Raw genomic sequence first — 43,106 nt, 5'->3', positions numbered from 1 at the left:
CCCGCCGATGAGGCCGTGGCAGACGATCTCGCCGCGGCGGGCACCGCCCGCGCCGACGGCGACTCCGAGGAAGAGGCCGGCGACGAGCCTCCCACCGACGAGTCCGCCGAAGAAGTTCCCGCCGAAGAAACTCCCGCCGACGACGCGGAGAACGCCGCGCCCGTCGAGGCCGCCGACGGAGCGAGCGCGGACGAGGCCACCGCGGACGAGGCAACCGGCGACGAGGCGACCGGCGACGAGTCCGAATCCGAATCCGAATCCGAATCCGAATCCGAGACCACCGAGCCTCCGGCACGCTCCTTCGACGAGATCCTGTTCGGGGCGGCCGCTCCGGTCGCGGCCGACGCACCGACGTCCACCGACGAGGCACGTCACAGCGTCGCCGAGATCTTCGACACATCCGACGACGAGCACACCGCTGATGACTCTTCCGAGCAGCAGCCTGCCGACGTCGAAGCCACCGCCGACGGCGCGGCGGGTGCACCCGAAGCCACCGACGACGTGAGCACCGGCGACAGCCCGTCAGACGACGAGGGCACGCCGCTGGACGAGGATGCGTCCGAGGTCGAGCACACGGGTGTCGAGATCTTCGCCGATCTCGCTGACGCTTCCGATGCCGACCACGACGGCGCAGATGACGACACCGCGGACCGCGACGACTCGGACCACGACGACTCGGATGGCTCAGACGCCGACGAGGATCCGCGCTCCGCTGCCGTCAGCTCGATACTGGCCGCAGCCGCTCGCGCCTACTACGAGGACGAGCCGAAGGACTACCCCCTCAGCCCGGAATCGGCGGACGACGCCTCGACCGAGAGCGCGCACTGGAGCATCGCGTCCACCGGCGTCATCGACACCGTGCCGCTGGCCGCGTCCGATGAGGCGACCGACGACGAGTCCGCCCCGGAGGAGACTCCCGCCGAGGAGGCCGCATCCGCAGATGGTGAGTCGGACGCCGACGCCGATGACCAGTCCGGCAGCGACGAGCATCATGACGGTGATGAGCACGAAGGTGGCGAGAACCACGACGGCGATCAGCACCACGAGCACCACCACGACGGCGAGAACCACCACGGCTGACTCTCGTCGCCGATGAGAACCGAGAACGCCCTCCCGACCACATGGTCGCGGAGGGCGTTCCTCTGTTCGGTCAGGGGCGACCGCAGCCGTCGACGCCGTCGTCAGGCAGGTCGGGGACGGATGACCGGCCGACGACTGCCCTTCGGGACGGCGGTGGGCGAGGTCGCGACGATCTCCTCGACGTCTGCCGGCTCCGCGGACACATCGAGGCGCAACGCCTGAGTGAGCGCGAGCCCGTGCCGCGTGGTCAGGATCAGGCGGCGGTACTGCGCGTCGCCCTCGAGGTCGATCACGACGCTCGGGCGACGCTTGCGGATCAGCACGAAGTCCAGGCTGCCGGCCGCCTTCCAACTGCCGGCCGCGAGGATGCCGGGGATGTGCGTGCCGGGGTTCGGGACGCCCCGCAGCCACGTCCACGCGTCATCCGTGAGCTGGACCTTGGTGATGGTGTCGCGCGCGATGCGGACGTTCTCACGGTGGAAGGTGGCGGCCCGTTCGAGCGGCGAGAGCACGACTTCGAGTTGCGTCTGGTCCAGCAGCAACGTCACCATGCACTCAGTCTGCCAGCGCGGCCCTGCCAGTTGTCTGGAAGTTGCTCACAGGAACGCAACGATCCCTTGTCGATTGCCACCATCCGTCGCGGTTTCTCGCGGCCGGTTCGCCGAAATCGGGTCAGGGGCGCGCAGCAGCCGCGGCATCGGCGGCAACCGGGAGTGCCGCTTCGATGAGCTGAAGCTCCCGCTCGCCGTGCGCGGCCGTGAGGAACCAGGCCTCGAAGACACTCGGCGGTAGAGCGACACCCTGCTCCCGCAGGGAGTGGAAGAACGGGGCATAGCGGAACGACTCATGCGCCTGCGCCTCGGCATAGTTCCGCGGCTCGGACGCACGGAACGACGCGCTGAACAGGTTGCCGGCTCGCGCCACGGCATGCGTGACGCCGGCCGACGTGAGGGCGGCATCGAGGGCGGCCGACACCCGGGCGGATGCCGCATCCACCGTGGCGTACACCTCGGGGGTCGCGAGTCGCAACGTCGCCAGGCCCGCAGCGACCGACAACGGGTTCCCCGACAGGGTTCCCGCCTGGTAGACCGGGCCGAGAGGTGCGAGCAGGTCCATGACCTTGGCGCGACCGCCGAGCGCGGCCAGGGGCATGCCTCCACCGACGACCTTGCCGAAGGTGAAGATGTCGGGCAGATAGTCCTCGCCCGCCGCCGCCTGCAGACCCCAGAACCCCGCCGGGTGCACGCGGAAGCCCGTGAGCACCTCGTCGAGGATCATGAGGGCACCATGTGCGTGCGCGGTCTCCGCGATCAGGCGGTTGAAGCCGGGCAGGGGGGCGACGACTCCCATGTTCGCGGCCGACGCCTCGACGATCACCGCGGCGATGCGCGGGCCGTGCTCGGCGAACACCGCGGCCAGCGCCTCGGGGTCGTTGTAACCGATCACCAGGGTCTGCGCGGCGATCGGCGCAGGGACACCGGCCGAACCGGGGAGCGCCAGCGTCGCGACACCGGAGCCCGCCTCCGCGAGAAGCCCGTCGGAGTGACCGTGGTAGTGCCCGGCGAACTTCACGAGCAGGTCGCGACCGGTCGCGCCGCGCGCGAGGCGGATCGCCGTCATCGTCGCCTCGGTGCCGGTGGACACCAGACGCACACGTTCGATCGGACGGATCTCCCCGAAGCGGACACGGTCGGCGATGAGCGCCGCGAGCTCGACCTCGCCCTCGGTCGGGGCGCCGAACGAGAGTCCTCGAGCCGCGGCTTCCTGCACCGCAGCGACGATCTCCGGGTGCGCGTGCCCGAGGAGAGCGGGGCCCCAGGAGGCGACGAGGTCGACATACTCGCGCCCCGCGGCATCCGTCACGGTGGCGCCCTTCGCCGAAGCGAGGAATCGCGGCGTGCCTCCCACCGAGCCGTAGGCGCGCACGGGTGAGTTGACCCCACCCGGGATCACCGCGCGGGCAGCGGAGAACAGGTCGTCATTGCGGTCGGTCATGAGAGATCCTCGGAGGTATCAGTCGCGCAGCCAGCCGGCGGCCTCGGTCGCCCAGTAGGTCAGCACGGCATCGGCACCCGCGCGGCGGATGGAGAGCAGGGATTCGAGCACGGCGGCCCGGCGGTCGATCCAGCCGTTCGCGCCGGCGGCCTCGATCATCGCGTATTCGCCGGACACCTGGTACGCCCAGACCGGGATGCTCACGGTGTCGCGCACCTCGCGCAGCACGTCGAGGAAGGCCATCGCCGGCTTCACCATGACGATGTCGGCGCCCTCGGCCTCGTCGACGACGGCCTCGCGGACGCCCTCGCGCCGGTTGCCCGGATCGAGCTGGTACGTGCGACGGTCACCCTGGAGCTGAGAATCCACGGCCTCGCGGAAGGGGCCGTAGAAGGCGCTCGCATACTTGGCGGCGTAGGCGAGGAGGAGCGTGTCGGTGAAGCCCTCAGCATCGAGTGCCGCGCGGATCACCGCGACCTGGCCGTCCATCATCCCCGACAGGCCGAGCAGCTGGGATCCGGCACGCGCCTGGGCGAGAGCCATCGAGGCGTAGCGCTCGAGCGTCGCGTCGTTGTCCACGGAGCCGTCGGCCGCGAGCACGCCGCAGTGGCCGTGATCGGTGAATTCGTCCAGGCACAGGTCGGTCTGCACGACGAGCGCATCGCCGACCTCGGCGGCCAGCGCTTCGGTCGCGACGTTGAGGATGCCGCGCGGGTCGTCTGCTCCGGACCCGCGAGCGTCGCGAACCGACGGCACACCGAACAGCATCACGCCGCCGACGCCGGCCTCCGCCGCCTCGACGGCGGCAGCACGCAGCGAGTCGATCGAGTGCTGGGCGACCCCGGGCATCGAACCGATCTGCACCGGCTCCGCGATGCCTTCGCGGACGAAGAGGGGCAGGACGAGCTGTCGGGGCTGCAGCGAGGTCTCGCGCACGAGATCACGCACGGCTCGCGACTGACGCAGGCGCCTCAGTCGGACATCGGGGTAGCTCACGGCGCGAACTCGTCGGCCGCGTGCGGAAGCGTGAAGTGCGAGACCGCATCGATCAGCGCATCGATGGTCTGCCGGTCGGCGACCACCGACACCGGGAGGCCCGCACGCTGCGCATCGTTCGCGGTCCGTGGACCGATGGCGGCGAGCAGCGTCTCGTCGGGGATCTCCGGGAACTGCTCGCGCACCTGCTCGGCGACGGAGCCGCTCGTGATGAGGATCGCGTTGATCCGGCCGTTCTCGACGTCGCGGCGGATGCGCTCGGTCACCGGGACACCCACCGTGCGGTAGGCGACCACGCCGTGCACGTCGTGACCCGCCTCCGAGAGGAGCAGGCTGAGCACGGGCTTCGCGATCTCGCTGCGGAGCGCGAGGATGCGGCGCGGCTCCTGTTCGAGAGCGATGAGCTGCTGCGCCATGCCCTCGGCCGAGTTGTCCTGTTCGGGCACCAGCGTGACCTCGTAGCCGACCGCCTGCAGGGCGGCCGCGGTGGTCTCGCCCACGGCAGCGATCTTCGTCGACCGAGGGATGACGGCTCGATGCGCGAAGAGCACATCGACGGTCGTGGCGCTCGTGACGGTCAGCCAGTCGAACTCGCCCGCGGCCAGCTGCGCCAGCGCGGTGTCGAGCGTCGCCTGATCGGTGGTCGGCGCGAAGTTGATGAGCGGCGCGACGACGGGCACCGCGCCCAGTGCGCGCAGGCTCGCGGCGACGCTGTCGCCCCACGGCCCGCCACGCGGCACAAGAATGCGCCAGCCGTCCAGCGGTCGGTCCTGCTTGATTTCGGAAGTGGTCATGAGGGTTTATTGCTCTCGGGGTACGAGGCCGGCCGCCCCTTGATCGAGCAGCCGACGGGCAACAGTGAACCCGAGCTCGCGCGCTGCGTGCACCGGGTCTGCACCATCGGCAGCATCCGCTCCATTGCCACTGCCGTTCCGACGAATATACTCCCCGTTCAGGTCTTCGGTGACGTCGAGGCCGATCCGGCGCCCGCCGTCGACGGCGTAGACGACGGTCCTGACACGGATCGAGGACCCGTCGACCACGGCGTGAGCGGCCATCGGCGCCTGGCATCCCGCGTCGAGTCCTTCGAGGATCGCGCGCTCCACCGTGATGGCGAGTCGGGTGTCGAGGTCGTCGAGAGCGGCGAGCGCCGTGCGCAGCTCCTCCGGCGCGTCCTCCCGTGTTTCGACGGCGAGAGAACCCTGGCCCGGCGCGGTCGGCCACTCGGCGAGACCGAGCTCCTCGCGACGCAGCGGAGACTCCGCCCCGAGCCTCGAGAGCCCTGCCGCGGCGAGGATCACCGCGTCGAGCTCCCCGGTGGAGACCCGCGCCAGCCGGGAGTCGACGTTGCCGCGGATGTCGACGACTTCGGCGCCCGGCGCCCGCCTGCGCACCTGGGCGATGCGGCGCGGCGAGCCGGTGCCGACCGTGCTCCCGGAGCGCAGCTCGTGCAGCGGGATGCCGTCACGGGTGAGCACCACGTCACGCGGATCCTCCCGCTTCGGGGTCGCCGCGATCACGAGGCCGTCGGGGATCGCCGTCGGCAGATCCTTCAGGGAGTGCACCAGGAAGTCGCACTCCCCGGCGAGCAGGGCCTCGCGAAGTCGCGTGGCGAAGATGCCTTGGCCGCCGATCTCGGAGAGCGAGGCGCGGTTGGTGTCACCCTCGCTGGTGATCGGGACGAGCTCGACCCGGCGACCCGAGAGCTTCTCGAGGGCCGTGGCGACATGACCGGACTGCGCCTGCGCGAGCGCGCTGCGACGGGTGCCCAGACGGATGGGGGTGCTCATGGCGCTTACTGCAGAACGTCCGCGATCTCGTCGAACCGGAGTCTGCGCCCCGTGTAGAAGGGCACCTCCTCCTTCACGTACAGGCGGGCGTCGGTGTAGCGGAGGTCGCGCATCAGGTCGACGAGGTCGGTGAGCTCGTCGGCCTCGAGGGGCAGCAGCCACTCGTAGTCGCCGAGCGCGAACGAGGCGACCGTGTTGGCGAGGACGCCGGTGAACGCAGCGCCCTTGCGGCCGTGGTCGGCGAGCATCTTGCGACGCTCCTCCTCGGGGGCCAGGTACCACTCCGGCGTGCGCACGAACGGGTAGAGGCACAGCCAGTCCTTCGGCTCGACCCCGCGGAGGAAGCCGGGCACGTGGGCGCGGTTGAACTCGGCGTCGCGGTGCACGCCCATGACGTTCCACACCGGGAGGAGCGGGCGGAGCAGTTCGGTGCGGCGCAGGCGACGCAGCGCCTTCTGCAGCTCCTCGGCGGTCTCGCCGTGCAGCCAGACCATGAGATCGGCGTCGGCCTTGAGGCCGGAGACGTCGTAGAAGCCGCGGACGGTCACGCCGGAGTCCTCGACGTAGGAGACGATCGTCTCGAGCTCGGTCGACTCGGTCTCCGTCACAGGAACGTCGGGGTTTCGTCGCCAGACGGCCCAGAGGGTGAAGCCGGACGGGTTCTCATCGCGCTCTTCGGACATCATGCTCCCCAGTCTGCCTCGTTTGCGCAGGAGCCGCTAATCCCCCCGACCGGGGGAATCAGCGGCATCCTGGAATGCGGTCGTCAGCGTGAAATGGCGCGCGCGATCGCCCAGACCGCGCCCCCCACGACGGCTGCGATGCCGACGGTCGCGGCGATCGCGCCGAGCGGATTGCGGTCGGCGAAGACCCGGGCCTTCGCCGCAGCGCGGGTCGATGCCTTCTCGACACGGCGGGGGATGTTCCCCTTCACCTCGATGGCGGCCAGCGCCGCCTTCAGCTCGGCTCGAGCGGAGGTCACCGGGTCGACGATGCCTGCGGGGACGACGGTGCGCGGCAGGGACTCAGAATTCGTCATCGCCGGCCTCCTTCACGAGTCGGATGTCTTCGGCCACGGCCTGCGCCGGGTTCTGACGGCGGAGAACCTTGCGGAACTTCAGGATGCCCAGCAGCGCGAACAGCAGCACGGCGAGGATCAGGATGCCGAACACGACGATCGCCGACAGCCACACCGGCCACCAGGACGACAGCCCCGCGATCGCGAACACGAGGATCACCGGCACGGCCCAGAACAGGAAGAACAGCGCGACGACGAACCACACGGAACCGATGCCGGCATCCTTCGAGGTGCGCGAGACCCACGCCTTGGCGGCGTCGATCTCGGCCTTGACCAGATTCGTGACGAGTTCCGGAAGATCCCCGAGGAGGGTCAGCAGACTGTCGTCGGCACGATCTCGGTATCCGCGGGGCATGTCAGGCGCCGGTCTTCTTGGGTGCGGACTTCGAGGCAGTGGACTTGGAGGCCGTGGACTTGGAGGCAGTGGACTTCGACGCGGCCGGCTTCGACGCGGGCTTGCTCGTCTTGGCGGTCGCCTTCGCCGCCTCGACGGCCTCCTCGGTGGCCTCGGCCAGGTCTTCCGCCGCCTCGCGGCCGGTGGCGATGGCGGAGTCGAGCCGCTGTCCGGGTGTGCCGTTGCCCGTCACCGACTTGGCCACCTTGACGACGCCCGTCCAGAGGGCGCCCGGCACGGCCGCAGCCTTGTCACCGACGAAGCCCTTGACCTTGGACACCTGCTCCTGCACGGGATCGAGTTCCCACACCTTCAGCCACTGCGTCTTGATCTGCTCATAGCGCTCACGTCCGGCACGGGTGCCGAGGACGTAGCCCACGCCGAGTCCGACGACGAGTCCGATCTTCCCCTTCATGGGGTCTCCTCACCTAGTTCCGGTTGTCCGGCCTGCTTCGCCCGGCTTGGATGGCCCGCAGGCTTCCGCTCCCCGCGACCAGGCTCCCAGCGTAGCCCCGTATGCCGATTTCGGCATCTATGGGTCAGAGGGTTGACACAGAGCGCGCACTCACTCCCACAACAGGGCGCGGCGCAGGCGGTCGGCTTCGTCGCGCGCATCCGGGATCACCTGTGCGAGACCCGTGCCGGCGAGCCAGGCTCCCACCGCGGCGATGCCGGGGACGGCCTGGACCGCCGCGCGTGCCGCTGCGCGCCGTTCGCCGGAGCCGATGATCGACGCGGGCTGCGACTGCACGAACCGACCGCGGTGGGCGGCGATCACGGCTTCGGGGGCGAGCGCGACCCCGAGCATCGTGGCGGCTTCGGTCCGCGCGAGATCGGCGGCGGCCTCGTCGCTCAGCGCCGCCGTCGCGGCGGGCTCCCCCTGCGCTCCGAACGACACCCGGACGAGGTGTCGCCGACCTGCGGCTTCCCGCACCCAGGCCCACTTCGCGGTCGAGTGCGTGAGCGCCTTGGCCGTGTGGCTGTCGGGCACCGTGAGCACGCCGGTGCCGCGCGGCGCGGCATCCAGCGCGGGGGCGTCGAGCAGGAGCGTGACGATCTCGATCTCGGGCGACGCGGCGGCCTCGGCCTTCTTCAGCGCCGGCACCGCAGCGGAGAGGAGCGCGCGGGCGGCGGCCTCGGGCGTGGCGACGATGACCGCGTCGGCGGCGATCTCCTCGATCACGGGCTCGGCCTCGACCACCTCGGCCGCGTGCAGTTCGGCGACCACTGCATCAGCCTCTTCTGCGGCCGCCGGGGCGACCATCGGCACGGCCTCGGTCTCGACGTCCCAGCCCTTCGCGGTCTTGCGGAGGCCCCGCACGCGCACGCCCGTGCGCACCTCGGCCCCGAGACGGGTCAGGTCGTCGGCCAGCGCATCGACGAGCCCGCTCATCCCGCCGGACAGCCCCTCGACCGCGGCGCCGGGGGTCTTCGCCGCCGTGGCGACGCCGGCCTTCGCTGCGGCATCGTCCCGAAGGGTCTGCACCGCACCGGACAGCGACCCGACGCGGGTGAGCGCGGCGTTGAGGCCGGGAGCCGCGATGTCGATGTCGACGTCGTCGGGAGATGCGGAGTAGACGCCGGTGGTCACGGGAGCGACGAGGCGGTCCCGCACCTTCGATCCCATCCGCGAGGAGACCAGCTTGCCCAGGCTCAGCTGGTGGCCGATCGTGAGCGGGGGACGCACCCGGTCGAGGTAGGCGCGCCAGACGCCGGACCAGCCGAGGATGCGACGGACGTCGTCCTGGAAGGGGTTCGCGGGGATGCCGAGGATCCCGCCGACCGGCAGCGGTGCCGCGCCGACGCCAGGGATGCCCGCCAGCCATGCACCGCCCGGCCGCGGGGCGACGATACGGTCGGCCAGCCCCAGCTCCTCGACCAGTGCCCGCACCAGGCCGCCCCTGGTCGCGTAGCTCTCGGCGCCGGCATCCACCACGACTCCGTCGAGCTCGATCCGGCGGATCGCGCCACCCAGTTCGTCTGCGGCTTCGAGCAGCGTCACCCGCATGCCGACCTTGGCGCACTCGCGCGCGGCGACGAGTCCGCCGATGCCGCCGCCGATGACGACGACGTGCTTCTCCGCCGCGCGGGCGGCGAGGTCGGACGGCTCGGCGGAAGACGGCTCTGAGGTCATGCGGTCAATTCTCCCATCGGCCGTCTCGGCCTGAGCGTCAGACGGTGTGCGCGAGCTCGACGATGCGGGTGAGCTGGTCGGGGTCGGTCTCGGGCGGGACGCCGTGGCCGAGGTTGAGGACGTGTGCCCGGGCCGCGCGGCCGCGCGCGATCACGTCGCGCACGTGGGCCTCCAGCACGGGCCAGGGGGCGGAGAGAAGTGCGGGGTCGATGTTGCCCTGCACCGTGACATCCGGTCCGAGGATCGCGGCGGCCTCATCCAGCGGCTGACGCCAGTCGACGCCGACACCGTCGGCGATGCCGTCGAGGCGCATGTCGGCGAGGAACGGACCCGTGCCGACACCGAAGTGGATGGTCGGCAGGCCGATGCCCTCGAGTGCCGCGCGGGAGTGCGGGGCGACGAAGGCGCGGTAGTCCGCCGTGCTCAGCGAGCCGGCCCAGCTGTCGAAGAGCTGCACGACGGATGCCCCGGCATCGCGCTGGGTCTCGAGGAAGCGGCGCGAGACCTTCGCGAGCCATCCCGCGAGACGGTTCCACGAGTCGGGGTCGGAGTGCATCATCGCCCGTGCACGCAGGTGCTCCTTGGAGGGGCCGCCCTCGACGAGGTAGGCCGCGAGAGTGAAGGGAGCGCCCGCGAAGCCGATCAGCGGGGTGTCGCCGAGTTCGGCCGTGACCAGGCGCACGGCCTCCGCGATCGCCGTGCCGTCGAGGCCGTCGGGATCGATGTCCGTGATGCGATCGACGTCGGATGCGGTGCGCACCGGGTTCGCGAACACCGGCCCACGCCCCGGCTCGATCTCGACGTCGACCCCGGCGAGGCGCAGCGGGATGACGATGTCACTGAAGAAGACGGCCGCATCCACCCCGTGGCGGCGTACCGGCTGCAGCGTGATCTCGGCGGCGAGGTCGGGGGTGAGACAGGCGTCGAGCATCCGCGTCCCGACCCGCAGGTCGCGGTACTCCGGGAGCGACCTGCCGGCCTGCCGCATGAACCAGACCGGAGCGTGGGCGGGGCGGGAGCCTGCGAGGGCGCGCAGGAGCGGAGCATCGGAGAGGGCCATGCCCCCATCCTCCCATTCCGCCCTTATGCGGCCGCCGAGTTCGCCCGGTCGAATCCCGGTCGCCACGCTCTCCGGTACAATCGATCTGTGCTGCTGTGTGTGACGGCGAGTCACAAGACCGCCTCCTTCGAATTGCTCGAACGCCTGAGCCGCACCCCCGACGACGTCGCTCCCACCATCGTGGGTATGACGCCGTGCGTGCAGGGTGCCGTGGTCCTCGCGACGTGCAACCGGTTCGAGGCGTACGTGGAAATGGACGAACCGCTCACCGCGGCCGGCGCCATCGGGGTCGAAGCGGTCATCGAAGCGGTCGAATCCGCCACCGGCATCCCCGCCGCAGAACTCGACGGCGCCTACACCGTGCACTCGGGCCGCCGCGTCGCCGAGCACCTCTTCTCGGTCGCCTCCGGTCTCGAATCCGTCGTCTCCGGCGAGGGCGAGATCGCCGGTCAGGTGCGCCGCGCTCTGAAGTCCGCCCGCAAGGACGGCACCACCTCGCCCGAGCTCGAGCGCCTCTTCCAGCGCGCCAGCCAGGCGCAGCGCAAGGTCAAGAACGTCACCGCCCTCGGCCGCGCCGGCCGCTCTCTCGTGCGCCTCGCTCTCGAGCTGGCCGACAGCCGCATCGCGGATTGGTCCGCCGAGCGGGTGCTGCTGGTCGGCACCGGCGCCTACGCGGCGGTCACCCTCGCCACGCTGCGTGAGCGCGGCGCCGTCGACATCTCGGTGTACTCCCCCTCCGGCCGCGCCGCGGTGTTCGCCGCGAAGCACGGCATCCGTCCGGTCGCCGCCGACGAGTACGCCCGCACCGCCGCGCACTCAAGCCTGCTGATCACCTGCACCACGGCGACGGAGCCCGTTCTCGGCCCGGAGCACCTGCAGCTCCCGGTCGCCGCCGTCGCCGCGGGCTGCCCGGTCGGCGCCCACAGTCGGCTCGTGGTCGACCTCGGCATGCCGCGCAACGTCGACCCCGCCGTCGCCGCCCTCGAGGGTGTCGCCCTGCTCGACCTCGAGACCATCCGCCTGCACGCGCCACTCGAAGAGCTGCAGGCGACGGATGCCGCACGCAGCGTCGTCCGCGAGGCCGCGGAGACCTTCCATGTGGTGGGTTCCCGCCAGAGCGTGACCCCGTCGGTCGTGGCACTCCGCTCGCACATCTTCGAGCTGCTCGAGCGCGAGATCGACCGTGCCCGTGCGCGCGGCGATGAGGACGGCAAGGTGGAACAGGCTCTGCGTCACCTCTCGGGCGTGCTCCTGCACACGCCGACCGTGCGCGCTCACGAGCTCGCCGCCGCCGGCCGCGCCGACGAGTTCACCGCGGCGCTCGCCGCCCTGTACGGCATCGCACCCGAGGCCGACGCGTCTGCCGCGGACGACGCAGCCACCGCCTGACCCGCGCTCGCGCTCCCTTCGGCCTTTTCTGCACCTCCCTCGGCCGTTTCCCGCCCATACGGCCGAAGCACGCGCGATCGGCCGGTCGATGCGCGCCTCGACCGCAGGGTGGGACACTGGAGGCATGGCCCTTCACATCACCGGAGACACCGCCGCCGACGCCCTCCTGACCGACAATCCGCTCGCACTTCTGGTGGGGATGCTGCTGGATCAGCAGGTCCCCATGGAGACCGCGTTCGCCGGTCCCCTCAAGATCGAGCAGCGCACCGGAGCGGCGGATGCCGCGACCATCGCGCACATGGCTCCCGACGAGTTCCTCGAGGCTTTCCGACAGACCCCGGCCGTGCACCGCTTCCCCGGGTCGATGGCGACGCGCGTGCAGACGCTGTGCCAGACGCTCGTCGATGACTGGGACGGCGACGCCGCCGCCCTCTGGACCGAGGGCGATCCGGATGGACCCGAGGTGCTGAAGCGCCTGAAGGCCCTCCCCGGATTCGGCGAGCAGAAGGCGAAGATCTTCCTGGCTCTGCTGGGCAAGCAGTACGGCTTCACGGGCGAGGGCTGGCGCGAGGCCGCAGGTGCATACGGCGAAGACGGCTCGTACCGCAGTGTCGCCGACATCGTCTCTCCCGAGTCGCTCACGAAGGTGCGCGAGCACAAGAAGGCCATGAAGGCTGCGGCGAAAGAGTCGAAGTGAAGCCCACGGGGGATGACGTCGCGGGGCTCATCGCCCGCTCCTCCCCCGCCATCCGCCGCCGGGACGCCGAGACGCTGACCGCACTCATGCAGGAGATCACCGGCCGCGAGCCGCAGACCTGGGGCACCATCATCGGCTTCGGTTCGTGCCACTACCGCTACCCGACCGGCACCGAGGGCGACAGCGGACTGCTCGGCTTCGCACCCCGCAAGGCCGCGACCACGATCTACCTCTTCGACGGCGTCGGTGCCCACACCGAGGCACTCGCCGAGCTCGGCCCGCACACCACGGGCGTCGGATGCCTGTACATCAAGGACCTGGAGCAGGTCGACCTCGACGTGCTCCGCGGCATCCTCGAACGCTCGCTCGCGTGGGTCGAGGCGGGCGGCACCCCCGAGGTGCAGCTCACCGTCACCGGTTGACACGCGAGACCCGCCCGTGCGGCAGCGGCACGGACGGGTCTGCAGTGTGCGGGATCAGGCCTGCGCTGAGAAGAATGCGCGGATGTCGTCGGCCAGCAGGTCCGGACGCTCCAGGGCGGCGAAGTGTCCGCCCTCGTCGAAGCGGCTCCAGTGCACGATGTTCGTGTTGTCGCGCTCGGCGAAGACCCGGATCGTCTGGAAGTCGTCCGCGAACACGGCGACCCCGGTCCGTGCGGCATTGATCCGCGGCTCGGCGCCCTCTGCCGCGGCATCCGCCCTGGCGTTCTCCAGGTAGCTGCGGCTCATGCCCGAGGCCGCGTTCGCGAACCAGTTCACGCTGACCTCGAGCAGGATCCTCTCGAGCGGCACGAGAGACGTGCCGTTGCCGAACGAGTTGAACAGCTCGCTGTAGGCGAGCAGCCCGACCGGGGAGTCGCTGAGCCCCACCGACACGGTCTGCGGGCGCGAGGCGTTCATCGTGTTGTACCCGCCGACGGACTGGAACCACTGCATGTGCTCGAGGCCGGCGTAGTCCGCAGGCTCCAGCTTCTCGAACTCCGCCGGGTCGCCCGAGGGGAAGGAGAACAGCTGCAGCACGTGGAGTCCGAGGAAGCCTGCGGGCTCGAGCAGCCCCAGCTCACGGGCCACCATCGCGCCGTTGTCGGAGCCGTGGATGCCGTAGCTGTCGTAGCCGAGCCCGCGCATGAGGCGGTCGTAGGCGGCGGCGACCCGACCGACCGTCCAGCCCGTCGAGGCCAGAGGCTGCGAGAAACCGTAGCCCGGAGCATCCGGGATCACGACGTCGAAGGCGTCTTCGGCACGGCCGCCGTGAGCCACCGGGTCGACGAGCCGGTCGATCAGGTCGAGGTAGTCGACCGACGAACCGGGGTAGGTGTGCGCGAGGAGCAGCGGCGTCGCACCCTCGTGAGCCGAGCGCACGTGGAGGAAGTGGATGGTCTGGCCGTCGATCTCGGTGGTGAAGTGCGGGACCGCGTTGATCCGCTCCTGGGCCGCAGCCCAGTCGAAGTCTCGCCAGGCGGCGACGGCCTCGCGCAGGTAGGAGTTGGGGGCGCCGGCATCCCAGTCGTCCGTCGGCGACGGCTGCGGAAGACGGGTGCGGGCGAGGCGATCCTGGAGATCGGCGACCTCGGTGGCGGAGACCGAGACGGTGAAGGGGCGGAAGGCGAGCGTCGTGTTTTCCATATCTCGAAGGTAGAAGGGCATTAGGTTGGATTCGTTCCTAATAAACAAATCACTTGCGAGGAGTTCCGATGGCCGACCCGACCGCTCGTCTGCTCGCGTTGCTGGCCCTCTTGCAGACCGGTCCGGAGCGCTCCGGAAGCGACCTCGCGTCGCGTCTCGGCGTCTCGGCGCGTACCGTGCGACACGACATCGAGCGGCTGCGCGACCTCGGCTATCCCGTCGACGCCACGCGAGGGTCCGTCGGCGGCTACCGGCTCGGTGCAGGAGGAAAGCTGCCGCCCCTGCTGCTCGACGACGAGGAGGCGGTGGCCGTCACCGTCGGTCTCCGCGCGGCGGCCGGGATCACGGGCATCGCCGAGTCGGGCGCCAGGGCACTCGCCAAGCTCGAGCAGGTGTTGCCGTCGCATCTGCGCCCCACGGTCGACGCCCTCCGCTCGAGCGTCGACCGCGCCCCCGAGAACAACGACACCGACGCCCCGGACCCCGAGGTCGACGCCGCCGCACTGCAGGCCATCGCGAGCGCGATCCGCAACGGGGAATGGCTGCGCTTCGACTACGACGGAACGCCCGTGCTGGTCGAGCCGTACCGGCTGCTCACGTGGGTGCGGCGGTGGTACCTCGTGGCCCGCGATCCGCAGACCGACGAATGGGGAACTTACCGCGTCGACTGGATGGAGCTGCGGATGCCGACGCATCGCCGCTTCGATCCGCAGCCCCTCCCCGGCGGCGACTACACGGCGTTCGCGATGCGGACCATCGCGGTGAGCGGCTGGAAGGTGCACGCCCGACTGCGGATCGACGCACCCGCCGAGGCCGTGCTCGACCGGATCCATGCCGCGGTCGGCGTGGTCGAACCGGTCGACGACGAGCACTGCATCCTCGTCACGGGTGCGGACAGCCTCGACACCGTCGCCGCCTACATCGGGATGCTGATGATGGACTTCACGGTCGAGAGTCCGCCCGAGCTGCTCCCGCGGCTGCAGCTGCTCTCCGAGCGGTATGCGCGGGCGGTCGCCGGGAGCGCTTGAAAGACCCCGCCGGCCACTCGGGCCGACGGGGTCTTGATCGCGGGAACCTCAGGCGCCGCGCAGACGCTCCGCGAGGTACGCGTGCAGCTCGTCGATCGAGACGCGCTCCTGCGCCATGGTGTCGCGGTCGCGCACCGTGACGGCGCGGTCGTCGAGCGAGTCGAAGTCGACCGTGACGCAGAACGGGGTGCCGATCTCGTCCTGGCGACGGTAGCGGCGACCGATCGCACCCGCGTCGTCGAAGTCGACGGCCCAGGAGCTGCGGAGCGTGTCGGCGACCTCGCGGGCGAGCGGCGACAGCTTCTCGTTGCGCGACAGCGGCAGCACGGCGGCCTTGACCGGGGCGAGGCGCGGGTCGAGCTTGAGCACCGTGCGCACGTCGGTGCCGCCCTTGGCGTTGGGCACCTGCTCCTCGCGGTACGCGTCGACGAGGAACGCCATCATGGCGCGGGTGAGACCGAACGACGGCTCGATCACGTACGGGGTGTAGCGCTCCCCGGTGGCCTGGTCGAAGTACGTCAGGCTCTGGCCCGACGCCTCGCTGTGGCTGGAGAGGTCGTAGTCGGTGCGGTTGGCGACGCCCATGAGCTCGCCCCACTCCTTGCCCGCGAACCCGAACTTGTACTCGACGTCGATCGTGCCCGCCGAGTAGTGGGCGCGGTCGTCTTCGGGCACGTCGAACTGACGCATGTTCTCCGGGTCGATGCCCAGGTCGATGAACCAGTTCCAGCAGGCCTCGACCCAGTGCTCGAACCACTCCTGCGCCTCGGCCGGGGGCGTGAAGAACTCGATCTCCATCTGCTCGAACTCGCGGGTGCGGAAGATGAAGTTGCCGGGGGTGATCTCGTTGCGGAACGCCTTGCCGACCTGGCCGATGCCGAACGGCGGCTTCTTGCGGCTCGCGGTGAGCACGTTCGAGAAGTTCACGAAGATGCCCTGCGCCGTCTCGGGGCGCAGGAAGTACAGACCCGACTCGTCGTCGACGACACCCAGATAGGTCTTCACCAGGCCGGAGAAAGCCTTCGGCTCGGTGTACTGCCCCTTGGTGCCGCAGTTCGGGCAGGGGATGTCGGCGAGACCGTTCTCGGCCTTGCGGCCCTTGCGCGCCTCGAAGTCCTCGATGAGGTTGTCGGCGCGGAAGCGCTTGTGGCACTGCAGGCACTCGACCAGCGGATCGGTGAACGTGGCGACGTGACCCGACGCCTCCCACACGCGCTTGGGGAGGATGATGCTGGAGTCGAGGCCGACCATGTCGCCGCGGCCGCGGACGAAGGTCTGCCACCACTGGCGGCGGATGTTCTCCTTGAGCTCCGTACCGAGGGGCCCGTAGTCCCAGGCCGATCGAGAACCGCCGTAGATCTCACCCGCTTGGAACACGAACCCGCGGTGGCGGGCGAGGGCGATGACCTTGTCGAGGCGGGACTGTTCGGCCATGGTGGCTCCAATGGTCGGATGCGGGAGAAGACCCGTGAACACGGGCAACTCATTCTATCCGTCGTCCCGCGCGGGACCTGGCCCCTCGGCCCACCGCGGAGTACCGTCCTGGGATGAGCACTTCTGCGCGCACTCGGCGGACCCGCGACGAAGACACCCGCTTCTTCGGCCAACCCTGGGCGCTCGTGCACATCTTCGGCGTGGAGATGTGGGAGCGGTTCAGCTTCTACGGCATGCAGGGCATCCTGCTCATCTACCTGTACTTCGAGATGACCGAGGGTGGCCTCGGCATCCCCAAGGCGGTCGCGGGCGGCATCGTGGGCGCGTACGGAGGGTCGGTCTACCTGTCGACGATCCTCGGGGCCTGGCTCGCCGACCGCCTGTTCGGCGCGGAGCGGGTGCTGTTCGTGAGCGCGATGGTGATCGTGGCGGGCCACCTCGCCCTGGCGTTGCTGCCCGGGGCGGTCGGCGTCGGCGTCGGCCTCGTGCTCGTGGCACTCGGATCCGGCGGACTCAAGGCGAACGCCACATCGGTCGTCGGCAGCCTCTACAGCGCCGACGACCCGCGCCGGGATGCCGGCTTCTCGCTCTTCTACCTGGGCATCAACCTCGGCGCGTTCCTGGGACCGATCCTCACCGGCATCCTGCAGTCCTCGCTCGGCTTCCACTACGGCTTCGGACTTGCGGCCATCGGGATGACGCTCGGGCTCATCCAGTACTCGTTCGGCCGCAAGGCGCTGCCCGCCTCGGCGCGGGAGGTGCCGAACCCCCTCCCGAAGTCCCGCTATCCGCTGGTCGGACTCATCGCGGCCGCCGCGATCGTGCTCATCGCCGTCCTCGTGCTCACCGGCGTGATCCGCCCCGACAACCTCGCCACCCTGGTGATCGGTGTCACGATCGTCGCCGCGATCACCTACTTCTCCGTGATCCTCGGCAGCCGTCGCATCGACGCCACCGAACGATCGCGGGTGTGGGCGTTCCTGCCGCTGTTCATCACGAGCGTCGCGTTCTGGTCGCTGTATCAGCAGCAGTTCACGGTGCTGACGATCTACTCCGACCAGCGTCTGAACCGCAACCTGTTCGGCTGGGAGATGCCCGTCTCCTGGGTGCAGTCGATCAACCCGGTCTTCATCATCATCCTGTCCGGTGTCTTCGCCGCGATCTGGACGAAGCTCGGAAAGCGTCAGCCTTCGACGCCCGTGAAGTTCGCGCTCGCGGCGATCATCATGGGATCGGCGTTCCTGCTCTTCCTGCCGTTCGCCGGCGGCGGGGAGAACTCCACGCCGCTGCTGGCGATCGTCGGGATCCTCTTCGTGTTCACGGTGGCGGAGCTGCTCATCTCGCCGGTCGGCCTGTCGGCTGCCACGAAGCTCGCACCTGGCGTGTTCCGCACGCAGATGGTCGCGCTGTTCTTCCTGTCGATCGCGCTCGGGACGGCGATCTCCGGATGGCTCGTGCAGTTCTACAACCCCGACGACGAGGTGCCCTTCTTCTCGATCCTCGGGGGGATCGCCATCGTCGTCGGCATCGGACTGCTGCTGAGCGTCAAGCCCGTGCTGAAGCTCATGCGCGGGGTGCGCTGAGCGCGCCCCGCATCGGCGATCCGGCCGCCCGGCTCAGGCGGTGAAGAGGTAGCCGCGCGCGTTGTCGTAGCCGGCGATGGTCAGGCCGCTGCCGAGCAGCCCCTCCATCTGCGCGCGCAGGCGCAGCCGCCACTCGTGGGCGGCCGCCGGGTCGGAGACGCGCATCGCCTCGATGTCGGCGGGGATCTCGAGGGTCTCGACCACCGCGTCGTCGGCCGGGGGCTTGGCGATGTCGGCGAGCGCCCACTCGACGTCCAGCCGGTCGCTCTCGTCACCCGCGTCGCCGCCGCCGAAGATGCCGTAGCGGTTCACGGAGTAGCCGGTCGCACGGGCGCCCAGCACCGAGAAGAAGAAGTGCGCGTTGCGCGCCACGAGCGGGTCGAACACCCAGGTGATGCGTCCGACGTCGCGCGAGAACGCCCACTGACGCTGGTGCTCCTTGAGCTCGCGACCCCAGCCGCGCCCACGGTACTCCGGCAGCAGCGCCGTGATGTGCGAGTGCATCGCACGTCGGGCGGGCTCGCCGAAGAAGGCGATGGAGGCGCCGACCATGCGCTCCTCGTCGCCCTCGCCGTCGAAGAAGCCGACGACGTAGTTGCCCGACTGCTGCAGGGCGCGCAGGGTGCCGGCATCCACCACGCGCTGCGGACCCCGGATGGAGTCGAGCAGGCCCTGCGCGTCGAGGATGAGTTCAACGGTGTCGAGATCGCGGATGGTTCGCACGCACCCAGTCTGCCCCTCCTGGGCCCGTTCGAGGAAACGGAGCCCGGATCGGACCTCTCCGACGGCCCCGCACCGTCGGATCGCCGATAGCCTGAGCCGGTGGGTGCGAACGACGACAGAGCCAGGAAGCGCCTCTCCCGAACCCCGCCGAAGTGGGCGATCGTCGCGGTCCTCGCCTTCGCGGGTCTCTGCTCGTCGTTCATGTTCACGCTCGTCGTGCCGTTGCAGGCCGAGCTGCCGCAACTGCTGAACGCGTCCCGCGAGGACACCACCTGGGTCGTCACGATCACGCTGCTGGTGGCCGCGGTCGCCACGCCGATCTCGGGCCGACTGGGCGACATGTACGGCAAACGCCGCGTCGTGATCGTGCTGCTCGCGATCCTGATCCTCGGCTCCGTGATCGCCGCGGTCTCCGGCTCGATCATCGGCGTGATCATCGGGCGCGCACTCCAGGGCGCCGTGACGGGCGTGGTCCCCCTCGGCATCGCGATCATGCGCGACGTGCTGCCGACCGAGCGGCTCGGCACCGCGGTCGCCCTTATGAGCGCGACCATGGGCGTCGGCGGCGCGATCGGCATGCCCGTCGCCGCTCTCCTCGCCCAGAACGCCGACTGGCACATGCTGTTCTGGCTCGCGGCCGCGCTCGGCGTCGTCGGACTGCTGCTCGTGCTGGCCGTGATCCCCGAGGATGTGCTCCGCTCCCCCGGGCGCCTCGATGTGCTCGGCGCCATCGGGCTGGCCATCGGCCTCACCGGCATCTTGCTCTTCGTCTCCCGGGGTGCGCAGTGGGGCTGGACCTCACCCCTCACACTGGTCTGCATCATCGGCGGGCTGGCCGTGCTGCTGGTGTGGGGCTGGTACCAGCTGCGCACGAAGGACCCGCTGCTCGACCTGCGGGTGGCGGCGCGCCCCGCCGTGCTGTTCACCAACATCGCCGCGATCGGCATGGGGTTCGCACTGTTCGCCTCGAACGTGACGTTCCCGCAGCTGCTCGAGATGCCCGCGGTCGGCGGCGCCGGATTCGGGCTCGACATGCTCGCGGCGTCCCTCGTGATCATGCCCGCCGGCCTCGTGATGATGGTGATCTCACCGCTCTCCGGCTGGCTCGAGCGCACGGTCGGACCGCGGCCGCTGTTCACCGTCGGCGCCGGCGCGATCGTGCTCGCCTACGTGTTCGTCCTGCTGTGGTCTTCCGAGGTGTGGCACATCTTCGTCGCCAACATCTTCATCGGAGTCGGCATCGGCTTCACCTTCGCCGCGATGCCCATGATCATCATGCGGTCGGTGCCGGCGAACGAGACCGGCGCCTCGAACGGCCTGAACGCCCTGTTCCGCTCGGTCGGCACCTCGAGCGCCTCGGCCGTCATGGGCGGGGTGCTCGCGGCGATGAGCATCGACGTCGACGGTGTCGCGGTTCCGACCCGCGCCGCGTTCGAGGTGTGCTTCTGGCTCGCGATCGCCGCCGGCATCATCGCGGTCGTGCTGTCGCTCTTCATCCCGAAGCAGCGCAGCTCCGAGCAGCATCCGTCCCTGCCCGGCTGAGTTCCCCTCCCCGCGCCGTCAGCGGGAGATCGTGCGCGGGTCCGGGTCGCCGGGGCGCGGCGGTCGCAGCCGGTCCGGGGTCGGCCACGCCAACGACACGGAACCGTTCTCAGTGCGTGTACTCCATGAGCTCGACGCCGAGCACCCGGAAGGCGTCGTGCGCGCGCAGCCGGTGCGTGATGGAGAGGTCGTCGAAGCAGACGATGAGCGAGTAGGCGACGCCGGCACGGGGTCCCGCCAGCACTCCCGCCTCGGCGCGGACACCACGATCGCGGCCGGTCTTGTTCACGAACAGCAGACCGTGCGCATCGTGATCGTGCGAGAACGGGTCGAGGCCGGTGGACGCCGCGACCAGACTCAGGTCCTGGTTCAGGCTCAGCCACTCCGACACCTGCGCGCTGACCGCGGCGTCGACGACCTGCGAGTTCACCAGGGCCGAGAACAGCCCGGCGAGCTCCCGAGCGGATCCCACGGCGACCTGCGGGGCGTCGTCCGGACCGCGGCGGTCACGGAACCGGTCGAGCAGGGCCGTACGGCGCAGCCCGAGCGACTCGATGCGCTCGCGCACCCGGTCATGTCCGACCTTCTGCAGCAGGGCGTTCACGGCGATCGGATCGCCGGCTGTCGCGGCCAGCACGGCGAGATCCTCGAGCGGCAGCGCCGGAGCGTGCAGATGCCGCCACAGGCCGGAGGTCTCCACGGCCTCGACACTGTCCCGCTCAATGATCTCGAACGGATCGAGCGCTCCACTCTGGAAACCGGCGGCCACCTCGATCAGCAGTGGGACGACGCCGAGACCCGCGACGGGCATGGTCACGTGATCGTCGCCGGCCAGCACGTGCACATGATTGTCGAGGTCGACGACGTGCACCGACACCTGAGCGCCGGAATCGACCAACCCCTCGAGCGACCGCAGGGTGGCCGTGAAGGAGCGGCGCCCGAGCGCGGCGCGGCGCGGGAGGCGACGACTGGTCCGCTGGGAGCGACGGCCCGCAGAAGACTCCGGCGCACCGCCGACAGACTCCGGGGCCGAGGAGTTGCGGAACCCTTCACCAGGCTCGAGAGCGCCCACGCGTGATCCTTACGAGGGGGGGATTTGCGGGATACCGCGGGGAAGCGCTCCCCAGCGGCAGGGCTATCGTAACCCCACCGCCGGGGGATGCATCACAGAGTCAGACGATTGGTCACCAGATGGTCACACGCGACGACTCGGGGAGCCACAGGGCGTCTTCCTCGCCCACGCCGAACGCCTCGTAGAACGCGTCGATGTTGCGCACGATCTGGTTGCAGCGGAACTCGTTCGGCGAGTGCGGATCGATGGTCAGCAGCCGCAGCGTCTCGGCGTCGCGGCTCTTCTGCTGCCACACCTGCGCCCACGAGAGCAGCAGGCGCTGCACGCCCGTGTACCCGTCGATGACCGGGGCCTCCGCGCCGCCGAGCGAGAGCTCGTAGGCCTTGAGCGCGATGCCGAGGCCGCCGAGGTCGCCGATGTTCTCACCGATCGTGAGGGCGCCGTTGACGTGGTGCTCAGCGTCGAGCCCTTCGGGGACGAGCGCGTCGTACTGCGCGATGAGCGCCTTGGTGCGTTCCTCGAAGGCCGAACGGTCGGCGTCGGTCCACCAGTCCTGGAGTCGGCCGTCGCCGTCGTAGCGGCTGCCCTGGTCGTCGAAGCCGTGACCGATCTCGTGCCCGATGACCGCGCCGATCCCGCCGTAGTTCGCGGCGGCGTCGCGGCTCGCGTCGAAGAACGGGTACTGCAGGATGGCCGCAGGGAACACGATCTCGTTCATGGACGGGTTGTAGTACGCGTTGACCATCTGCGGCGGCATGTGCCATTCGAGGCGGTCGATGGGCTTGCCGACCTTGTCGACGTGGCGGTCGTGCTCGAAGATCGACGCCCGGCGCACGTTGCCGAACAGGTCGGTGCGGTCGATCTCCAGGCTCGAGTAGTCGCGCCACACCTCGGGGTGGCCGATCTTGGGCGTGAAGGAGTCGAGCTTGGCGAGCGCGCGCTCCCGGGTCTCGGCGGTCATCCACTCGAGATCGGTGATGCTCTGGCGATACGCCTCGATCAGGTGGGCGACCAGCTCGTCCATCGCGGCCTTCGCCGTCGGCGGGTAGTGCCGCTCGACGTAGACCTTGCCGATCGCCTCGCCGAGCGCGCCCTCGGTCAGAGAGACGCCGCGCTTCCAGCGCTCGCGGATCGTCGGCACGCCGGTGAGCTCGGTGCCGTAGAACGAGAAGTTCTCCTGCACCAGGTCGTCGGTGAGGTACGGAGCCGCCGCGTGCACGACCTTGGCCCGCAGCCACGCCTTCCAGTCGTCGAGCCGCTCGGGCGTGAGGAGCGAGCCGAGTCCCTCGAAGAAGCTGGGCTGCGAGACGACGACCTCGTCGAAGGCCGCCGGGTTCGACGGCGACACCGCTTCGCGCCACGGAGCCAGGTCGACGCCCGCGAGCTCCTGCAGCTCGTCCCAGGTCTTGAGGTTGTAGGTCGCCACGGCGTCGCGGCTGCGCACGTTGTCCCAGTGGTGCCCGGCGAGCTCGGTCTCGAGCGCGATCGCCCGGTCGGCGTTCGCCGCGGCATCCGGAACACCGGCAAGGTCGAGCAGCCGTTCGAGGTGTGCGCGATAGGCGGCCCGGGTGTCGGCGAACGTGTCGAGCCGGAAGTAGCTCTCATCCGGCAGGGACAGCCCGGCCTGCATGAGCACGGGCAGGTAGCGCTCCGGGTCGCCCGGGTCGCCGTCGACGTACATGCCGATCACGGCCGCGCGACCGTCGCGGTCGTAGGCGCCCACCGTGCGCAGGAACGCCGGGATGCCGTCGATGGCGTCGACCTCGGCGAGGGTCTCCACCAGCGGAGAGAGACCGGCGGCATCGATGCGCTCGGTGTCCATGAAGCTCGCGAACAGGTCGCCGATCTTGCGGGCGAGCGTGCCCTCCTCGGCATCCTGCGACTCCTCGATGATCGCCCGCACGTCTTTCTCGGCCTGCTCGGCGAGAAGATGGAACGAGCCCCACCGCGCCTTGTCGCCGGGGATCTCGGTGCGCGAGAGCCAGGCGCCGTTCACGTGACGATAGAGGTCGTCCTGCGGGCGGATGTCGGAGCTGAACTCATCAAGGGCGAGGCCCACGGGAAGAACGTCAGTCATGCGCACCAGCCTATGACCCGCCTCGGACGTCAGGCCGATTCGCTGCACCATCTTCGGCCGATCGCGCTTCGTTCGGCCAGACTCGCGGCATCCGGCCGAACGAGGCGCATTTCACCGCGGGAAGCGCAGCGGACTTCAGCGGCGTCGCCGACCGAAGCGTCGGCGGCGCGGCTCCGGCACCGGCGCGGCCGCGGGCCTCACCGCCCGACGCTCCGCCCAGGCCACCACCTCGGCGTCGACATCCCTCGGTTCGGTCACGACGGGAGGTCCGCCCTGGAGCTGGCGACGCGCCTCGCGCACGCGCTTGTTGAAGTCCTCGAGCACGTCACGCACGTCCGACTCGCGGCCGAGCAGGTCGAGCTGGTCGTTGAGCTCCCGGTCCTCGGTGCGCAGCAGGATGGCGGGCGGGCCGAGTCCGGTGAGGTTCTCGGTCTCGATCTTGCGGCGTATCCACCAGTCCGGGTCGTGGTGGGTGCCGAGTCCCTCCAGCGGTTTGCCCGCGCCGGGAAGATCGTCGAACTCGCCGCGACGGATCGCCACCTGGATCGCCGTCTCGATGAAGGCGGCCCTGTCGACGGCGGCACCGGCTCCCGGCGGGGCGCCCGACTCCTCATCGCCGTCCGCGGTCTCGGCCTGCTGCTGCTGCGCGCGGTAGCGCGCCGCAGCTTCTCGGGGATCCGTCATGATGCACCTCCGCGGCATCCGATTCCCTCCCACCCTATGACGGCTCTCGGGGGCGCGGACGGACGAGGTCGGCGCCAGGTCATAGGCTCGGAGGATGACCGCGCGCCCCTCCCTCAACCGAGAGATCCTGCGCCTCGCGGTCCCGGCTCTCGGCGCGCTGATCGCCGAGCCCGCGTTCCTGATCGTGGATGCCGCCCTGGTCGGACACCTCGGCACCACCCCGCTCGCCGGCCTCGGCATCGCGGGAGCCGTGCTGCAGACGATCGTCGGGCTCATGGTGTTCCTCGCCTACTCGACCACTCCGGCGGTCGCCCGCCGCTTCGGCGCCGGACAGCCGGGCGAGGCCGTGTCGGTCGGTATCAACGGCATGTGGCTCGCGCTCGGACTCGGCGCGGTGCTCGCCGTCGTCGGCGCGGTCTCCTCACCGTGGCTGGTCTCGTTGTTCGGCGCGAACGAGGCCGTCGCACAGCAGGCCAACGAGTACCTGGTGATCTCGATGTGGGGCCTGCCGGCGATGCTCATCGTGTTCGCCGCGACCGGCCTGCTGCGCGGCATGCAGGACACGATGACGCCGCTCTGGATCGCGGGGCTCGGCTTCGGCGCGAACGCCCTGCTCAACTGGCTCTTCATCTACGGACTCGGGTGGGGTATCGCGGGCTCGGCCGCCGGCACCGTGACGGCGCAGTGGGGCATGGTCGCCGCGTACGCCCTGGTCATCCGCCGCCTGGCGACCCGTCACAGCGCCTCGTTGCGCGCCCAGCGCGCGGGCATCCGCAGCACGGCGACGTCGGGCGGATGGCTGTTCCTTCGGACCGTGAGCCTGCGCGTCGCCCTGCTCGCGACCGTGGGCATCGCCACCGGCATCGGCACCGAGGAGCTGGCAGGGTGGCAGATCGTGTTCACGATCTTCTCGGCCGCGGCATTCGCACTCGATGCCCTCGCGATCGCCGCGCAGGCACTCATCGGCAAGGAGCTGGGCGCCGGAGACGAACGGCAGGTCCACCGGGTGCTGGCCCGCACCCTGGCCTGGGGCGCGTGGTTCGGCGTCATCGTCGGCGGCCTGATCGCCGCGCTCTCCGGGGTGCTCGGCATCGTGTTCACGGGGTCGGCGGAGATCGCCGCCCTCGTGCAGCCGGCACTGCTCGTGCTCGCCGTCGCCCAACCGATCGCGGGTGTCGTGTTCGTGCTCGACGGGGTGCTCATGGGCGCGAACGACGCCCGCTACCTCGCGATCGCCGGGGGCCTGAACCTGGTCCCGTTCCTCCCGGCGCTGTGGATCATCGCCGCGACCGGGGTCGACGGCACCGCGGGACTCGTCTGGCTCGCGGTCGCCTTCTTCGGCGTCTATCTGCTCGCGCGTCTGGGCACTCTCGGCTGGCGCGTGCGATCCGGGCGCTGGCTCTCGGCGACCGCGTGACGCCGGGGCGTCTGGAACTGCACCGATCCGCTCCATCGCGACTTCTCCCCCACCACCGGAATCCGCGGAATACTACGCGCGGAAACCCTGGTGCACTCGACGATGATCGGGGGACACTGAAGGGATGCTGGGGATGACGGAACCACAGGTATGGACGCTGATCGGCGTTTTCGCCGCGGGCATGTTCGGCACGATCACGCTGATCTCGACGATGTTCCTGCGCACGATGCAGAACGAGTTCGAGAGCGTGCGGACCGAGGTCCGCAACGAGTTCGCCAGCGTGCGGACCGAGATGCGGAGCGAGTTCGCCCATGTGCGCACGGAGATCAGCTCGGTCCACGGGCGCATCGATCATCTGGATCGCGACGTCAACGCGATCTACCGCCACCTCTTCGGCATCGATCGCGGCTGACCGGCACCGACCAGCTCAGGCGATCTCGAGCTCCGAGATCACGATCTTCTTCATGTGCATCAGCGCCTGGATCTGCTCCGGGCGCTGCTGCAGAAGGTCGAGCCCGGCGGGGACCACCTGCCAGCTGACGCCGAACCGGTCTTTGCACCAGCCGCATGCCTCCGCCTCCGGCACCGCGGAGAGCGCCTGCCAGTAGCGGTCGATCTCTTCCTGGTCGGCGCACTCGATCACGAAGGAGACGGCCTCGTTGAAGGTGAACTCCGGACCCCCGTCGAGGCAGCCGAATCGCGTTCCGTTCAGAGTGAACTCCCCGTTGATGACCTTCCCGGTCATGCCCTCGAAGTGCTCACTGAGGTTCTCATCCGATAGTAGGTCACGCTGTCGATCGACGAGTTCGGGAACACCGAGACGTAGTACTCCATCGCCTCCTGCGCCCTGTCGACGAACCAGAGGAACGGGCGGATGGGTGTGACGACTGCCATGTCGACCTCCTCGATCGGCACTCACGCTACGCCCGCAGCCACCGCCTGTCGAGGGGTTTCCGGCGGCGCTCAGCCCGCGTATCTCCGGCACCACTCGTACATGATCACGGCGGCAGCGGCACTGGCGTTGATCGAGCGCGTCGAGCCGTACTGGGTGATCTCGATGTGGGCGGATGCTGCGGCGAGCGCCTCGGCCGAGAGTCCGGGTCCTTCCTGACCGAACAGCAGCACGCAGCGCTGCGGGAGTTCGGCGCGATCGACGGGCACGGCACCCTCGACGTTGTCGACCGCGATGATCGGGAGGCCCTCCGCCGCAGCCCAGGCGGCGAAGGTCTCGACGTCTTCGTGGTGCACCACGTGCTGGTAGCGATCGGTGACCATGGCCCCGCGCTTGTTCCAGCGGCGGCGACCGATGATGTGCACGGTGTCGGCGAGGAACGCGTTGGCGCTGCGCACGATCGATCCGATGTTCATGTCGTGCTGCCAGTTCTCGATGGCGACGTGGAACGGGTGCCGCTGGGTGTCGAGGTCGGCGACGATCGCCTCCATCCGCCAGTAGCGGTAGCGGTCGATCACGTTACGGGTGTCGCCTGCCGCGAGGAGTTCGGGGTCGTACTGCTCACCTGCAGGCCACGCCTCTTCTCCTCCGGGCCAGGGGCCCACTCCATAGCCGGGCTGGGCAGTCGAGCCGCCGTGCGTCGGGCCCGCCGGAGTGTCGGCGGTCGTGTGTTCCGAAGCGGCGTCGTCCATCCCGCCAGGCTATCGCCGCGACGAACCACTCAGATATTTAGGTCCACCGAAAAATACGCTACGGTTTCGGTGTGCCTAAAAATTCCTCGCTCCCGATGACGACCCCGACCGCGCCCCCGGCCAGGGCTCCGCGCAGCCTCTGGCTGCTCGGCCCGGCCCTCGTCGCCGGCGTCGCGTACCTCGACCCCGGCAATGTCGCCAGCAATATGACCGCGGGGGCCCAGTACGGCTACCTGCTGGTGTGGGTCGTGCTCGCGGGCAACATCATGGCGTGGCTGATCCAGTACCTCTCCGCGAAGCTGGGCGTCGTCACCGGACAGAGCCTGCCCGAGGTGCTGGGCGCACGGCTGAAGCGGCCATGGGCCCGCCGCGCGTACTGGCTGCAGGCCGAGCTCGTCGCCATGGCCACCGACCTGGCCGAGGTCATCGGCGGCGCGGTGGCGCTGAACCTGCTGTTCGACGTGCCGCTGCTCCTGGGCGGACTGATCACCGGCGCGGTCTCGATGATCCTGCTCACGGTCCAGTCCCGCCGCGGGGCCCGCCCCTTCGAGTTCGTGATCATCGGGCTCATGGCCATCATCACGATCGGCTTCGTCGCCGGCGTCTTCGTCGCTCCGCCGGACCCGGCAGGGGTGCTCGGCGGAATGGTTCCGCGTTTCGAAGACACCGGCTCGGTCCTGCTGGCCGCATCCATCCTCGGCGCGACGATCATGCCGCACGCGATCTACGCGCATTCCTCCCTCGCCCGCGACCGTTTCGGCGCCACGACCGCCCACGCCGGCGACGAGGCGGTGCGTACCGAGACCTCGCGCATCCGCCGTCTACTCACCGCCACCCGCTGGGACGTGTCGATCGCGATGGTGATCGCCGGCTCCGTGAACCTCTGCATCCTGCTGCTCGCCGCCGCGAACCTCGCCGGGGTCGAGGGCACCGACTCGCTGGAGGGCGCGCACGCCGCTCTCGCCGCGGGGCTCGGGCCCGTCGTCGCAACCTTCTTCGCCGTCGGACTCCTCGCATCCGGACTGGCCTCGACCTCGGTGGGCGCCTACGCGGGAGCCGAGATCATGCACGGCCTGCTGCACGTGCGCATCCCGCTGCTCGCCCGCCGCCTGGTCACGCTGATCCCCGCGCTCATCATCCTCGGCATCGGCTTCGATCCGACACTCGCCCTGGTGCTCAGCCAGGTGGTGCTCTCGTTCGGCATCCCCTTCGCCCTGATCCCGCTGGTCGTGCTCACCGCGCAGCGACGCACCCTCGGCGCCTGGGTCAACCGGCGCTGGACGACGGCCGCCGGAATCATCGCCTCCGTGCTGCTGATCGCCCTCAACGGAGCGCTGCTCTGGCTCGTCCTGACGGGGGCCTGACCCGGATAGGCTCGACAGCATGTCTGCCGAGAACGCCCGCCGCAACGTCCGCATCCTCACCTGGATCGGCCTCGCGACGGGCGTGATCGGCGGCCTGCTGATCGCGTTCCCGAAGGTCATCGGCCCCGGCAGCCCGTGGGTGCAGCTGGCTCTCGGCGTCGCCACTCTCGTGCTGGCGTTCCGCGCGCGCAAGATCGGCATCGCCGAGATCGAGGGGTTCGACGGCCGGCTCTCGTTGGCCGGCGCCCTCCTCGGCTTCCTGGTCCTGTTCTTCGCGGGTCAGGCCGCATACAGCCTGCTGGCCGCCGCGACGAACTGACCTAAGCTGGTCCGGTGGCATCCCCTGCAGCTGACGACTATCTGAAGACCGTCTACGCGCACACCGAGTGGCAGGACGCCCCCATCACTCCCTCGGTGCTCGCCGCGAAGCTCGGCATCGCCCCCTCGTCGGTCACCGAGATGGTGAAGAAGCTCGCCGCCGCGGGTCTCGTCTCGCACGTGCCCTACGGTGCGGTGCGGCTGACGGATGCCGGGACCGTGCGCGCCCTTGCGATGGTGCGCCGGCACCGCCTGATCGAGACCTGGCTGGTGCAGGAGTTCGACTACGGCTGGGACGAGGTGCACGACGAGGCCGAGGTCCTCGAGCACACCATCAGCGACCGACTGCTGGAGGGTATCGACGCGCGCCTCGGCCGCCCGCGCTTCGACCCGCACGGCGATGCGATCCCCGACGCCGACGGTCACATCGAGCGTGAGCCGTTCGTGCTGCTCGCCGATGCGCCGGCCGGGCACGCGGGCCGGGTGCTGCGCGTCGACGACCGCGACCCCGAGCTGCTGCGAGCTCTCGAGACACTGGGCCTGGCGGTCGCATCCACGGTCGCGGTGACGGCATCCGGGGTGGAGATCGACGGCGCGCAGACGGCGCTGCCCGACGGCGCGGCGCAGGTGGTCTGGCTCAGCGCCTGACGGCTCCGCAACACGGTCAGGTGCACGTCGCCTGGGGCCTCTAGGCTGTGCACATGGCACAACGTGACGACATCGAATGCTGGCTCACCGACATGGACGGCGTGCTCGTCCATGAGAACGACGCCATCCCCGGAGCATCCGAACTGCTCGCCGGTTGGGAGAGCGCGGGCATCCCGTACCTGGTGCTGACGAACAACTCGATCTTCACCGCTCGCGACCTGTCGGCTCGCCTGCGCACCAGCGGACTGCACGTGCCCGAGGAGCGCATCTGGACCTCGGCCCTCGCGACCGCCGACTTCCTGAAGCAGCAGCTCCCCGGGGGCTCTGCCTTCGTGATCGGCGAAGCCGGCATCCTCACCGCACTGCACGATGCGGGTTTCATCATGACCGAGACCAACCCCGATTTCGTGGTCGTGGGCGAGACGCGCAATTACTCGTTCGAGGCGATCACGAAGGCCATCCGCCTCATCATCGGCGGCGCGCGCTTCATCGTGACGAACCCGGATGCCACGGGCCCGAGCGCCGACGGACCGCTGCCCGCGACGGGCGCCATCGCCGCGCTCATCACGAAGGCCACCGGCAAGGAGCCGTACGTGGTCGGCAAGCCGAACCCGATGATGTTCCGCTCGGCCCTGAACAAGATCGGCGCGCACTCGAAGCGCACGGGCATGATCGGCGACCGCATGGACACCGACGTCGTCGCCGGCATCGAGGCGGGTCTGCACACGATCCTGGTGCTCACCGGCATCAGCGACCAGGCCGAGATCGAGAAGTACCCGTTCCGCCCGGATGAGATCGTGCAGTCGGTCGCCGACCTGCTCCCGCGGATCACCGAGACGATCACGACGGTCAAGATCAAGAAGTAGCCGATGGGCGCACTCGACGAGGGTGAACGACTCCGGGCGGCGGACGCCGCGGCCTGGCGCGCCTGGCTCGAGGCGAACCACGAGCGCGCGGCGGGCGTCTGGCTGCTGAGCGTGCGCGGCTCGTCCGACGGCGTCGGCTACGAGGATGCCGTGCGGCAGGCGCTGTGCTTCGGATGGATCGATGGCCCCGTGCGTGTCTTCGACGACGGAACCGACGACCGCGCCAACGGGCAGTGGTTCTCCCCGCGCCGCCCCGGCAGCGGCTGGGCGGCGACGAACAAGGCGCGGATCGCGGAACTCGAGGCCGAGGGTCTGCTCGCTCCGGCCGGCATCCGTGTGCTCGAGGTCGCGAAGGCGAACGGCTCGTGGACCGTGCTCGACGGCCCGGAAGCCGGGACCGAACCGGAGGAGTTCGCCGCCGCACTCGACGCGGTGCCCGCCGCGCGCGAGAACTGGGATGCATTCCCGAAGTCCGTCAAGAAGTTCGGACTCACGCACATCGCGATGGCCAAGCGCACGGAGACCCGGGCAGCCCGCATCGCGAAGATCGTGGCGGATGCCGCGGAGGGGAAACGCCCATGAATCAGAGCGACGTGCTGTTCCTGGTGGTCTTCCTGATCCTGCTCAGCTCGCTGACCGTGTTCGTCGTGCAGTTCGTCCGCTCCCGCCGGGGGCGCGGCGGCTCGGACGACGGCCGCGCCGGCTGGTGGGAAGGCCCCTGGGACGACGACGACAGGTCCCGCTGACCCCGGACCCCGCTCCTGATCAGGAGGCCAGCGTCGCCCCCGGGATCGCAGCGAGGAGCTCGCGGGTGTAGGGATGCTGCGGGTCGTCGAAGATGCGCTCGGGGGTGCCGCTCTCGACCACGACGCCGCGCTGCATGACATGCACCTCGTCGGAGATCATCCGCACGACCGCGAGGTCGTGGCTGATGAACAGGTAGCTCAGGCCCAGGCGCTTCTGCAGGTCAGCGAGCAGGTCGAGGATCTGCGCCTGCACGAGCACGTCGAGCGCCGACACGGCCTCGTCGAGCACCACGAGTTCGGGTTCGAGCGCGAGCGCCCGGGCGATCGCGACGCGCTGGCGCTGACCGCCCGACAGCTCATGCGGCAGGCGCTCGGCCATCGCCGCGGGCAGGGCGACCTGCTCCAGCAGCTCGAGCACGCGGGCGTGACGGGTGGCCGCGGTGCCGATGCGGTGCACCCGCAGCGGCTCGGCGATCGACTGCTCGACCGTGTAGCGGGGGTCGAGCGAGGCGTAGGGGTTCTGGAACACCGGCTGCACACGGCGGCGCAACGCGAACAGCTCCTTACGGCGGAGCGTGGTCAGGTCGAGCCCGTCGAACAGGATCGATCCCGACGTGGCGTCCTCGAGGCCGAGCACCATGTTCGCCGTGGTCGACTTGCCCGACCCCGACTCGCCCACGATCGAGACGGTCGTGCCGCGACGGATCTCGAAGCTCACCCCGTCGACCGCGGTGAACGTCTCGGGCTCGCCCGCCTTGGGAGACCGGAGGGCGAACTCCTTGCGGAGGTCGCGGATCTCGACGAACGGCGTCCCGGTGGCGGCCTCGCGCTGCGGCAGGGCTTCGCGGCGGGAGGCGAGGCTCGGTGCCGCGGCGAGCAGCTGCTTCGTGTACTCGTGCTGCGGGTTGCCGAGCACCTCGGCCGAGGTGCCCTCCTCCACGATGTGACCGCGGAACATCACGACGATGCGGTCGGCGCGCTCGGCAGCGAGGGCGAGGTCGTGCGTGATGAGGAACACGGCGGTGCCGAGGTCATCGGTGAGCGCATCGAGCTGGTCCAGGATGCGCCGCTGCACGGTCACGTCGAGGGCCGAGGTGGGCTCGTCGGCGATCAGCAGGCGCGGCTTGCAGGCGAGCCCCATCGCGATCAGCACGCGCTGGCGCATACCGCCCGAGAACTCGTGCGGGTACTGGTGCGCCCGCTGCGCGGCATCCGCGATCCCCACCATCTCGAGCAGCTCGACGACCCGTGCCTTCGTGGCATCGCCGTGGGTGTGGCCGTGCACCTCGAGCGCCTCGCCGATCTGCTCGCCCACGCGCATGAGCGGGTTGAGGTTCGACATCGGGTCCTGCGGCACGAGGCCGATCCCGGCACCGCGCAGGGAGACCATCGCGTTCTCGGGCAGATCGGTCAGCTCGCGCCCGTCGAAGCGGATGCTGCCGGCGGTGATCACACCGTTCTCCGGCAGCAGACGGTTGACAGCGGCGGCGGTGGTCGACTTGCCCGACCCGGACTCCCCCACGATCGCGACAGTCTCACCGGCGGCGACGTCGATGCTGATGTCGCTGATGGCGGTGACCAGTTCGGATCCGGTCCGGAAGGCGACGGCGAGGCCGCTGATGCTCAGCACGGGCTCGGTGGTGCTCATGGTGTTCTCGTTCCTTCGTTGTCGTCCAGGTCGTTGCCGCCCAGGAGCGCGGGGAGCGCGGTGCGCCACAGCGCCTCGGTCGGCGCGGGTTCGGGGGCGAAGAGGCGGTTGCTCAACAGGACCGCGGCGGTGCCGGTGCCCGGCACGAATCCCAGCGCGCAGCCCGTGAAGCCCGGGTGCCAGAGCATCCGGGTCGGTCGGCCGCCGACCGCGACCGTGTCGCTGCGCCAGCCCAGCGCCTGCCCGGCGTCGGGTCCGTCGCGGAACAGGTCGGCTGTCGCATCCGGATGCCACAGCTCGGGATGCGGCTCGGGAGCGGCGAGCGCGGCACCCAGGGTGAGCAGGTCGTCGGCGGTGCTGAAGAGTCCGGCGTGGCCAGAGATGCCACCGGCGGCGTGGAAGCTGTTGCCGTCGTTCACGCTGCCTGTGATCTCGCCCTCGCGCCAGGCGAATGTGCGGTCGGCGGCGAGGATCGGATAGGGCTCACCGGTCGCGACCATGCGGCGTTCGGCGGCGTCACCGACCGACGACGAGGCGACGGGCGCGGTGACCGGGCCGTATCCGGTGCGGTCGAGCCCGAGGGGTACGGTAACGAGCTCGCGGACGGCGGCGTCCAGGGGCAGCCCGGTGACGGCGGCGATGATGCGGCCGAGGAGCAGGAATCCGAGGTCGGAGTAGTGACGGCCCTCGTCGAGGCCGTAGCGGAGCGGGATCGCGTCGGCCGCGGCCGCGGGGTCGGCGGCGTGTGCGTGATCGAGGTAGAGCGGCTGCCACTCCCACAGACCCGCGCGGTGCTGCAGCAGGTGACGCACGGTCGTCCCGGGTGCGCAGGCAGTGCCGGAGACGAGGCGGTCGACGCGGTCATCGAAGCCCATGTCGCCGCGGCTGACCAGTCGCAGGATCGCGGTCGTGGTCGCGGCGACCTTCGATACCGAGGCGATGTCGAACGCGGTCCCGGTCGTCATCGGCGTTCCGGCCAGGTCGGCCAGGCCGCCCGCGGCGACGTCGCGCCCGGCGTCGGTGACGACACCCGCGACGGCGCCGCGCGGTGCGGAGTCCGTGGCGAGGACGGCGGCGACGGCTGCGGCGGCGGTCATGTCCACTCCCTGCGCATGCGCTGTTCGGGCTCACCGAACTCCGGCTGGGTGCGGGTGGCTCCGTCGGGACGCCAGCCCTTCGACTCGTAGAACCCGATCGACGGGGCATTCGCCGCGAACACCCAGAGCGTCGCGGCCTCGGCCCCGGCATCCTGCAGCTCCGCCGCCGCCTGAGCCAGCAGCCCGCCGCCGATCCCGCCCCCGTGGGCCCGCGGCGAGACGTACAGCGAGTGCACCGCGCCGTCGACCCGGTCGCCATCGCCGGGGGTCGCGGCATACCGGGTGATCCCGACGATCTCACCGTCGCGCTCGGCGACGAGCACGACGCCCGCCGGATCGGCGAGCACCCGGCGCCACAGCGCCTCGGCCCGCTCATCCGTCATCGCATCGATCGCCGCGTCGGGGAGTAGATCCCGGTAGCTCTCCCGCCAGCACGCGAGGAACACCTCGAGCACCCCGGACAGGTCTTCCGGGGTGGCGGGGCGCACCTGGAGGTTCACGATGCCGAGGCCTCCGCGAGCACGAGGGAATCGATGGAGGCGACGGGCTCGGGCATCTGCAGCGGACCGACGCCCGGCGTGATGGTGCCCAGGATCCGCGGCTCGCGCGCACCGGTGCCGCCGGGGACGATCGCGGGAACGCCGTGCATCGTGGACCAGCCGATGAGCGCGAGGAGGATGGCTTCCTTGCTGTCGGCCGCGGCACCCAGCTCGTCGGCGAGCACGACCTCCGTCGAGGGCAGCGCGGCGCGCAGTCCGTCGAGGATCAGCGGGTTGCGGCATCCGCCGCCCGACACGGCGAGGAACCCGATGCCCGCGGCCTCCACGTCGCGCGCCACCGTGCGGACCGTGAGCTCGGTCAGGGTGCGCACGACATCGGCGACCGCGATCTCGCGGCCCTGCGCAGCCAGGTGCTCGTGCACGTAGCCGAGGTGGAAGTGCTCCTTGCCCGTGCTCTTGGGCGGGGTGAGGGCGTAGTACGGGTCTTCGAGCAGGGCTGCCAGCAGCGCCTCGTCGACCTGTCCGGTGCGGGCGATCGCGGCGTCGTCGTCGTAGCCGAGCGGGTTGAGGTCGTGCTCGACGATGACCGCGTCGACCAGCGCGTTCGCCGGGCCGATGTCGTAGGCGACGAGGCCGTCCTGACGCACCACGGTCATGTTCGAGATGCCGCCCAGGTTCAGGGCCGCCGAGATGCCGGCGCGCGAGCGCAGCAGCAGCTCGTCGAGGAACGACACCAGCGGGGCGCCGTGGCCGCCGACAGTGATGTCACGGATGCGGATGTCGGACACCACGGGGGCGCCGACCTTCTCGGCGATCCAGGCCGGCTGCCCGATCTGCAGGGTGCCCCGCGCGTGCGCGCCGTCGACCCAGTGGTAGACGGTCTGTCCGTGCGAGCACACCGCGTCGACCCCGCCGACCTCGGCCGCGATGTCGGCTGCGACCTCGGCGAACGCCTGCCCGATGAGGGTGTCGAGCTCGGCCACCTCAGCGAGCGTCGTCTGGGCGGGCGGCAGGGCAGCGATCAGTCGCGCCCGCAGTTCGGGGGCGTAGGGCACGCTCGTCGCCGCGAGCACCGTGCCGTGCAGATCCACACCGTGCGCGGTGAAGCCGCCGCTGGTCGTGAAGTCGACGACGGCGGCATCGATCCCGTCGTGCGAGGTGCCGGAGATCAGTCCGAGGACGCGCATCAGTTCTCCTCCAGTGCGGTGCGCAGCCGTCCGTCGGCGGCACCCAGTCGTGCGGTGGCCGCGGCGAGGTCCTCACCGCGGCGAATCATGATCGACGCGAGCTTCACGTCGTAGGCGGCGGTCTCCAGCGCAGCCACCGCCGTGTCGCGGTCGGCATCCGCGATGGTCTGCACCATCCGGATCGCCCGCTCACGGAGCTTGTGATTCGTGGCCTTCAGATCCACCATCAGGTTGCCGTAGGCCTTGCCGCCCCGCACCATCGAGATGGTCGAGAACATGTTCAGCACGAGCTTCTGGGCGGTGCCCGACTTGAGCCGGGTCGATCCGGAGAGCACCTCGGGTCCGACCTCGACCTCGATGCCGTGCTCGGCCGCCGCGCTGAGTGCTGTGCCGACGTTGCACGACAGGCCGATGCTGAGCGCTCCGAGCTCGCGCGCCCGGCGGACGGCGGCGATCACATACGGCGTGCGTCCGCTCGAGGCGATCCCGATCACGGTGTCGAGCGGGCCGATGCCGGCGGCGTCGATGGCCGCAGCCCCCGCCTCCGCGTCGTCCTCCGCGCCTTCGACGGGGTTCACGATCGCACCGGGCCCTCCGGCCATGATCGCGAAGACCAGTTCGGGCGGAGTGCTGAAGGTGGGCGGGCACTCCGAGGCGTCGAGCACGCCGATGCGGCCGGGGGTTCCGGCGCCGACGTAGACCAGGCGACCGCCCTGCCCCATGCGGGCGGCCGTGGCCTCGATCGCGGGGACGATCTGACCGAGCGCACGCTGCACGGCAGCCGGCACCGTGGCATCCGCCTCGTTCATGGTCTGCGCGAGTTCCGCCACGCTCATCAGGTCGAGCTCCGCGTAGCGGGGATCGCTGGCCTCCGTGGCGAGTCCGCCGAGGTCCTCCGTGGTCATCGCTTTCCTCTGTTCCGGGGGTCGAGACTGTCGCGGAGGCCGTCGCCGAGCAGGTTCAGCCCGACCACGAGCAGCACCACGATCACACCGGGCGCGATCATCGTCCACGGGGCGATCGTGACGAGCGTGCGCGCCTCGAAGATCATCGAACCGAGCGAGGGTGCGGGCGGCGGGGTGCCGAGCCCGAGGAAGCTCAGCGAGGCCTCGGTGAGCACGGCCCAGGACAGCGAGAGCGTGACCTGCACGATGATGATCGACGTGATATTCGGCAGCACGTGTCGGAACATGGTCGCCATGCGGCTCTGACCGGTGCTCTTGGCGGCCTTGACGTATTCGACCTCGCGCAGCGAGAGCACGGGGCCTCGGGTCACGCGGATGAAGATCGGCACGTAGACGATCGCGATGGCCACGGCGATGGTGAACCAGTTGCGCTCGAACACCGACGCCAGCGAGAGCGCGAGCAGCAGCGGCGGGAAGGCGAACAGCACGTTCGTGACGGCCGTGATCGCGCCATCGGAGAAACCGCGGTAGAAGCCGGCGATGAGTCCGCACACGGTGCCGACCACGGTGGCGAAGGCGACCGCGACGACGGAGATCAGCGCCGAGTTCGCGACGCCCGCAGCGACGCGGGAGAACACGTCGCGACCGAACTGGTCCGTCCCGAACCAGTGCACGGCCGAGGGCGGCTGCAGGCGCGACGGCGGATCCTGGGCGAGCGGGTCGAAGGGCAGCAGCCCGAACGCCGAGACGAGGCTGAGCACCGCGAGCAGCACGACGATGATGAGGCCGGTGAGCCCGCTACGGCTGCGCAGCAGGAGGCGCACGCGCTCCATGGTGCGCCCGCCGCCGGGGGCGAGGGCCGAGGTCTGAGAGATGTCGGTCATGCGGCACGCACCCGAGGATCGATGACCCGGTAGAGCAGGTCGGTGAGCAGGTTGACGATGACGAAGGCGAGTGCGATCACGAGGACGGTGCTCTGCACGAGCGCGTACTCCTTCTGCTGGATGCCGAGCAGCACCTGTCGTCCGATGCCGGGGAGCGAGAAGATCTGCTCCACCACCACGGCGCCGCCGAGGAGGTACCCGAACTGCAGGCCGGTCATCGTGACGATGGGGACCAGCGCGTTGCCGAGCACGTGCCGCACCTGCAGGCGGCGCGGCGGGACGCCCTTCGCCTTCGCGGTGCGGATGAAGTCGTTGGCGCGGATCTCGAGCACCGCGGTGCGGGTCGTGCGCATGATCGGCGCGGCGATGCCGAAGCCCAGCACGATCGACGGCAGCAGCATCTGCTGGAGGTTGAGCAGCGGGTCCTCGAAGAGCGTGGCGTAGGCCTGGCCGTTGGGGTTGAAGCCGAACGACGAGGCGAGCACCGCCAGCAGTGCGGTGCCGAGCAGGAACGCCGGGATCGAGAGTCCGGCGAGACCGACCACCTGGCCGAAGCCGTCGCGGACCGAGTCGGGCTTCGACGCCGAGAGCATGCCGAGCGGGATGCCGATGGCGAGGGCGATCACGATCGAGAAGATCGCGAGCTCGAACGTGACGGGGAGGGCGGCGGCGGTCAGGTCGAGCACGCTGGTCTGCGCCCGGGATGAGAAGCCGAGGTTGCCGGTGAAGATGTTGCCGAGCCACGAGAAGAACTGCACGAAGAGCGGCTGGTCCAGGCCGTAGTAGGCCTCGAGGGCCGCGCGCTGCGAAGGCGTGAGGGCGGCTGCCTCGGTGCCGAGGCCGGAGCTGATCTGGTCGCCGGGGATGGCGCGCAGCATCAGGAAGACGAAGATGGCGACGCCGAGGAGCGTGCCGAGTGCTGCGAGGATGCGTCGCAGCACGCTGTTGCGGAGGATCTGTCTGAACATGCGCGTGTGGGGGTGCCTGTCGTCGGGGAGGGAGGGGGCGCGGGCGTGCCGCGCCCCCTCGATCCGCTACTTGATGGAGGTGGTCCGCAGGTACTGCAGCGAGCCGTTCACCATGGGGACGAAGCCGTCGACGGTCGAGGCCGTCGCCGTGTAGGTGTAGCTCGTGAACAGCCAGATCCACGCGGCGTTGTCCTCGAGGTTCTCGGAGACCTGCGCGTAGATGTCCTTGCGCTTCTCCGGGTCGGCCGTCTGGCGTCCCTCGGCGAACAGCGCGTCGAGCTCGGGCGAGGAGTAGCCTGCGACCTTGTTCAGGTTTCCGGTGCTGGTGAAGTAGCGGCCGTACATGCCGTCGGGGTCGGGACGACCGCCGTTGAGCGCGACAGCGGCGTCGAAGTCGGCCGCGATCCAGCGGTCGACGAAGGCACCGGATTCGAGGACCTCGATGTCGAGCGTGATCTTCGCATCGGCGAGCTGGGCCTTGAGGTTCTGCGCCTCGTTCACCGAGGTCGCGTACTCGCCCTGCGAGACGATCGTCTTGATGGTGACGCCGTCTTCCTTGCCCGCCTTCTTGAGGTAGTCGGCGGCCTTGTCGAGGTCGCGCTCGGGGCACGGACGCGCCTCGGGGTCGGACTTGTATGCCGGAGAGGTGATCGGGCCGGTGACCTCGCCCTCGCCGAGGGCGGCGGTGTCGAGCACCTCCTGGCGGTCGATCGCGCACTGGATCGCGAGGCGCACGTTGACGTCGGTGAGGTCGCCGCGCGTGGCGTTCAGCTGCAGGGCGTGGTAGCTCAGCTGCGGGGTCGTGGCGACCTCGACGTTGGCGCCCTCAGCGGTCTGCGCGACCAGCGGGTCGTCGAACACCGCGAGCTGCACGTTGCCGGACTGCATCGCCGAGACGATCGACGACTCGTCGGGGATCACCCGGAACTCGACGGTGTCGAGCAGTGCCGCGTCGCCCCAGTAGTCCTCGTTCTTGGCGAGCGTGATCGACTGGCTGGCCTTGCGGCTGTCGAGGATGAAGGGACCGGTGCCGTTCGGGGTCGTGTTGAGCCCCTCTTCGGTGTCGTCGGACGACAGCATGGCCATGTTGATCACGGCGAGGTTGGCGGGGAGAGCGGCGTCGGGAGCGCTCAGCGTGAGGGTGACGGTCGTCTCGTCCGTGGCCTCGACCGCGGTGACGGAGGCGAGGGAGCTGCTCGCGACGGCGGCGGTGGCCTCGGCGGCGATCGCGTCGAGCGAGTACTTGACGTCTTCGGAGCCGAACGTGGTGCCGTCGGCGAAGGTGACGCCCTCCCGCAGGTGGAAGGTCACGGTGAGGCCGTCGTCGGAGACGTCCCAGGACTCGGCGAGGCCGGGGACGACGTTGAGGTCCTCGTCGAACTCGGTCAGCGTGCCGTACAGGTTCTGCAGCACGTTGACGGCCTGGAACTGCGTGGCCTTCCAGGGGAACAGGGTGTCCGGGTCGCTGGTGACGCCGATGACGAGGTCGCCGCCCGCCGCGCCCTCAGAGGACTCGGAGTTCGATGCCGGTGCGGAACAACCGGTGATCACGAGCGCCAATGCGGCGGCCGTGGCGGTGAGAGCGCCGAATGACGCTCGCCGTGCTGTGCTCATTGCAGATTCCTCCTGGCTGGGACGCGTCGCCGTGGCGTCGGGTCAGGCGCTGTTGCCTGCCGCCCCGTGAACGTCGTCGGTCTTGGTTGGTACCAAAAGTACACGAAGGTCACTACAGATGTAACAGAAGTTCCTCTACTGTTATGAACAGCGATCGGAGACCGCCATGTCCAATGAAGCTGCCCGCGAAGAAGCCGGCGCACACCCCGTCCTCGTCCGCATGCGCGCGATCCGTCCCGAGCTGCGTCCGAGCGAGCAGCGCATCGCCGACCTCTTCCTCGCCGATCCCGCGGGCACCGCGGGACTCTCGGTCGCCGAGCTCGCGCAGCGCTGCGACACCTCCACCACCTCGGTCGTGCGATTCTGCAAGCGGCTCGGCTACGAGCACGTGCGGGAGCTGCGCAACCACGTCCTGCGCGATGTGGAAAGGGAGACCTTCGACACGGCAGCTCTCCCCGCCGTCTCCGGCGACATCGACCGCAACGACACCCTGGCCGACATCGTCGCCAAGGTTTCGCTCGCCGAGACGCTCTCCCTCGCCGACACCGCGAAGGTACTCGACACCGAATCGTTGCGCGCCTCGGTGGAAGCCATCACGTCGTCGACCAGGGTCGACATCTTCGGCGTGGGCGCGAGTTCCATCGTCGGGCTCGACCTGCAGCGCAAGCTCACCCGTATCGGTCGCACGGCGCTGGACTGGTCCGACCCGCATGCCGCCTGGACCTCGGCGGCGACCCTCGGACCGGGGAACGTCGCGATCGCGGTGTCGCACAGCGGCGCGACCACCGACACGATCGAGTTCCTCCTGCTCGCCCGTCGGGCAGGCGCCACGACCATCGCGATCACCAACCACGCCGGGGCACCGCTGGCCGATCAGGCCGACATCGTGCTCACGACGGCCGCCCGCGAGACGGGGTTCCGCTCGGGTGCACTCGGCAGCCGGATCGCGCAGCTCATGGTGGTCGACTGCATCTTCATCGGCGTCGCCCAGTCGAACTACGACCGCTCGATGGAGGCGCTGCGCGACACGTTCGCCGCCGTGCACCGCGTGCGGGCGGCTGGGGCGTGACGAACGCGGGGCGCGCACGGGCGGGGCTGTTCACCGCATTCGCGGGGCTCGGCGTCACGGCGGCCTTCGTCCCGGCGATACTCCCCCGCGCCGAGGGGGCGATCGGGGCCGACCTCAGCGCCGCCGTCCCCGCCCTGTTCGCGGGGCTGCTGATGGGCGTGCTGGTCTCCGGTCCGCTCCTGATCCGCCGACCGCCCCAGACCACGCTCATCCTCGGCAGCGCGCTTCAGGCTGCCGCCGTCATCGCTGTGGCCGCGGCGAGCACGCCCGGGGTGTTCATCGCCGCGGCGATCGTCGCCGGTTTCGGGTTCGGGCTGGTCGAGGCCTCGGGCTCGGTGGCGGCGAAGTCCCTGGCTGTCGGCAGCGCGACGGGACTGCTGAGCGCGCTGCTGGGTACGGTCGCGGTGTGCGCCGCGGTCACGCCGCTGCTCGTCGCGCTCGGGTCGGACGTGCGCCCGGCTCTCGGCATCCTCGCGGTGGTGCCCCTCGTCACGATCGCGATGCTCGCCAGCCCGACTCCTGCGGCCTCCCTTGCCGAAGCTCCTGCGCATCGCGACGTGCGCGGGCTCCTCGTGCTGCTGCCGTTCGCGGCGGCGCTGCCGCTCTACGTCGGCGTCGAGACCGCGCTGTCGGGCTGGTCGGCCGTGATCCCGGAGCGGATCCTCGATGTCGATCCGGCTCTCGCCGCCCTGGGAACCTCGGCGTTCTGGACGCTGATGGCCGTCGGCCGTTTCGGCTCGGCGGCCCTGCGCCGGGCGTCCGTGTCGCCGATCGTGATCCTCGCCACGGCGACGAGCGGGGCAGCCGTGCTGATGGCCGCGGCCGGGATGCTGGTGGGGTCCGCGCCGGTGGGCGCACTCGTCGCGTTGGCCGCGGTGGTCGTGCTCCTCGCTCCGAGCTACGGACTCATCCTGGGGCTCGCCCTCGACCGGCTGGATCCTGCGCGCAGCGCGGCCGTGACGGGTGCGCTCGTTGCCTGCGGCGCTGTCGGCGGCACGTTCGTCCCCACGCTGATCCTGCTGGTCGGCCGCGACCCGGCGTCGAGCACGACGTTCTTCGTGTCTGCTGCCTTCTGTGCGCTCGTGCCGGTGCTGGTGCTGATCGCGGCGCGATCCCGCGTCACGGCACCGACGACCGACTGACTTCTCCTCCCCCTTTCCGAGTGTCGAAGACCTTTCCACGGATGCCGGAATACCGCAGGTCGCCTCGGCAGATGCGGCGTAACGTCGATTCTGAACCCGCCCGCGTCAAGGGGAGCCCCGTTGTCCACTGAAGTCCTCGCGATCATCATCAGCGCCGTCGGCGTCGTACTCACCCTGGGCACCAGCCTCTTCGCCGCCGGCGCCTGGATGATCCGCCGCTTCGACGACCGCATCGACGCGATCGCCGCCGACGTCACCGATTTGAAGATCTCCGTCGCCCGCCTCGAAGGCCCGCCGCGGCACCTCATCACCGCGGGAAGAGGATGACACCGTGACCACGGAGACCTGGACGATCGTCATCAGCGCGATCGGCATCGTGCTCACCCTCGGCGCGAGCCTTTTCGCAGCCGGCGCGTGGATGATCCACCGCATCGACGACCGCATCGACGCCGTCGACGAGAAGCTCAGCTCTCGGATCGACGCGGTCGCCGCCGACGTCACCGACCTGAAGATCTCCGTCGCCCGCCTCGAAGGACCGCCACGGCACCTGCTCACGGCAGGGAGGGGATAACACCGTGACCACGGAGACTTGGACCATCGTCGTCAGCGCGATCGGCATCGTACTCACCCTCGGCGCGAGCCTTTTCGCCGCCGGCGCGTGGATGATCCGCCGCATCGACGACCGCATCGACGCCGTCGACGAGAAGC

46 protein-coding genes and 1 pseudogene are annotated in these 43,106 nt (G+C 70.1%); 19 read left to right on the top strand and 28 right to left on the bottom strand.

What is annotated here, in order from left to right; all coding sequences use genetic code 11:
* Positions 1 to 1,080 (top strand): annotated as a pseudogene (locus GZ67_RS0108130) (hypothetical protein); the annotation flags it as partial.
* A 101-nt stretch (positions 1,081 to 1,181) separates the two neighbouring features.
* Here the strand turns inward: GZ67_RS0108130 and GZ67_RS0108125 are convergent.
* The 11 genes from GZ67_RS0108125 to hemE all read right to left on the bottom strand — a co-directional run bounded on the left by GZ67_RS0108125 (position 1,182) and on the right by hemE (position 10,527).
* Positions 1,182 to 1,631 carry a hypothetical protein gene (locus GZ67_RS0108125; RefSeq protein ID WP_029261229.1) on the bottom strand — a complete coding sequence of 150 codons (450 nt, stop codon included), beginning with the start codon at positions 1,629 to 1,631 and terminating at the stop codon, positions 1,182 to 1,184.
* 121 nt (positions 1,632 to 1,752) lie between these two features.
* Positions 1,753 to 3,075 carry a glutamate-1-semialdehyde 2,1-aminomutase gene (gene hemL / locus GZ67_RS0108120; RefSeq protein WP_029261230.1) on the bottom strand — a complete coding sequence of 441 codons (1,323 nt, stop codon included), beginning with the start codon at positions 3,073 to 3,075 and terminating at the stop codon, positions 1,753 to 1,755.
* 18 nt (positions 3,076 to 3,093) lie between these two features.
* Positions 3,094 to 4,071 (bottom strand): porphobilinogen synthase, encoded by a 978-nt coding sequence (hemB, locus tag GZ67_RS0108115; RefSeq protein ID WP_029261231.1) that lies wholly within the window; start codon positions 4,069 to 4,071, stop codon positions 3,094 to 3,096.
* Entirely contained in the window at positions 4,068 to 4,865 is a 798-nt protein-coding gene (locus tag GZ67_RS0108110; protein WP_029261232.1) for a uroporphyrinogen-III synthase, read from the bottom strand. Before GZ67_RS0108110 ends, hemB begins: the two co-directional genes overlap by 4 nt.
* 6 nt (positions 4,866 to 4,871) lie before the next feature.
* Positions 4,872 to 5,861, bottom strand: coding sequence for a hydroxymethylbilane synthase (gene hemC, locus GZ67_RS0108105; protein WP_029261233.1), 990 nt, complete (start codon positions 5,859 to 5,861; stop codon positions 4,872 to 4,874).
* A gap of 5 nt (positions 5,862 to 5,866) precedes the next feature.
* On the bottom strand, positions 5,867 to 6,547 hold the full coding sequence (gene hemQ, locus GZ67_RS0108100) for a hydrogen peroxide-dependent heme synthase (protein ID WP_029261234.1): 681 nt from the start codon (positions 6,545 to 6,547) through the stop codon (positions 5,867 to 5,869).
* 80 nt (positions 6,548 to 6,627) lie between these two features.
* Positions 6,628 to 6,900, bottom strand: coding sequence for a hypothetical protein (locus tag GZ67_RS0108095; RefSeq protein ID WP_029261235.1), 273 nt, complete (start codon positions 6,898 to 6,900; stop codon positions 6,628 to 6,630).
* Positions 6,887 to 7,294 (bottom strand): phage holin family protein, encoded by a 408-nt coding sequence (locus GZ67_RS0108090; protein WP_029261236.1) that lies wholly within the window; start codon positions 7,292 to 7,294, stop codon positions 6,887 to 6,889. Before GZ67_RS0108090 ends, GZ67_RS0108095 begins: the two co-directional genes overlap by 14 nt.
* A gap of 1 nt (position 7,295) precedes the next feature.
* A complete protein-coding gene (locus GZ67_RS0108085) occupies positions 7,296 to 7,748 on the bottom strand; it encodes a hypothetical protein (protein ID WP_029261237.1) in 453 nt (150 codons plus the stop codon).
* 150 nt (positions 7,749 to 7,898) lie between these two features.
* Entirely contained in the window at positions 7,899 to 9,467 is a 1,569-nt protein-coding gene (locus GZ67_RS0108080) for a protoporphyrinogen/coproporphyrinogen oxidase (protein ID WP_029261238.1), read from the bottom strand.
* A 37-nt stretch (positions 9,468 to 9,504) separates the two neighbouring features.
* Positions 9,505 to 10,527 (bottom strand): uroporphyrinogen decarboxylase, encoded by a 1,023-nt coding sequence (gene hemE / locus GZ67_RS0108075; RefSeq protein ID WP_029261239.1) that lies wholly within the window; start codon positions 10,525 to 10,527, stop codon positions 9,505 to 9,507.
* A gap of 87 nt (positions 10,528 to 10,614) precedes the next feature.
* Here hemE and GZ67_RS0108070 point away from each other — a divergent pair, with 87 nt between their 5' ends.
* The 3 genes from GZ67_RS0108070 (at position 10,615) to GZ67_RS0108060 (ending at position 13,035) form a co-directional block, all read left to right on the top strand.
* Positions 10,615 to 11,916, top strand: a complete 1,302-nt coding sequence (locus GZ67_RS0108070; protein WP_029261240.1) for a glutamyl-tRNA reductase — start codon at positions 10,615 to 10,617, stop codon at positions 11,914 to 11,916.
* Positions 11,917 to 12,040: 124 nt separating this feature from the next.
* On the top strand, positions 12,041 to 12,613 hold the full coding sequence (locus GZ67_RS0108065) for an HhH-GPD-type base excision DNA repair protein (RefSeq protein WP_029261241.1): 573 nt from the start codon (positions 12,041 to 12,043) through the stop codon (positions 12,611 to 12,613).
* A complete protein-coding gene (locus GZ67_RS0108060; protein ID WP_029261242.1) occupies positions 12,610 to 13,035 on the top strand; it encodes a DUF1801 domain-containing protein in 426 nt (141 codons plus the stop codon). The genes GZ67_RS0108065 and GZ67_RS0108060 overlap by 4 nt, the downstream gene beginning before the upstream one ends.
* A gap of 54 nt (positions 13,036 to 13,089) precedes the next feature.
* Here the strand turns inward: GZ67_RS0108060 and GZ67_RS0108055 are convergent, their stop codons facing one another.
* Complete coding sequence (locus GZ67_RS0108055; RefSeq protein ID WP_029261243.1) at positions 13,090 to 14,238, bottom strand: epoxide hydrolase family protein; 1,149 nt, start codon at positions 14,236 to 14,238, stop codon at positions 13,090 to 13,092.
* A 68-nt stretch (positions 14,239 to 14,306) separates the two neighbouring features.
* Between GZ67_RS0108055 and GZ67_RS0108050 the strand changes: the two genes are divergently transcribed.
* The gene (locus GZ67_RS0108050) at positions 14,307 to 15,266 is read left to right on the top strand and encodes a helix-turn-helix transcriptional regulator (protein ID WP_029261244.1); all 960 of its coding nucleotides are present in this window, start codon (positions 14,307 to 14,309) and stop codon (positions 15,264 to 15,266) included.
* Between the two features lie 48 nt (positions 15,267 to 15,314).
* On the opposite strand, the gene GZ67_RS0108045 is transcribed toward GZ67_RS0108050, so the two are convergent.
* Complete coding sequence (locus GZ67_RS0108045; RefSeq protein WP_029261245.1) at positions 15,315 to 16,700, bottom strand: glycine--tRNA ligase; 1,386 nt, start codon at positions 16,698 to 16,700, stop codon at positions 15,315 to 15,317.
* 113 nt (positions 16,701 to 16,813) lie between these two features.
* Between GZ67_RS0108045 and GZ67_RS0108040 the strand changes: the two genes are divergently transcribed.
* Positions 16,814 to 18,283 (top strand): peptide MFS transporter, encoded by a 1,470-nt coding sequence (locus tag GZ67_RS0108040; RefSeq protein WP_029261246.1) that lies wholly within the window; start codon positions 16,814 to 16,816, stop codon positions 18,281 to 18,283.
* A 33-nt stretch (positions 18,284 to 18,316) separates the two neighbouring features.
* Here GZ67_RS0108040 and GZ67_RS0108035 read toward each other — a convergent pair whose 3' ends face one another.
* Positions 18,317 to 19,006: a GNAT family N-acetyltransferase gene (locus tag GZ67_RS0108035; protein WP_029261247.1), complete on the bottom strand. Its 690-nt coding sequence runs from the start codon at positions 19,004 to 19,006 to the stop codon at positions 18,317 to 18,319.
* Positions 19,007 to 19,105: 99 nt separating this feature from the next.
* On the opposite strand from GZ67_RS0108035, the gene GZ67_RS0108030 reads away from it, so the two are divergent.
* Positions 19,106 to 20,548, top strand: a complete 1,443-nt coding sequence (locus GZ67_RS0108030; RefSeq protein WP_029261248.1) for an MFS transporter — start codon at positions 19,106 to 19,108, stop codon at positions 20,546 to 20,548.
* A 109-nt stretch (positions 20,549 to 20,657) separates the two neighbouring features.
* Here the strand turns inward: GZ67_RS0108030 and GZ67_RS0108025 are convergent, their stop codons facing one another.
* The 3 genes from GZ67_RS0108025 to GZ67_RS0108015 all read right to left on the bottom strand — a co-directional run bounded on the left by GZ67_RS0108025 (position 20,658) and on the right by GZ67_RS0108015 (position 24,381).
* On the bottom strand, positions 20,658 to 21,620 hold the full coding sequence (locus tag GZ67_RS0108025) for a serine hydrolase (RefSeq protein ID WP_029261249.1): 963 nt from the start codon (positions 21,618 to 21,620) through the stop codon (positions 20,658 to 20,660).
* A gap of 112 nt (positions 21,621 to 21,732) precedes the next feature.
* On the bottom strand, positions 21,733 to 23,697 hold the full coding sequence (locus GZ67_RS0108020; RefSeq protein ID WP_029261250.1) for a M13 family metallopeptidase: 1,965 nt from the start codon (positions 23,695 to 23,697) through the stop codon (positions 21,733 to 21,735).
* A gap of 135 nt (positions 23,698 to 23,832) precedes the next feature.
* The gene (locus tag GZ67_RS0108015; RefSeq protein WP_231481741.1) at positions 23,833 to 24,381 is read right to left on the bottom strand and encodes a J-domain-containing protein; all 549 of its coding nucleotides are present in this window, start codon (positions 24,379 to 24,381) and stop codon (positions 23,833 to 23,835) included.
* Positions 24,382 to 24,475: 94 nt separating this feature from the next.
* On the opposite strand from GZ67_RS0108015, the gene GZ67_RS0108010 reads away from it, so the two are divergent.
* Positions 24,476 to 25,798, top strand: a complete 1,323-nt coding sequence (locus GZ67_RS0108010; protein WP_029261252.1) for an MATE family efflux transporter — start codon at positions 24,476 to 24,478, stop codon at positions 25,796 to 25,798.
* Between the two features lie 133 nt (positions 25,799 to 25,931).
* Complete coding sequence (locus GZ67_RS0108005; protein ID WP_029261253.1) at positions 25,932 to 26,210, top strand: hypothetical protein; 279 nt, start codon at positions 25,932 to 25,934, stop codon at positions 26,208 to 26,210.
* A 15-nt stretch (positions 26,211 to 26,225) separates the two neighbouring features.
* Here GZ67_RS0108005 and GZ67_RS19725 read toward each other — a convergent pair whose 3' ends face one another.
* The 3 genes from GZ67_RS19725 to GZ67_RS0107995 form a co-directional block, all read right to left on the bottom strand.
* A complete protein-coding gene (locus tag GZ67_RS19725; RefSeq protein WP_197021026.1) occupies positions 26,226 to 26,543 on the bottom strand; it encodes a VOC family protein in 318 nt (105 codons plus the stop codon).
* Complete coding sequence (locus GZ67_RS21160) at positions 26,540 to 26,692, bottom strand: VOC family protein (protein ID WP_197021027.1); 153 nt, start codon at positions 26,690 to 26,692, stop codon at positions 26,540 to 26,542. Before GZ67_RS21160 ends, GZ67_RS19725 begins: the two co-directional genes overlap by 4 nt.
* 69 nt (positions 26,693 to 26,761) lie before the next feature.
* Positions 26,762 to 27,442, bottom strand: coding sequence for a TrmH family RNA methyltransferase (locus GZ67_RS0107995; RefSeq protein ID WP_029261254.1), 681 nt, complete (start codon positions 27,440 to 27,442; stop codon positions 26,762 to 26,764).
* Positions 27,443 to 27,537: 95 nt separating this feature from the next.
* Here GZ67_RS0107995 and GZ67_RS0107990 point away from each other — a divergent pair, with 95 nt between their 5' ends.
* The 6 genes from GZ67_RS0107990 to GZ67_RS20795 are packed head-to-tail and all read left to right on the top strand — an operon-like array spanning position 27,538 to position 31,384.
* Positions 27,538 to 28,806: an Nramp family divalent metal transporter gene (locus tag GZ67_RS0107990; protein ID WP_029261255.1), complete on the top strand. Its 1,269-nt coding sequence runs from the start codon at positions 27,538 to 27,540 to the stop codon at positions 28,804 to 28,806.
* Between the two features lie 19 nt (positions 28,807 to 28,825).
* Positions 28,826 to 29,125, top strand: coding sequence for a hypothetical protein (locus GZ67_RS0107985; protein ID WP_029261256.1), 300 nt, complete (start codon positions 28,826 to 28,828; stop codon positions 29,123 to 29,125).
* Between the two features lie 14 nt (positions 29,126 to 29,139).
* Complete coding sequence (locus GZ67_RS0107980; RefSeq protein ID WP_029261257.1) at positions 29,140 to 29,772, top strand: metal-dependent transcriptional regulator; 633 nt, start codon at positions 29,140 to 29,142, stop codon at positions 29,770 to 29,772.
* A 53-nt stretch (positions 29,773 to 29,825) separates the two neighbouring features.
* Positions 29,826 to 30,638, top strand: coding sequence for an HAD-IIA family hydrolase (locus tag GZ67_RS0107975; protein WP_029261258.1), 813 nt, complete (start codon positions 29,826 to 29,828; stop codon positions 30,636 to 30,638).
* A 3-nt stretch (positions 30,639 to 30,641) separates the two neighbouring features.
* Positions 30,642 to 31,220 carry a YdeI/OmpD-associated family protein gene (locus GZ67_RS0107970; RefSeq protein ID WP_029261259.1) on the top strand — a complete coding sequence of 193 codons (579 nt, stop codon included), beginning with the start codon at positions 30,642 to 30,644 and terminating at the stop codon, positions 31,218 to 31,220.
* Entirely contained in the window at positions 31,217 to 31,384 is a 168-nt protein-coding gene (locus GZ67_RS20795; protein WP_168380811.1) for a hypothetical protein, read from the top strand. The genes GZ67_RS0107970 and GZ67_RS20795 overlap by 4 nt, the downstream gene beginning before the upstream one ends.
* 19 nt (positions 31,385 to 31,403) lie before the next feature.
* Here GZ67_RS20795 and GZ67_RS0107960 read toward each other — a convergent pair whose 3' ends face one another.
* From GZ67_RS0107960 to GZ67_RS0107925, 8 genes are all read right to left on the bottom strand, one after another.
* A complete protein-coding gene (locus GZ67_RS0107960) occupies positions 31,404 to 33,032 on the bottom strand; it encodes an ABC transporter ATP-binding protein (protein ID WP_029261260.1) in 1,629 nt (542 codons plus the stop codon).
* Complete coding sequence (locus GZ67_RS0107955; RefSeq protein WP_051662433.1) at positions 33,029 to 34,129, bottom strand: serine hydrolase domain-containing protein; 1,101 nt, start codon at positions 34,127 to 34,129, stop codon at positions 33,029 to 33,031. The genes GZ67_RS0107960 and GZ67_RS0107955 overlap by 4 nt, the downstream gene beginning before the upstream one ends.
* A complete protein-coding gene (locus tag GZ67_RS20790; RefSeq protein WP_051662432.1) occupies positions 34,126 to 34,629 on the bottom strand; it encodes a GNAT family N-acetyltransferase in 504 nt (167 codons plus the stop codon). Before GZ67_RS20790 ends, GZ67_RS0107955 begins: the two co-directional genes overlap by 4 nt.
* The gene (locus GZ67_RS20540) at positions 34,626 to 35,816 is read right to left on the bottom strand and encodes an anhydro-N-acetylmuramic acid kinase (RefSeq protein ID WP_029261263.1); all 1,191 of its coding nucleotides are present in this window, start codon (positions 35,814 to 35,816) and stop codon (positions 34,626 to 34,628) included. Before GZ67_RS20540 ends, GZ67_RS20790 begins: the two co-directional genes overlap by 4 nt.
* Complete coding sequence (gene murQ, locus GZ67_RS0107940; protein ID WP_029261264.1) at positions 35,816 to 36,721, bottom strand: N-acetylmuramic acid 6-phosphate etherase; 906 nt, start codon at positions 36,719 to 36,721, stop codon at positions 35,816 to 35,818. Before murQ ends, GZ67_RS20540 begins: the two co-directional genes overlap by 1 nt.
* A complete protein-coding gene (locus GZ67_RS0107935; protein WP_029261265.1) occupies positions 36,718 to 37,605 on the bottom strand; it encodes an ABC transporter permease in 888 nt (295 codons plus the stop codon). Before GZ67_RS0107935 ends, murQ begins: the two co-directional genes overlap by 4 nt.
* The gene (locus tag GZ67_RS0107930; RefSeq protein ID WP_029261266.1) at positions 37,602 to 38,573 is read right to left on the bottom strand and encodes an ABC transporter permease; all 972 of its coding nucleotides are present in this window, start codon (positions 38,571 to 38,573) and stop codon (positions 37,602 to 37,604) included. The genes GZ67_RS0107935 and GZ67_RS0107930 overlap by 4 nt, the downstream gene beginning before the upstream one ends.
* Before the next feature lie 66 nt (positions 38,574 to 38,639).
* A complete protein-coding gene (locus tag GZ67_RS0107925; RefSeq protein WP_029261267.1) occupies positions 38,640 to 40,187 on the bottom strand; it encodes an ABC transporter substrate-binding protein in 1,548 nt (515 codons plus the stop codon).
* Between the two features lie 166 nt (positions 40,188 to 40,353).
* On the opposite strand from GZ67_RS0107925, the gene GZ67_RS0107920 reads away from it, so the two are divergent.
* The 4 genes from GZ67_RS0107920 to GZ67_RS0107905 all read left to right on the top strand — a co-directional run bounded on the left by GZ67_RS0107920 (position 40,354) and on the right by GZ67_RS0107905 (position 42,969).
* Positions 40,354 to 41,256 carry a MurR/RpiR family transcriptional regulator gene (locus tag GZ67_RS0107920; RefSeq protein WP_029261268.1) on the top strand — a complete coding sequence of 301 codons (903 nt, stop codon included), beginning with the start codon at positions 40,354 to 40,356 and terminating at the stop codon, positions 41,254 to 41,256.
* Entirely contained in the window at positions 41,253 to 42,398 is a 1,146-nt protein-coding gene (locus tag GZ67_RS0107915) for an MFS transporter (RefSeq protein ID WP_029261269.1), read from the top strand. Before GZ67_RS0107920 ends, GZ67_RS0107915 begins: the two co-directional genes overlap by 4 nt.
* Before the next feature lie 120 nt (positions 42,399 to 42,518).
* Positions 42,519 to 42,725 carry a hypothetical protein gene (locus tag GZ67_RS0107910; protein ID WP_029261270.1) on the top strand — a complete coding sequence of 69 codons (207 nt, stop codon included), beginning with the start codon at positions 42,519 to 42,521 and terminating at the stop codon, positions 42,723 to 42,725.
* 4 nt (positions 42,726 to 42,729) lie between these two features.
* Complete coding sequence (locus GZ67_RS0107905; RefSeq protein WP_029273850.1) at positions 42,730 to 42,969, top strand: hypothetical protein; 240 nt, start codon at positions 42,730 to 42,732, stop codon at positions 42,967 to 42,969.
* Positions 42,970 to 43,106 lie beyond the last annotated feature (137 nt).

The sequence above is a fragment of the Microbacterium sp. Cr-K20 genome (assembly GCF_000708325.1).
Taxonomy (GTDB): Bacteria; Actinomycetota; Actinomycetes; order Actinomycetales; family Microbacteriaceae; genus Microbacterium.
This window is presented reverse-complemented; position numbering and strand designations above follow the sequence as displayed.

What these genes read in the sequence shown, in the direction of transcription:
- GZ67_RS0108125 (WP_029261229.1), bottom strand. Translation starts at nt 1,631, where the DNA reads ATGGTGACGTTGCTGCTGGACCAGACGCAACTCGAAGTCGTGCTCTCG.
- hemL (WP_029261230.1), bottom strand. Translation starts at nt 3,075, where the DNA reads ATGACCGACCGCAATGACGACCTGTTCTCCGCTGCCCGCGCGGTGATC.
- GZ67_RS0108110 (WP_029261232.1), bottom strand. Translation starts at nt 4,865, where the DNA reads ATGACCACTTCCGAAATCAAGCAGGACCGACCGCTGGACGGCTGGCGC.
- hemC (WP_029261233.1), bottom strand. Translation starts at nt 5,861, where the DNA reads ATGAGCACCCCCATCCGTCTGGGCACCCGTCGCAGCGCGCTCGCGCAG.
- hemQ (WP_029261234.1), bottom strand. Translation starts at nt 6,547, where the DNA reads ATGATGTCCGAAGAGCGCGATGAGAACCCGTCCGGCTTCACCCTCTGG.
- GZ67_RS0108095 (WP_029261235.1), bottom strand. Translation starts at nt 6,900, where the DNA reads ATGACGAATTCTGAGTCCCTGCCGCGCACCGTCGTCCCCGCAGGCATC.
- GZ67_RS0108090 (WP_029261236.1), bottom strand. Translation starts at nt 7,294, where the DNA reads ATGCCCCGCGGATACCGAGATCGTGCCGACGACAGTCTGCTGACCCTC.
- GZ67_RS0108085 (WP_029261237.1), bottom strand. Translation starts at nt 7,748, where the DNA reads ATGAAGGGGAAGATCGGACTCGTCGTCGGACTCGGCGTGGGCTACGTC.
- GZ67_RS0108080 (WP_029261238.1), bottom strand. Translation starts at nt 9,467, where the DNA reads ATGACCTCAGAGCCGTCTTCCGCCGAGCCGTCCGACCTCGCCGCCCGC.
- hemE (WP_029261239.1), bottom strand. Translation starts at nt 10,527, where the DNA reads ATGGCCCTCTCCGATGCTCCGCTCCTGCGCGCCCTCGCAGGCTCCCGC.
- GZ67_RS0108065 (WP_029261241.1), top strand. Translation starts at nt 12,041, where the DNA reads ATGGCCCTTCACATCACCGGAGACACCGCCGCCGACGCCCTCCTGACC.
- GZ67_RS0108055 (WP_029261243.1), bottom strand. Translation starts at nt 14,238, where the DNA reads ATGGAAAACACGACGCTCGCCTTCCGCCCCTTCACCGTCTCGGTCTCC.
- GZ67_RS0108050 (WP_029261244.1), top strand. Translation starts at nt 14,307, where the DNA reads ATGGCCGACCCGACCGCTCGTCTGCTCGCGTTGCTGGCCCTCTTGCAG.
- GZ67_RS0108045 (WP_029261245.1), bottom strand. Translation starts at nt 16,700, where the DNA reads ATGGCCGAACAGTCCCGCCTCGACAAGGTCATCGCCCTCGCCCGCCAC.
- GZ67_RS0108040 (WP_029261246.1), top strand. Translation starts at nt 16,814, where the DNA reads ATGAGCACTTCTGCGCGCACTCGGCGGACCCGCGACGAAGACACCCGC.
- GZ67_RS0108020 (WP_029261250.1), bottom strand. Translation starts at nt 23,697, where the DNA reads ATGACTGACGTTCTTCCCGTGGGCCTCGCCCTTGATGAGTTCAGCTCC.
- GZ67_RS0108015 (WP_231481741.1), bottom strand. Translation starts at nt 24,381, where the DNA reads ATGACGGATCCCCGAGAAGCTGCGGCGCGCTACCGCGCGCAGCAGCAG.
- GZ67_RS0108010 (WP_029261252.1), top strand. Translation starts at nt 24,476, where the DNA reads ATGACCGCGCGCCCCTCCCTCAACCGAGAGATCCTGCGCCTCGCGGTC.
- GZ67_RS0108005 (WP_029261253.1), top strand. Translation starts at nt 25,932, where the DNA reads ATGACGGAACCACAGGTATGGACGCTGATCGGCGTTTTCGCCGCGGGC.
- GZ67_RS19725 (WP_197021026.1), bottom strand. Translation starts at nt 26,543, where the DNA reads ATGACCGGGAAGGTCATCAACGGGGAGTTCACTCTGAACGGAACGCGA.
- GZ67_RS21160 (WP_197021027.1), bottom strand. Translation starts at nt 26,692, where the DNA reads ATGGCAGTCGTCACACCCATCCGCCCGTTCCTCTGGTTCGTCGACAGG.
- GZ67_RS0107995 (WP_029261254.1), bottom strand. Translation starts at nt 27,442, where the DNA reads ATGGACGACGCCGCTTCGGAACACACGACCGCCGACACTCCGGCGGGC.
- GZ67_RS0107990 (WP_029261255.1), top strand. Translation starts at nt 27,538, where the DNA reads ATGACGACCCCGACCGCGCCCCCGGCCAGGGCTCCGCGCAGCCTCTGG.
- GZ67_RS0107985 (WP_029261256.1), top strand. Translation starts at nt 28,826, where the DNA reads ATGTCTGCCGAGAACGCCCGCCGCAACGTCCGCATCCTCACCTGGATC.
- GZ67_RS0107975 (WP_029261258.1), top strand. Translation starts at nt 29,826, where the DNA reads ATGGCACAACGTGACGACATCGAATGCTGGCTCACCGACATGGACGGC.
- GZ67_RS0107970 (WP_029261259.1), top strand. Translation starts at nt 30,642, where the DNA reads ATGGGCGCACTCGACGAGGGTGAACGACTCCGGGCGGCGGACGCCGCG.
- GZ67_RS20795 (WP_168380811.1), top strand. Translation starts at nt 31,217, where the DNA reads ATGAATCAGAGCGACGTGCTGTTCCTGGTGGTCTTCCTGATCCTGCTC.
- GZ67_RS0107960 (WP_029261260.1), bottom strand. Translation starts at nt 33,032, where the DNA reads ATGAGCACCACCGAGCCCGTGCTGAGCATCAGCGGCCTCGCCGTCGCC.
- GZ67_RS0107955 (WP_051662433.1), bottom strand. Translation starts at nt 34,129, where the DNA reads ATGACCGCCGCCGCAGCCGTCGCCGCCGTCCTCGCCACGGACTCCGCA.
- GZ67_RS20540 (WP_029261263.1), bottom strand. Translation starts at nt 35,816, where the DNA reads ATGCGCGTCCTCGGACTGATCTCCGGCACCTCGCACGACGGGATCGAT.
- murQ (WP_029261264.1), bottom strand. Translation starts at nt 36,721, where the DNA reads ATGACCACGGAGGACCTCGGCGGACTCGCCACGGAGGCCAGCGATCCC.
- GZ67_RS0107935 (WP_029261265.1), bottom strand. Translation starts at nt 37,605, where the DNA reads ATGACCGACATCTCTCAGACCTCGGCCCTCGCCCCCGGCGGCGGGCGC.
- GZ67_RS0107930 (WP_029261266.1), bottom strand. Translation starts at nt 38,573, where the DNA reads ATGTTCAGACAGATCCTCCGCAACAGCGTGCTGCGACGCATCCTCGCA.
- GZ67_RS0107925 (WP_029261267.1), bottom strand. Translation starts at nt 40,187, where the DNA reads ATGAGCACAGCACGGCGAGCGTCATTCGGCGCTCTCACCGCCACGGCC.
- GZ67_RS0107920 (WP_029261268.1), top strand. Translation starts at nt 40,354, where the DNA reads ATGTCCAATGAAGCTGCCCGCGAAGAAGCCGGCGCACACCCCGTCCTC.